59 protein-coding genes, 2 tRNA genes, 2 rRNA genes and 1 pseudogene (2 of these 64 running past the window's edge) are annotated in these 54,473 nt (G+C 68.7%); 35 read left to right on the forward strand and 29 right to left on the reverse strand.

Going from position 1 to position 54,473, the window contains the following annotated elements; all coding sequences use genetic code 11:
- From Q0812_RS02525 to Q0812_RS02535, 3 genes are all read left to right on the forward strand, one after another.
- Positions 1-1,831 (forward strand): 23S ribosomal RNA (locus Q0812_RS02525); it begins 950 nt to the left of the window's first position.
- Positions 1,832-1,906: 75 nt separating this feature from the next.
- Positions 1,907-2,021: ribosomal RNA gene (gene rrf / locus Q0812_RS02530) — 5S ribosomal RNA — on the forward strand.
- A gap of 59 nt (positions 2,022-2,080) precedes the next feature.
- Positions 2,081-2,157 (forward strand) — tRNA-Met (locus Q0812_RS02535).
- 67 nt (positions 2,158-2,224) lie between these two features.
- Here Q0812_RS02535 and Q0812_RS02540 read toward each other — a convergent pair.
- The 7 genes and pseudogenes from Q0812_RS02540 to Q0812_RS13750 form a co-directional block, all read right to left on the reverse strand.
- Positions 2,225-2,794 (reverse strand): class I SAM-dependent methyltransferase, encoded by a 570-nt coding sequence (locus Q0812_RS02540; RefSeq protein ID WP_302108724.1) that lies wholly within the window; start codon positions 2,792-2,794, stop codon positions 2,225-2,227.
- Between the two features lie 49 nt (positions 2,795-2,843).
- Positions 2,844-4,997, reverse strand: a complete 2,154-nt coding sequence (gene scpA, locus Q0812_RS02545) for a methylmalonyl-CoA mutase (RefSeq protein ID WP_302108725.1) — start codon at positions 4,995-4,997, stop codon at positions 2,844-2,846.
- A complete protein-coding gene (locus Q0812_RS02550) occupies positions 4,984-6,384 on the reverse strand; it encodes a methylmalonyl-CoA mutase family protein (protein ID WP_302108726.1) in 1,401 nt (466 codons plus the stop codon). Before Q0812_RS02550 ends, scpA begins: the two co-directional genes overlap by 14 nt.
- A gap of 265 nt (positions 6,385-6,649) precedes the next feature.
- On the reverse strand, positions 6,650-7,072 hold the full coding sequence (locus Q0812_RS02555) for a hypothetical protein (protein ID WP_302108727.1): 423 nt from the start codon (positions 7,070-7,072) through the stop codon (positions 6,650-6,652).
- A gap of 79 nt (positions 7,073-7,151) precedes the next feature.
- Positions 7,152-7,499 carry a hypothetical protein gene (locus Q0812_RS02560; protein ID WP_302108728.1) on the reverse strand — a complete coding sequence of 116 codons (348 nt, stop codon included), beginning with the start codon at positions 7,497-7,499 and terminating at the stop codon, positions 7,152-7,154.
- 135 nt (positions 7,500-7,634) lie between these two features.
- The gene (locus tag Q0812_RS02565; protein ID WP_302109218.1) at positions 7,635-7,904 is read right to left on the reverse strand and encodes a hypothetical protein; all 270 of its coding nucleotides are present in this window, start codon (positions 7,902-7,904) and stop codon (positions 7,635-7,637) included.
- Positions 7,905-8,025: 121 nt separating this feature from the next.
- A pseudogene (locus tag Q0812_RS13750) lies at positions 8,026-8,235 on the reverse strand (response regulator transcription factor); the annotation flags it as partial.
- A 104-nt stretch (positions 8,236-8,339) separates the two neighbouring features.
- Between Q0812_RS13750 and Q0812_RS02575 the strand changes: the two are divergent.
- Positions 8,340-8,705: a helix-turn-helix domain-containing protein gene (locus tag Q0812_RS02575; protein ID WP_302108729.1), complete on the forward strand. Its 366-nt coding sequence runs from the start codon at positions 8,340-8,342 to the stop codon at positions 8,703-8,705.
- A 294-nt stretch (positions 8,706-8,999) separates the two neighbouring features.
- Here the strand turns inward: Q0812_RS02575 and Q0812_RS02580 are convergent.
- Positions 9,000-9,074, reverse strand: a tRNA-Thr gene (locus Q0812_RS02580).
- 99 nt (positions 9,075-9,173) lie between these two features.
- On the opposite strand from Q0812_RS02580, the gene Q0812_RS02585 reads away from it, so the two are divergent.
- The 3 genes from Q0812_RS02585 (at position 9,174) to Q0812_RS02595 (ending at position 11,011) form a co-directional block, all read left to right on the forward strand.
- Positions 9,174-9,308: a hypothetical protein gene (locus Q0812_RS02585; RefSeq protein WP_302108730.1), complete on the forward strand. Its 135-nt coding sequence runs from the start codon at positions 9,174-9,176 to the stop codon at positions 9,306-9,308.
- Complete coding sequence (locus Q0812_RS02590) at positions 9,308-9,619, forward strand: DUF1272 domain-containing protein (protein ID WP_302108731.1); 312 nt, start codon at positions 9,308-9,310, stop codon at positions 9,617-9,619. The genes Q0812_RS02585 and Q0812_RS02590 overlap by 1 nt, the downstream gene beginning before the upstream one ends.
- Positions 9,620-9,691: 72 nt before the next feature.
- The gene (locus Q0812_RS02595) at positions 9,692-11,011 is read left to right on the forward strand and encodes a dicarboxylate/amino acid:cation symporter (protein ID WP_302109191.1); all 1,320 of its coding nucleotides are present in this window, start codon (positions 9,692-9,694) and stop codon (positions 11,009-11,011) included.
- 15 nt (positions 11,012-11,026) lie between these two features.
- Here Q0812_RS02595 and Q0812_RS02600 read toward each other — a convergent pair whose 3' ends face one another.
- Genes Q0812_RS02600 through Q0812_RS02610 form a run of 3 tightly spaced genes read right to left on the reverse strand, consistent with a single transcriptional unit; the run spans position 11,027 to position 12,627 of the window.
- The gene (locus Q0812_RS02600; RefSeq protein ID WP_302108732.1) at positions 11,027-11,677 is read right to left on the reverse strand and encodes a glutathione S-transferase family protein; all 651 of its coding nucleotides are present in this window, start codon (positions 11,675-11,677) and stop codon (positions 11,027-11,029) included.
- Positions 11,677-12,162 (reverse strand): VOC family protein, encoded by a 486-nt coding sequence (locus Q0812_RS02605; protein ID WP_302108733.1) that lies wholly within the window; start codon positions 12,160-12,162, stop codon positions 11,677-11,679. Before Q0812_RS02605 ends, Q0812_RS02600 begins: the two co-directional genes overlap by 1 nt.
- A 27-nt stretch (positions 12,163-12,189) precedes the next feature.
- Positions 12,190-12,627, reverse strand: coding sequence for a hypothetical protein (locus Q0812_RS02610; RefSeq protein ID WP_302108734.1), 438 nt, complete (start codon positions 12,625-12,627; stop codon positions 12,190-12,192).
- A 306-nt stretch (positions 12,628-12,933) separates the two neighbouring features.
- Here Q0812_RS02610 and Q0812_RS02615 point away from each other — a divergent pair, with 306 nt between their 5' ends.
- The 5 genes from Q0812_RS02615 to Q0812_RS02635 are packed head-to-tail and all read left to right on the forward strand — an operon-like array spanning position 12,934 to position 15,623.
- Entirely contained in the window at positions 12,934-13,284 is a 351-nt protein-coding gene (locus Q0812_RS02615) for an ArsR/SmtB family transcription factor (protein WP_302108735.1), read from the forward strand.
- Positions 13,281-13,757, forward strand: coding sequence for an ArsI/CadI family heavy metal resistance metalloenzyme (locus Q0812_RS02620; RefSeq protein WP_302108736.1), 477 nt, complete (start codon positions 13,281-13,283; stop codon positions 13,755-13,757). The genes Q0812_RS02615 and Q0812_RS02620 overlap by 4 nt, the downstream gene beginning before the upstream one ends.
- 8 nt (positions 13,758-13,765) lie before the next feature.
- The gene (gene arsC, locus Q0812_RS02625) at positions 13,766-14,191 is read left to right on the forward strand and encodes an arsenate reductase (glutaredoxin) (protein WP_302108737.1); all 426 of its coding nucleotides are present in this window, start codon (positions 13,766-13,768) and stop codon (positions 14,189-14,191) included.
- Complete coding sequence (gene arsB, locus Q0812_RS02630; RefSeq protein WP_425281535.1) at positions 14,188-15,258, forward strand: ACR3 family arsenite efflux transporter; 1,071 nt, start codon at positions 14,188-14,190, stop codon at positions 15,256-15,258. Before arsC ends, arsB begins: the two co-directional genes overlap by 4 nt.
- A gap of 17 nt (positions 15,259-15,275) precedes the next feature.
- Positions 15,276-15,623, forward strand: a complete 348-nt coding sequence (locus tag Q0812_RS02635; RefSeq protein ID WP_302108738.1) for an arsenate reductase — start codon at positions 15,276-15,278, stop codon at positions 15,621-15,623.
- On the opposite strand, the gene Q0812_RS02640 is transcribed toward Q0812_RS02635, so the two are convergent.
- On the reverse strand, positions 15,602-16,399 hold the full coding sequence (locus Q0812_RS02640; protein WP_302108739.1) for a pseudouridine synthase: 798 nt from the start codon (positions 16,397-16,399) through the stop codon (positions 15,602-15,604). The two genes, Q0812_RS02635 and Q0812_RS02640, sit on opposite strands and share 22 nt — an antisense overlap.
- 135 nt (positions 16,400-16,534) lie before the next feature.
- On the opposite strand from Q0812_RS02640, the gene Q0812_RS02645 reads away from it, so the two are divergent.
- From Q0812_RS02645 to der, 7 genes are all read left to right on the forward strand, one after another.
- On the forward strand, positions 16,535-16,918 hold the full coding sequence (locus Q0812_RS02645) for a DUF6249 domain-containing protein (RefSeq protein ID WP_302108740.1): 384 nt from the start codon (positions 16,535-16,537) through the stop codon (positions 16,916-16,918).
- Between the two features lie 28 nt (positions 16,919-16,946).
- Positions 16,947-17,501, forward strand: coding sequence for an RNA polymerase sigma factor (locus Q0812_RS02650; RefSeq protein WP_302108741.1), 555 nt, complete (start codon positions 16,947-16,949; stop codon positions 17,499-17,501).
- Positions 17,494-17,871: a hypothetical protein gene (locus Q0812_RS02655; RefSeq protein ID WP_302108742.1), complete on the forward strand. Its 378-nt coding sequence runs from the start codon at positions 17,494-17,496 to the stop codon at positions 17,869-17,871. The genes Q0812_RS02650 and Q0812_RS02655 overlap by 8 nt, the downstream gene beginning before the upstream one ends.
- A gap of 1 nt (position 17,872) precedes the next feature.
- The gene (panB, locus tag Q0812_RS02660; protein WP_302109193.1) at positions 17,873-18,718 is read left to right on the forward strand and encodes a 3-methyl-2-oxobutanoate hydroxymethyltransferase; all 846 of its coding nucleotides are present in this window, start codon (positions 17,873-17,875) and stop codon (positions 18,716-18,718) included.
- Positions 18,719-18,802: 84 nt separating this feature from the next.
- Positions 18,803-19,588 carry a tetratricopeptide repeat protein gene (locus Q0812_RS02665; RefSeq protein WP_302108743.1) on the forward strand — a complete coding sequence of 262 codons (786 nt, stop codon included), beginning with the start codon at positions 18,803-18,805 and terminating at the stop codon, positions 19,586-19,588.
- 13 nt (positions 19,589-19,601) lie between these two features.
- Entirely contained in the window at positions 19,602-20,987 is a 1,386-nt protein-coding gene (locus Q0812_RS02670; protein WP_302108744.1) for a PQQ-like beta-propeller repeat protein, read from the forward strand.
- A gap of 18 nt (positions 20,988-21,005) precedes the next feature.
- On the forward strand, positions 21,006-22,646 hold the full coding sequence (der, locus tag Q0812_RS02675) for a ribosome biogenesis GTPase Der (protein ID WP_302108745.1): 1,641 nt from the start codon (positions 21,006-21,008) through the stop codon (positions 22,644-22,646).
- On the opposite strand, the gene Q0812_RS02680 is transcribed toward der, so the two are convergent.
- The 9 genes from Q0812_RS02680 to Q0812_RS02720 form a co-directional block, all read right to left on the reverse strand.
- Complete coding sequence (locus Q0812_RS02680) at positions 22,643-23,374, reverse strand: SDR family NAD(P)-dependent oxidoreductase (RefSeq protein WP_302108746.1); 732 nt, start codon at positions 23,372-23,374, stop codon at positions 22,643-22,645. The two genes, der and Q0812_RS02680, sit on opposite strands and share 4 nt — an antisense overlap.
- Before the next feature lie 33 nt (positions 23,375-23,407).
- Complete coding sequence (purF, locus tag Q0812_RS02685) at positions 23,408-24,892, reverse strand: amidophosphoribosyltransferase (RefSeq protein WP_425281536.1); 1,485 nt, start codon at positions 24,890-24,892, stop codon at positions 23,408-23,410.
- Positions 24,885-25,463 (reverse strand): CvpA family protein, encoded by a 579-nt coding sequence (locus Q0812_RS02690; protein ID WP_302108747.1) that lies wholly within the window; start codon positions 25,461-25,463, stop codon positions 24,885-24,887. The genes purF and Q0812_RS02690 overlap by 8 nt, the downstream gene beginning before the upstream one ends.
- A complete protein-coding gene (gene radA / locus Q0812_RS02695) occupies positions 25,460-26,830 on the reverse strand; it encodes a DNA repair protein RadA (protein WP_302108748.1) in 1,371 nt (456 codons plus the stop codon). The genes Q0812_RS02690 and radA overlap by 4 nt, the downstream gene beginning before the upstream one ends.
- A 31-nt stretch (positions 26,831-26,861) precedes the next feature.
- On the reverse strand, positions 26,862-27,929 hold the full coding sequence (gene alr / locus Q0812_RS02700; protein ID WP_425281549.1) for an alanine racemase: 1,068 nt from the start codon (positions 27,927-27,929) through the stop codon (positions 26,862-26,864).
- Between the two features lie 42 nt (positions 27,930-27,971).
- Positions 27,972-29,450, reverse strand: a complete 1,479-nt coding sequence (locus Q0812_RS02705) for a replicative DNA helicase (protein WP_302108750.1) — start codon at positions 29,448-29,450, stop codon at positions 27,972-27,974.
- Positions 29,451-29,571: 121 nt separating this feature from the next.
- Positions 29,572-29,952 carry a GFA family protein gene (locus Q0812_RS02710; protein WP_302108751.1) on the reverse strand — a complete coding sequence of 127 codons (381 nt, stop codon included), beginning with the start codon at positions 29,950-29,952 and terminating at the stop codon, positions 29,572-29,574.
- 286 nt (positions 29,953-30,238) lie between these two features.
- The gene (locus Q0812_RS02715) at positions 30,239-30,664 is read right to left on the reverse strand and encodes a SufE family protein (protein ID WP_302108752.1); all 426 of its coding nucleotides are present in this window, start codon (positions 30,662-30,664) and stop codon (positions 30,239-30,241) included.
- Positions 30,665-30,699: 35 nt separating this feature from the next.
- Positions 30,700-31,446 carry a sensor histidine kinase gene (locus tag Q0812_RS02720; protein WP_302108753.1) on the reverse strand — a complete coding sequence of 249 codons (747 nt, stop codon included), beginning with the start codon at positions 31,444-31,446 and terminating at the stop codon, positions 30,700-30,702.
- Between the two features lie 148 nt (positions 31,447-31,594).
- Between Q0812_RS02720 and Q0812_RS02725 the strand changes: the two genes are divergently transcribed.
- Positions 31,595-33,295, forward strand: coding sequence for a sensor histidine kinase (locus Q0812_RS02725; RefSeq protein ID WP_302108754.1), 1,701 nt, complete (start codon positions 31,595-31,597; stop codon positions 33,293-33,295).
- Between the two features lie 107 nt (positions 33,296-33,402).
- Here the strand turns inward: Q0812_RS02725 and Q0812_RS02730 are convergent, their stop codons facing one another.
- A complete protein-coding gene (locus Q0812_RS02730) occupies positions 33,403-34,257 on the reverse strand; it encodes a hypothetical protein (RefSeq protein WP_302108755.1) in 855 nt (284 codons plus the stop codon).
- A gap of 41 nt (positions 34,258-34,298) precedes the next feature.
- Between Q0812_RS02730 and Q0812_RS02735 the strand changes: the two genes are divergently transcribed.
- The 5 genes from Q0812_RS02735 to Q0812_RS02755 all read left to right on the forward strand — a co-directional run bounded on the left by Q0812_RS02735 (position 34,299) and on the right by Q0812_RS02755 (position 38,410).
- On the forward strand, positions 34,299-34,628 hold the full coding sequence (locus Q0812_RS02735) for a DUF1491 family protein (RefSeq protein ID WP_302108756.1): 330 nt from the start codon (positions 34,299-34,301) through the stop codon (positions 34,626-34,628).
- Between the two features lie 90 nt (positions 34,629-34,718).
- Positions 34,719-35,096 (forward strand): hypothetical protein, encoded by a 378-nt coding sequence (locus Q0812_RS02740; protein ID WP_302108757.1) that lies wholly within the window; start codon positions 34,719-34,721, stop codon positions 35,094-35,096.
- Positions 35,097-35,175: 79 nt separating this feature from the next.
- Positions 35,176-36,690 (forward strand): hypothetical protein, encoded by a 1,515-nt coding sequence (locus Q0812_RS02745; protein ID WP_302108758.1) that lies wholly within the window; start codon positions 35,176-35,178, stop codon positions 36,688-36,690.
- A gap of 80 nt (positions 36,691-36,770) precedes the next feature.
- Entirely contained in the window at positions 36,771-37,154 is a 384-nt protein-coding gene (locus Q0812_RS02750) for a YciI family protein (RefSeq protein ID WP_302108759.1), read from the forward strand.
- Complete coding sequence (locus Q0812_RS02755; RefSeq protein ID WP_302108760.1) at positions 37,151-38,410, forward strand: RNA polymerase sigma factor; 1,260 nt, start codon at positions 37,151-37,153, stop codon at positions 38,408-38,410. The genes Q0812_RS02750 and Q0812_RS02755 overlap by 4 nt, the downstream gene beginning before the upstream one ends.
- A gap of 78 nt (positions 38,411-38,488) precedes the next feature.
- Here the strand turns inward: Q0812_RS02755 and rplI are convergent, their stop codons facing one another.
- The 3 genes from rplI to rpsF are packed head-to-tail and all read right to left on the reverse strand — an operon-like array spanning position 38,489 to position 39,740.
- Positions 38,489-39,073, reverse strand: coding sequence for a 50S ribosomal protein L9 (gene rplI / locus Q0812_RS02760; RefSeq protein WP_302108761.1), 585 nt, complete (start codon positions 39,071-39,073; stop codon positions 38,489-38,491).
- A 1-nt stretch (position 39,074) separates the two neighbouring features.
- Positions 39,075-39,344, reverse strand: a complete 270-nt coding sequence (gene rpsR / locus Q0812_RS02765) for a 30S ribosomal protein S18 (RefSeq protein ID WP_302108762.1) — start codon at positions 39,342-39,344, stop codon at positions 39,075-39,077.
- Between the two features lie 12 nt (positions 39,345-39,356).
- Positions 39,357-39,740, reverse strand: a complete 384-nt coding sequence (gene rpsF, locus Q0812_RS02770; RefSeq protein ID WP_302108763.1) for a 30S ribosomal protein S6 — start codon at positions 39,738-39,740, stop codon at positions 39,357-39,359.
- A 515-nt stretch (positions 39,741-40,255) separates the two neighbouring features.
- Between rpsF and Q0812_RS02775 the strand changes: the two genes are divergently transcribed.
- The 10 genes from Q0812_RS02775 to gmk all read left to right on the forward strand — a co-directional run bounded on the left by Q0812_RS02775 (position 40,256) and on the right by gmk (position 51,391).
- Positions 40,256-43,552 (forward strand): type ISP restriction/modification enzyme, encoded by a 3,297-nt coding sequence (locus Q0812_RS02775; RefSeq protein ID WP_302108764.1) that lies wholly within the window; start codon positions 40,256-40,258, stop codon positions 43,550-43,552.
- On the forward strand, positions 43,549-43,845 hold the full coding sequence (locus Q0812_RS02780) for a hypothetical protein (RefSeq protein ID WP_302108765.1): 297 nt from the start codon (positions 43,549-43,551) through the stop codon (positions 43,843-43,845). The genes Q0812_RS02775 and Q0812_RS02780 overlap by 4 nt, the downstream gene beginning before the upstream one ends.
- Positions 43,846-43,886: 41 nt before the next feature.
- Entirely contained in the window at positions 43,887-45,167 is a 1,281-nt protein-coding gene (locus Q0812_RS02785) for an Nramp family divalent metal transporter (protein WP_302108766.1), read from the forward strand.
- Between the two features lie 67 nt (positions 45,168-45,234).
- Positions 45,235-46,179 carry an ACP S-malonyltransferase gene (gene fabD, locus Q0812_RS02790; RefSeq protein ID WP_302108767.1) on the forward strand — a complete coding sequence of 315 codons (945 nt, stop codon included), beginning with the start codon at positions 45,235-45,237 and terminating at the stop codon, positions 46,177-46,179.
- A 15-nt stretch (positions 46,180-46,194) separates the two neighbouring features.
- The gene (fabG, locus tag Q0812_RS02795; RefSeq protein ID WP_302108768.1) at positions 46,195-46,935 is read left to right on the forward strand and encodes a 3-oxoacyl-[acyl-carrier-protein] reductase; all 741 of its coding nucleotides are present in this window, start codon (positions 46,195-46,197) and stop codon (positions 46,933-46,935) included.
- Positions 46,936-47,130: 195 nt separating this feature from the next.
- Positions 47,131-47,370, forward strand: coding sequence for an acyl carrier protein (locus tag Q0812_RS02800; protein WP_302108769.1), 240 nt, complete (start codon positions 47,131-47,133; stop codon positions 47,368-47,370).
- Positions 47,371-47,491: 121 nt separating this feature from the next.
- Positions 47,492-48,772: a beta-ketoacyl-ACP synthase II gene (gene fabF / locus Q0812_RS02805; protein WP_302108770.1), complete on the forward strand. Its 1,281-nt coding sequence runs from the start codon at positions 47,492-47,494 to the stop codon at positions 48,770-48,772.
- On the forward strand, positions 48,773-49,867 hold the full coding sequence (gene mltG / locus Q0812_RS02810; RefSeq protein WP_302108771.1) for an endolytic transglycosylase MltG: 1,095 nt from the start codon (positions 48,773-48,775) through the stop codon (positions 49,865-49,867).
- Between the two features lie 17 nt (positions 49,868-49,884).
- Positions 49,885-50,748 (forward strand): YicC/YloC family endoribonuclease, encoded by an 864-nt coding sequence (locus Q0812_RS02815; protein ID WP_302109195.1) that lies wholly within the window; start codon positions 49,885-49,887, stop codon positions 50,746-50,748.
- Positions 50,738-51,391 (forward strand): guanylate kinase, encoded by a 654-nt coding sequence (gmk, locus tag Q0812_RS02820; RefSeq protein ID WP_302108772.1) that lies wholly within the window; start codon positions 50,738-50,740, stop codon positions 51,389-51,391. Before Q0812_RS02815 ends, gmk begins: the two co-directional genes overlap by 11 nt.
- Positions 51,392-51,434: 43 nt before the next feature.
- Here gmk and Q0812_RS02825 read toward each other — a convergent pair whose 3' ends face one another.
- The 4 genes from Q0812_RS02825 to Q0812_RS02840 form a co-directional block, all read right to left on the reverse strand.
- Positions 51,435-52,058, reverse strand: a complete 624-nt coding sequence (locus Q0812_RS02825; RefSeq protein ID WP_302108773.1) for a hypothetical protein — start codon at positions 52,056-52,058, stop codon at positions 51,435-51,437.
- Between the two features lie 201 nt (positions 52,059-52,259).
- Complete coding sequence (gene rsmA, locus Q0812_RS02830; RefSeq protein ID WP_302108774.1) at positions 52,260-53,087, reverse strand: 16S rRNA (adenine(1518)-N(6)/adenine(1519)-N(6))-dimethyltransferase RsmA; 828 nt, start codon at positions 53,085-53,087, stop codon at positions 52,260-52,262.
- Positions 53,084-54,067 carry a 4-hydroxythreonine-4-phosphate dehydrogenase PdxA gene (gene pdxA / locus Q0812_RS02835; RefSeq protein ID WP_302108775.1) on the reverse strand — a complete coding sequence of 328 codons (984 nt, stop codon included), beginning with the start codon at positions 54,065-54,067 and terminating at the stop codon, positions 53,084-53,086. Before pdxA ends, rsmA begins: the two co-directional genes overlap by 4 nt.
- A gap of 1 nt (position 54,068) precedes the next feature.
- Positions 54,069-54,473: the 3' end of a peptidylprolyl isomerase gene (locus Q0812_RS02840; protein WP_302108776.1), read on the reverse strand. It continues 906 nt past the right edge of the window; only the last 405 of its 1,311 coding nucleotides appear in the window; its start codon lies off the right edge, out of view; its stop codon occupies positions 54,069-54,071.

Raw genomic sequence — 54,473 nt, forward strand, 5'->3', positions numbered from 1 at the left:
GAATACCCGAAAGAACTATCCGGCAGACACACGGCGGGTGCTAACGTCCGTCGTGAAAAGGGAAACAACCCTAACCATCATCTAAGGCCCCCAAGTAACGGCTAAGTGGGAAACGATGTGGGATTGCTTTGACAACCAGGAGGTTGGCTTAGAAGCAGCCATCCTTTAAAGAAAGCGTAACAGCTCACTGGTCAAGCGATCCTGCGCGGAAAATGTAACGGGGCTCAAGCCGTTCGCCGAAGGTATGGGCGCAGCAATGCGCGGTAGCGGAGCGTTCCGTAAGCCTGTGAAGGTCAGTCGTGAGGCTGGCTGGAGGTATCGGAAGTGAGAATGCTGACATGAGTAGCGATAAAGAGGGTGAGAGACCCTCTCGCCGAAAGACCAAGGGTTCCTGCGTAAAGCTAATCTGCGCAGGGTTAGCCGGCCCCTAAGGCGAGGCCGAAAGGCGTAGTCGATGGGAACCAGGTGAATATTCCTGGGCCAGTTGGAAGTGACGGATGGTGTAACTTGTCAGGGCTTATTGGATTGTCCTGGCAGGGAAGCCGTCCCTGGAAATAACTCCAACGGAGACCGTACCCGAAACCGACACAGGTGGTCAGGTAGAGCATACCAAGGCGCTTGAGAGAACTGTGCTGAAGGAACTCGGCAAATTGCACGCGTAACTTCGGAATAAGCGTGACTCACCCTGCGCAAGCAGGACTGAGTGGCACAGGCCAGGGGGTAGCGACTGTTTAGCAAAAACACAGGGCTCTGCGAAGCCGCAAGGCGACGTATAGGGTCTGACGCCTGCCCGGTGCCTGAAGGTTAAAGGGAGGTGTGCAAGCACCGAACTGAAGCCCAGGTAAACGGCGGCCGTAACTATAACGGTCCTAAGGTAGCGAAATTCCTTGTCGGGTAAGTTCCGACCTGCACGAATGGCGTAACGACTTCCCCACTGTCTCCAGCACAGGCTCAGCGAAATTGAATTCCCCGTGAAGATGCGGGGTTCCCGCGGTCAGACGGAAAGACCCTATGAACCTTTACTATAGCTTCGCCTTGGCGTTAGCGACCGTATGTGTAGGATAGGTGGGAGGCTATGAAACCGGGGCGCCAGTCTCGGTGGAGCCATCCTTGAAATACCACCCTTACTGTCGTTGACGTCTAACCGAGGCCCGTTATCCGGGTCCGGGACATGGCGTGGTGGGTAGTTTGACTGGGGCGGTCGCCTCCCAAAGTGTAACGGAGGCGCGCGATGGTGGGCTCAGAGCGGTCGGAAATCGCTCGTCGAGTGCAATGGCATAAGCCCGCCTGACTGCGAGACTGACAAGTCGAGCAGAGACGAAAGTCGGCCATAGTGATCCGGTGGTCCCGCGTGGAAGGGCCATCGCTCAACGGATAAAAGGTACTCTAGGGATAACAGGCTGATTTTGCCCAAGAGTCCATATCGACGGCAAAGTTTGGCACCTCGATGTCGGCTCATCACATCCTGGGGCTGGAGCAGGTCCCAAGGGTATGGCTGTTCGCCATTTAAAGTGGTACGTGAGCTGGGTTCAGAACGTCGTGAGACAGTTTGGTCCCTATCTGCCGTGGGTGTTCGAAGCTTGAGAGGATCTGTCCCTAGTACGAGAGGACCGGGATGGACGTACCTCTGGTGGACCTGTCGTGGCGCCAGCCGCGCAGCAGGGTAGCTAAGTACGGAATAGATAACCGCTGAAAGCATCTAAGCGGGAAACTAACCTCAAAACAAGGCTTCGCTGAGGATCGTGGAAGACTACCACGTTGATAGGCCGGGTGTGGAAGTGCGGCGACGCATGAAGCTTACCGGTACTAATAATCCGATCGGCTTGATCGTTTTCATCAAAGCCCATGCATACTGAAGGACTTTGAGTCCTGCAGACAATGTCTTCTCGATTGTCCGTCTTGTTGACCTGGTGGCTTTGTCGGAGGTTCCCCACCCGATCCCATTCCGAACTCGGTCGTTAAGCCCTCCAGAGCCGATGGTACTTCGTCTTAAGGCGCGGGAGAGTAGGTCGCCGCCGGGTCTACCAGACGGACAATCGTGAACTTCTCGGACAACCTTCCCTTTCACGTCCCTGCTTGCCGCGGGATGGAGCAGCCCGGTAGCTCGTCAGGCTCATAACCTGAAGGTCGCAGGTTCAAATCCTGCTCCCGCACCCAAGTTTCGAACGGCCCCAGGAGCAATCCCGGGGCCGTTCTTGCGTTTGCGTTCCGGTCGCGACGTCGGCTAGGCGCGCTTCCAGCAACTCATGTCCTGCTTGGCCCTCAGCACCGTGTATTCGTCGAAGGCGAAGATGGCGTCCCACCACTGGGGCGGCTCAACCGTGCGGTGCAGATTGACGCCCTCGTGGTCGACCGAGCCGGCCAGGCGCAGGCTGATGTTGCAGAAGAGCAGGCCCCCCGGCTTCAGCAGGCGGAGGAACTCGTCGCGCAGGCCCGGCACGTCCTCGCGGTCCAGATGCTCCAGCACGTCGAAGCAGGTGACCAGGTCGAAGCTGTGGTCCGGGAAGGGCGCGCGGCCGTTCTCGATCACGGCGGCGGCGCCTTCGCCCATGCGGGCGTTGGCGGTCTCGACGGCCTGGGCGCTGATGTCGGCGCCGACGCTGTCGAAGCCCCATTCTCGCATCTGCTCGACCACGAAACCGGCGCCGCAGCCCAGATCGATGTGGCGGGGGCCCTCGGCCCTCAGCCGCGCCTCGTTCTGGCGCACGAGCAGCAGGCCCGGCGAGTGGTGCGGGAGCTGATAGCCCTCGTTCTCGGCGTGAACCCGGTCGTAGATTCCAGCGTAGTCGGCCATGGCCGCATGAAGCACAGGCGGGCGGCGCGCCTCAAGGGCTGGAGGCGCCCTACCCCGCCGGAGGCTGGGCGTAGCCGAGGCGGGCATTGAGCCGCTCCAGCAGGTCGACGGCGGTGTCGGCGATGGTGGAGCCGGGCAGATACACAGCCGCGGCCCCCGAATTGAGCAAGGGCTGGACGTCCTGGGGCGGGATGACCCCGCCGACCACGATCAGGATGTCCGGGCGGCCCAGCCGCTCCAGCTCGGCCTTCAGTTCGGGCACGAAAGTCATGTGGCCCGCCGCCAGCGAGCTGGCGCCCACCACGTGGACGTTCTGGTCCACCGCCATGCGCGCTGCCTCGGCCGCCGTCTGGAACAGGGGCCCGGCCACGGCGTCGAAGCCGATGTCGGCATAGGCCGAGGCGATGACCTTCTGGCCCCGGTCGTGGCCGTCCTGGCCCAGCTTGGCCACCAGCACGCGGGGCGGGCCGCCGTCGTTCTCGACGAAGGCGGTGACCATGGCGGCGGCGCGGTTGAGGCGCGGATCGTCGCCGGCGGCCTGGCGATAGACGCCGGAGACGGTCTTCACCTCGGCCACGTGGCGGCCGAAGGCGCGCTCGACGGCGTCGCTGATCTCTCCCACCGTGGCGCGGGCGCGGGCGGCCTCCACGGACAGGGCCAGCAGATTGCCGTCGCCCCGGGCGCCGTTGGTCAGGGCCTCGAGCGCGGCCTGGCAGGCGGCCTCGTCACGCTCGGCGCGCAGGCGCTGAAGCTTCTCGATCTGGCGGGCGCGGACGGCGGCGTTGTCCACCTTGAGCACCGGGATCTCGTGCTCGTTCTCGGGACGGTAGCGGTTGACGCCCACCACGCTCTGCAGGCCGGTGTCGATGCGGGCCTGGGTGCGGGCGGCGGCCGCCTCGATGCGCAGCTTGGGGATGCCCTGCTCGATCGCGCGGGCCATGCCGCCGGCGGCCTCGACCTCCTCGATGTGAGACAGCGCGCGCGCGGCCAGGTCGTGGGTCAGGCGCTCCACATAGAAGGCCCCGCCATAGGGGTCGGCGGTGCGAGTCAGGCCGGTCTCGCGCGCAATGACCAGCTGGGTGTTGCGCGCAATGCGGGCCGAGAAGTCGGTGGGCAGGGCCAGGGCCTCGTCCAGCGAGTTGGTGTGCAGGCTCTGGGTGCCCCCGGTGACCGCCGCCATGGCCTCGACCATGGTGCGGGGCACGTTGTTGAAGACGTCCTGGGCCGCCAGCGACCAGCCCGAGGTCTGGCAGTGGGTGCGCAGCGCCAGGGACTTGGCGCTCTTGGGCGAGAACTCCCGCTGGATCAGCCGCGCCCAGAGCAGGCGCGCGGCCCGCATCTTGGCCGTCTCCATGAAGGGGTTCATGCCGATGCCCCAGAAGAAGCTGAGGCGAGGCGCGAAGGCGTCGATGTCCAGACCGGCGGCGACGCCCGCGCGGGCGTACTCGACCCCGTCGGCCAGGGTGTAGGCCATCTCCAGGTCGGCGGTCGCTCCGGCCTCCTGCATGTGATAGCCGGAGATGGAGATGGAGTTGAACCTCGGCATCTCCCTGGAAGTGTATGAGAAGATGTCGGAAATGATCCGCATGGAGGGGCCCGGCGGATACACGTAGGTGTTCCGGACCATGAACTCCTTGAGGATGTCGTTCTGGATCGTGCCTGAGAGCTGATCCCGGGCCACGCCCTGCTCCTCGGCGGCGACGATGTAGAGGGCCATGATCGGCAGGACCGCGCCGTTCATGGTCATGGAGACGCTCATCCGATCCAGCGGAATGCCGTCGAACAGGGTCTGCATGTCGAGGATGGAATCGATGGCCACGCCGGCCATGCCCACGTCGCCGGCGACGCGCGGATTGTCGCTGTCATAGCCGCGGTGCGTGGCCAGATCGAAGGCCACCGACAGGCCCATCTGACCGGCGGCCAGGTTGCGGCGATAGAAGGCGTTGGAGTCCTCCGCCGTGGAGAAGCCCGCGTACTGCCGGATGGTCCACGGGTTGGTGACGTACATGGTCGGGTAGGGGCCGCGCAGATAGGGCGCAACGCCGGGCAGGCCCGAGACGAAGTCGAGGCCCGCGCGGTCGGCCTCGGAATAGGCGGGCTGGACAGCGATCTCCTCCGGCGTCAACCATTGACTGGCGGCTGTGGAAGGCGCTGTGGACAGGTCCGGCGCGAAGGGCAGGGCGGCGAAATCAGGAAGCGGCATGGGCGGCCTCCTCAAAAGCCTTGAGTTCGAACGCGACGGCGTCCCGACGTAGGGGCAGGGGACAGTCGGCGACGGACACGGGCGGCGGTGGCGCATCGCCCGGCCGGGGGTGCTGGTTGACGCCGATCATCACCAGATCGCCAGAAGCGATGCGGGCGGCGCGGGCCTCGGCGGCCTCGGCCACCTGATCCGGCAGGCGGCCCGACAGCAGGGCGGCGTTCAGCCCGCCCTCGGCCTCAATAGCCTGGAAGGCGGCCCAGGCCCGTCGCGCCAGCTGGTCGGTCAGCTGCTCCACCGCGAAGGCCCCCGCCAGGGGGTCCGCCACCCGGCCCAGATGGCTCTCCTCCATCAGGACCAGCTGGATATTGCGCGACTGGCGCAGGGCCACAGGGCTGTCGATGCCCAGCACCCGGTCGAAGGGGTCCAGAGCGATGGCGTCGGCTCCGCCGACGGCGGCGGCGAAGCAGGCCGCCGTCTGGCGCAGCAGGTTGGTCTCGGCGTCCAGCGAGGTCAGCATGCGGCGGCTTCCCCGCGCCTCGATGCGGGCGGGCGCGTCGATGCCCACGGCGCCGGCCAGCTGGCGCCAGATCAGCCGGGCAGCCCGCAGCTTGGCGATGGTCAACAGTACGTCCTGGTCCGCCGACAAGCCCAGGACGGTGCGCGCCAGGGCCTGAGCCGGATCACCGCCGGCGGCTTCGGCGGCGCGCGCGGCCTGAACGGCGCCGGCGGCCATGAAGGCCAACTCCTGGACCTCGGTCCCGCCGGCGTCGTGCACCGCCACGCCCGATGCCATGAACAGGCTGGCCTGCGGATAGGCGGCCGCGTGGCGCAGGGCGGTGTTGGCGAAGCTGATGGTCAGGGCCGCCAGGTCCGCCCCCTCGCTGGTCGCCCAGGCTGAGGGCGCGTCCAGATGAAGGGCCAGGGCCGCCCGGGGCGACCCCTTGGCCGCCACGGCCAGGGCGTCAGCGGCGCGGGCGCCGTCAGCGCCTGCATCCAGCGCCACGGAGGCAAGTTCCAGCAGCACGCCCTTGAGGGCCGGGACCAGCCCGTCCTGATCGGCCAGCGCGCCGCGCGCCTCGACCAGCAGGGAGGCCGCGCCGCCGTTCAGGTGCTCCAGAGCAATGCGGTTCGCCTCAACAGGATCAGTCGCGCTCACGACGCCGCGCAGATCCCAGGGCCGCGTCACATCGACGGCTGGCGAGGTCAGCGGGCCGGTGCGGCCGCCCGCGTCAGCCGAGGTGTAGAGGGGCTGAATCTCCAGGCCGTCGGCCGTGCGGTGGATCAGCTCGTCGAAGGGCCGGCCCTTCAACCCCTTTTCGGCCAGAGCCCGCCAGGCGGCGAGGTCGGCGGGGGCGAAGTCGTCGGCGAGGGAACGGGTGGCGCTCATCACCGCGCGGGTTTGCGGCGGGGGAGCGCCCCGCGTCAAGGCTGGGATGTGAGGAGATCAGATGGTGCCGCCGGGCAGGATTGAACTGCCGACCTCAGCCTTACCAAGGTGGCGAGAGGTGAATCTGGTGGCTTCAGATTACAGCCGACCGGCCGAGAAAACCTCCAAAATCCAGTAGATAGCGCCCCAAGACACCATTCGGCGAAGGCCTTAGGCCGGCGCCAGGGGATCGGGGGCCACGGGGATCCGGGATTGGGCTCTGACGTCATGTCCGCCCCCGCCGCGACAGCTCGTGCTGTATAACCCCGATCGCGAGCGCCATCAGAGCCCCAATCGTGTAAGCGACCTGCAGCGCCCAGTAAGCCAGTTCTCCAAACCGCAGATCGATGATGGCTGCGGCGTGCGTCGCGGCGGTCAAGATCTGGAAGGCGGCCATCGCCATCGCCCACCGCCTGCCGCTCAAGCACGCGATCGTTGCGATGCCGACCGCCAGCACGACGTCGATGACGAGCACAAACCACCTCTCCCCGTTCGGTCCCGCGAGCTCGTACGCCATCGGCGTGACCCACCACCCGGCGAGAAAGAGCGCCGCCGCCCCGCGAAGCGCCCAAGTCCCTCGCCAAAGCGCGACGATGCAGACGAGCGTGCAGATCGCGAGCGAAGTGATCGATAGCGCCGAACTCCACATCCCGCCCGTCTCCCCCGTCCGTCTCCCCCTGCGCCCGTGCAGATGATGCACGAGCGCAGCGGTCGCGGGGAAGGGGGCTTTAGGCGGCCGCCGCCCCGCCGCCGTCGATCACCGCGAGCCCACGCGGTTCGAGGCCGTCTTCGGGCTTATCCGGCACCCCTGTGAGCCCGATGCCGAAGTCCTGTTTAACACCGTTGAGCGTCTTGTGCGCCGCCACGACCCGCCCCCGCGCGTCAGCGAGACTCGTGATCGCCTGAGCCAGCTCGACGACAGCCTGATGCCCGACCTCACACGCGAAGTTCCCCTGAAGCCTCAGACTCGGGAGCACGCTCGTCAGCTCCCCCGTCGCCTCGAGGGCACGGTCGATGGCGGATTCTGCGGTCAGCAGCTTGCGCGCAGCAGCACGCGCGATCGCATTGCGCGACATAGTTTTACCCCGTGTTAGCGAGCCCCTCCCGCCGTCACTGCATCGTGACGAGCAACCGCTGGACCCCGTTCGCGACAACGTCGACGAGAAGAACGATTAGGACTGTGGCTATGACCGTCCCGAACACCCAGACCCCTAGCCGTCCAAGATTCGATTGAGGTCGGTTGGGTTCATGGAAGGCCCAGAAAGCGCTTGGTCGCTCTCGTCGAGCGCGATCCAAATCGCGATCGACAGAAGCTTCAGCGTCTCCTCGACCTCCTTGTCCCCAGCGTAGTGAGTCTTCGCCAACCCCAATACCGACGTCGCAAACCGCTCCGCTTGCAGCGCTGAGAGCGTATGCGGGATCACGGCGCGAGCCAGTTCCCGCCACGTCACTCGCGGGATTAGGGTGTCCAGAACGTCCATCACGATCCTCTCGTTGACGTTCCGATCCTGACCGAATGCGCTCGTGATCAGCGACTACCTTCATGAGGGGCCCCTCGACGAGGGGTATCGCGGACGTCCCATAAGCCTTCACGAGCAGGCGAACGGCGTGATCGCGCGTCGTCGCGCCGAGACGCTGCCGCGCCCTGTCGAGCCGGTCTTTGACGGTGTGCGGGGAGATCTGTAGCACGCGCGCGATCTCCTTCGTCGAGAGTCGCTGGGCGAGGAGCTCGAGGCACGCTCGCTCCCTGTCTGTAAGCTGCGCTACGCGCGAAAGCAGATCGTCTTCGGTCAACTCCGCGCCCCTCCGCAAAAGAACCTAGCTGTCAGGCTTCAGGATAGTGTGCTGAAATCCCATTCACTACCTCTGAAAAGAGTGGGAGGCTTTCGATTGCACACGGGCAGAGGAACGGCGCGATGACGAGGCTGGGCGCGGATGCTGCAGACGTTGCGATTGGGGCCAGGCTGCGCACGCAACGGCGCGCGCTCGGAGTCACGCAACTCGCGCTCGCTGAGCATCTTGGGGTGACGTTTCAGCAGGTCCAGAAGTACGAGAAAGGGGTCAATCGGATGAGCGCGACCATGCTCGCCTCAGCCGCCAAGTTCCTGAAAACAAGCCTCGCCGCCCTTTTGGGGGAAGACGACGAATCGTCTGTCGCCGAACCGATCCTAAAGAACCTTCATGTCGGCGGTGCGACTGAGCTCCTTGCCCTCTATCGCGAACTGAGCCCCCGACGCCGCCGCGCGCTGCTCGAGCTCGCGCGCGCGATGATCGAAGACTGAAGCGGGATTAGGGTTCGAGTGGCGGCTCGGGGAGAGCCCCGAAGCATCCCAGCGGCTAATGACAGGCACGCCGGTCAGCTGATGATGCTGATCATCTGCGAGAGAACACCGCTAGCATGCTGCCTACCATGCAGGCCAACGTGAAACAGTGGTGCAGCGGAGTACCCCGGCACCCCCTAGACAAAGATGATGCTTGAATGTGAATCTGTGGCTGTGGTGGTTCCGCAGTGGTTCCGACCCGGATGACCGCTACGGAGTCAAATAGGAAAACATCAAAAAAATCATCAAGTCAGATGGTGCCGCCGGGCAGGATTGAACTGCCGACCTCAGCCTTACCAAGGATGCGCTCTACCACTGAGCTACGGCGGCCCTTCTGAGGAAGCGCGCTAATAGCGAACCCAGCCGCCCGTGGGAAGCCCTGATACGCGCGATCTTGACGCGGGGCGGGCGGGGGCGGGAAATCCGCCCATGCCGGACGACTCCAAGCCCAAGACTCAGAAGCCGGAGCCCGGCAGCCGAGAGGCGCGCCTCGCCGAGGCGCTGCGCCGCAACCTGCGCCGCCGGAAGGCCGCCGACAAGCCGCCCAAGTCCGAGGCGAACTGATGGCGCTGGAGCTGAGGCCCAACTGCGAGCGGTGCGACCGCGACCTGGGCCCCGACAGTCGCGACGCGCGCATCTGCACCTATGAATGCACCTTCTGCGTCGATTGCGTGGAGGGGGTGCTGAAGAACGTCTGCCCCAACTGCGGCGGCGGTTTCGAGCGCCGACCGATTCGCCCCGCCATCGCCTGGCGGCCGGGCCTGTCGGTCAACGAACGCCCACCCTCGACGCGGCGGGTGCGCACGGCCTATCAGGATGCTGAGCTGACGGCGTTCGCGGACCGCATCGCGCACATACCGCCCGAGAAACGCTAGGTCCGAACCGGGGGAGGGGGCGTGGCCGCATCATCGATCGAGGGGGCGCGTCCCGCGGCGCCCGGCGTCGCCCTGCCGCACGGCGGACCGCCGCTCAAGCCCCGCCGCTGGTGGGCCAGCCTCTATGTGCAGGTGCTGGCCGCCATCCTGCTTGGGGGCCTGATCGGCCACCTGTGGCCCAGCTTCGGCGAGAGCCTGAAGCCGCTGGGCGACGCCTTCATCCGGCTGGTGAAGATGATCATCGCCCCGGTGATATTCCTGACCGTCTCGGTCGGCATCGCGCACCTGGGCGACCTGAGGGCCGTCGGCAAGACGGCCGGCAAGGCCTTCGCCTATTTCATCGTCGTGTCCAGCTTCGCCCTGGTGGTGGGGCTGGGGGTGGCCAACCTTGTCCAGCCAGGCCGGGGCATGGGGGTCGATCCCGCCACGCTCGATCCGGCGGCGGTGGCGGACTATGCCGCCCGCGCCCACGAGACCACCGTCACCGGCTTTCTCATGAACGTCATCCCCGAGACGGTCATCGGCGCCTTCGCGGGCGGCGAGATCCTGCAGGTGCTGTTCTTCTCCATCCTGTTCGGGGTCAGCCTGGCCATGACGGGCGCGCGGGGCAGGCCGGTCGTGGCCCTGCTCGAAAGCGTGTCCGAGGCCTTCTTCAAGCTGGTGGCGATCCTGATGAAGGCCGCGCCCATCGGCGCATTCGGGGCCTTCGCCTTCACCATCGGCCGCTACGGCATCGAGAGCATCGTCAACCTGGCCGGGCTGGTAGCCACCTTCTACCTGACCTCGGCCCTGTTCGTGCTGGTGGTGCTGGGGGCGATCGCCAGGGCCAGCGGATTCTCCATCCTGAAGCTGATCCGGTATCTCAAGGAGGAGTTGCTGCTGGTGCTGGGCACATCCAGCTCCGAGGCCGCCCTGCCCAGCCTGATGCAGAAGCTGGAGCGCGCAGGCGCCGCCAAGCCGGTGGTGGGGCTGGTCATTCCGACCGGCTATTCCTTCAACCTGGACGGCACCAACATCTACATGACCCTGGCGGCGCTGTTCATCGCCCAGGCTTGCGGTATCGACCTCAGCCTTGAGGAACAACTGCTGCTGCTGGCCGTGGCGGTGCTCAGCTCGAAGGGCGCGGCCGGCGTCACCGGATCGGGCTTCATCACCCTGGCGGCCACTTTGGCGGTCGTGCCCAGCGTGCCGGTGGCGGGCATGGCGCTGATCCTGGGCGTCGACCGTTTCATGAGCGAGTGCCGGGCGATTACGAACTTCATCGGCAACGCCGTGGCGACCCTGGTAGTGGCCCGCTGGGAGAGGGCGCTGGACAAGGGCGCTCTGGACGCGGCCCTGGCCGGAGCGCCCCAGCCTCTGGCGGCGCCTTCAGTTCAGCGGGACGCTGATTAGGACGAGACCGGCGTCTCAGTCCCGATCCGGCGCGCCCAGCGGGAAGTAGTGGCGGAAGGGCCGGGCCTCATCCACCGCCCGCTTCACCGACGGCCGCGCCAGCAGCCGGGCGCGATAGGCGCGAAGAGTCTTCAACTCCTCCGGGATCGGGCGCGTCCAGTCCGCGTAGAACAGGAAGGGCGCGGCGCCGCAGTCGGCCAGGCTGAAGCCGTGGGGCGTGGCCCATTCCAGCCCCTCCAGTCGCTGGTCCAGCCAGACATAGACGGTGTCCAGCATCTTCATGGCCTCAGCCACGCCATAGGGGTCGCGCTGGTCCTCGGGACGAATGATGTCGAAGACCGGCTTGCTCTGGGACGTGGCGACATAGTTGTCGAAGATGCGGTCCATCATGCGCACCTGGACCGCCGCGGCCGGATCCTCAGGGATCAGGCGCACAGGGCCGGGATGGTGGACGGCCAGATGCTCGATGATTGCGGTCGCCTCGACGACCACCTGGTCCCCGTCCACCAGCACTGGAAAGCGCTTGATCGGCCACAGGGCCGTCAGCTCGTCCATGACGCCGGGGTCTTCAAGGAACCGCGCCTCGAACGGCGTCTCGTTTTCGTAAAGGGCGATCAGCGTCTTCTGGCAGTAGGACGAGAAGGGGTGCGAATAGAGGGTCAGCATCAGGCGCCCGCCACGGCTTGCTCGACGGCGGCGATGTCGATGCGCTTCATGGTCATCATGGCCTCGAAGGCGCGCTTGGATCTTGCCGGGTCTGGATCGGCGAGCAACTCGAGCATGCGCCGGGGCGTGATCTGCCAGGACAGGCCCCAGCGGTCCTTGACCCAGCCGCACTGCTCGGCCTCGGGCACGGCGGACAGGGCGTCGGTCAGACGGTCGTTCTCGGCCTGATCCTCGGTGACGACCATGAAGGACACGGCCTCCGTGAACTTGAAATGAGGCCCGCCGTTCAGGGCCGAGTATTTCTGCCCGGCCAGGGTGAAGTCGACCACCAGCACGGCCCCGGCCGGGGTGGAGGGATTGTCGGCGGGCGCACGCACGATTCTGTCGATGCGCGAGTCCGGCAGCAGGCTGCAATAGAACTCGGCCGCCTCCAGGCCGTCGCCGTCGAACCATAGGACGGAGATGATCTTCTGGGTCGTGGCCATGGGAGTCTCCTTGGGTTGGGTTCGTCCCTAGGACGCTTTAGGGGAGGCGGAGCCGACATCGCGTGGCGGCGCCCGGTAAAGCAGGCGGCCGGGTGAGGCGTCCTCCGGATGTCCATAGGTGGGATAAGCCCAGCCGATGGAGCAGGGGCGGCAGCTGCGCTTGCCCACCACGACTGAGATGCCCTCGTAAATAAAGCCAGAGTCCTCGGGCGGCCAGGGCTGCTGAACAACGACGGACGAACCCCGATCAAAAACTTCGTATCCGAGATGTGGGGCGAAGCCCGGACCTTGCGGGTCGCTGGTGGCCCGCCAGGCGGCTTCTACATAGTCGCAGCGCTTGACCGCGGGGCCTGTGCAGCCGCCGGCCGCGCCGTTGGTGACCACCAGCAGGCTGAGGGCGGCCAGACCCAGCATCAGGCCGAACACGCCTGCTCCGAGGGTCAGAAGCTCGCCGGGTTTCGGCATGGCCCGCATCCTTCGTGTCCACAGAGACGCTAGCAGCGGGCAGAGGGCGTGGCGAGCTTCATGGCGGTTCGTTCCTGCCATCACCGCGTCGGTTGAGCGGCCTTCAGGGGCTCCAGCGCCGCGCGCAGCATGATCATGGCGGCGCAGGGGCGGATGTGGGGCCACACGGCTTGGCGCGCCTCGCCCAGGGCCAGGGCAGCCTCGCCAGGTAGGCGCCATTCTTGACGACGGGGGAAGGGCCGGCCCTCTTGACGCTTCGATAATCATCGAATAGTTCGATATCTATCGAAACGAGGATGTAGCCCGATGAACCAGGAAACGGCGGTCTCGGCGCTGGCCGCCCTGGCCCAGGACACGCGCCTTTCGGCCTTTCGCAGGCTGGTCCAGGCCGGCCCAGACGGACTGCTGGCGGGCGAGGTGGCCGAGGCCATGGGCGCCCCGCCCTCGACCATGTCCCACCACCTGGGCCAGCTTGAGCGCGCGGGCCTGATCCGGTCGCGCCGCGAGGGCCGGACCGTGGCCTACGCCGCCGACTACGACGCCATGCGCCGCCTGCTGGGCTTCCTCATGGAGGACTGCTGCCAGGGCGCGCCCGAAATCTGCGGCCCCCTCGCCCTATCAACCCCCGCCTGCCCGTCAAAGGAGACCGGCCAATGAAACGCCTGCATGTTCACGTCAGCGTCGAGGATCTGGCGCAGTCGATCCGCTTCTACTCGACCCTGTTCGCCGCCGAACCGACCGTGACCAAGCCCGACTACGCCAAGTGGATGCTGGATGATCCGCGCGTGAACTTCGCCATCTCGGCGGGCCGCGTGGGCGAAAAGGGCATCGAGCACCTGGGCATCCAGGTCGAAAGCGAGGAGGAGCTGACCGAGGTCTACGCTCGGCTCAAGGCGGCGGACCGTCCCGTGCTGGAGGAAGGCGCAACCACCTGCTGCTACGCCAAGTCGCAAAAAAGCTGGATCGCCGATCCGCAGGGCGTGGTCTGGGAGACCTTCCACACCACGGCTGAAGCGGTGAACTACGGCGTGGGCCCTGAGCTGAACAGGCTGGTCTCGGACAATGCGGGCGAGGGCGCCTGCTGCGCGCCGGACCTCCAGCCCAAGCCCGCCGTGGCCTGCTGCGGCTGAGGGCCCCAATGACCGTCACCATCTATCACAACCCCGCCTGCGGCACGTCGCGCAACACCCTGGCGATGATCCGCGCCACGGGCGTGGAGCCCACCGTGGTCGAATATCTGAAGACGCCGCCCTCGCGCGAACGGCTGCGCGACCTGGTGCGCGCGGCGGGCCTGTCGCCGCGCGATCTGCTGCGGGAGAAGGGAACGCCCTACGCCGAGCTGGGCCTGGGCGACCCGTCGGTCAGCGATGACCGGATCATCGATCTGATGGTCGAGCACCCCATCCTGATCAACCGCCCGCTGGTTGAGACGCCCCGGGGCGTGCGGCTGTGCCGGCCCTCCGAACAGGTGCTCGATCTGCTGGATGCGCCCCTGCCGGCCGATTTCGTCAAGGAGGACGGCGAGGTCGTGCGCGCCTCAAACGGGGAGCCCGGCGCGCGATGACCGCCACGCCGGAACAGGCGCGGCCCGCCATGTCGAGGTTCGAACGTTATCTGACCGTCTGGGTCGCCCTGTGCATCGTCGCCGGGGTGGCGCTGGGCTGGGCCTTCCCTCAGCTGTTCAGCCTGATCGCCTCGGCGGAAGTGGCCCAGGTGAACCTGCCGGTCGCGGTGCTGATCTGGCTGATGATCATTCCCATGCTGCTCAAGATCGACCTTGGCGCCATGGGCCAGGTGCGCCGCCACATGCGCGGCGTCGGCGTCACCCTGTTCGTCAACTGGGCGGTGAAGCCCTTCTCCATGGCCCTGCTGGCCGGGGTCTTCATCGGCTGGCTGTTCAGGCCGCTGCTTCCCGGCGACCAGATCGACAGCTACATCGCCGGGCTGATCCTTCTGGCGGCCGCGCCCTGCACGGCCATGGTCTTCGTCTGGTCCAACCTGTGCGAGGGCGAGCCGAACTACACCCTGTCCCAGGTGGCGCTGAACGACGTCATCATGGTCTTCGCCTTCGCGCCCCTGGTGGGCCTGCTGCTGGGCGTCGCCTCGATCTCGGTGCCCTGGGACACCCTGACGCTGTCGGTCGTCCTCTACATCGTACTGCCGGTGATCGCCGCCCAGCTGCTGCGCGCCGTCATCCTGCGGCGGGGCGGGCAGGCCTCGCTAGAGCGCCTGCAAAGGGCGCTGGGTCCGGTGTCGCTGGTGGCCCTGCTGACGACCCTGGTGCTGCTGTTCGGCTTTCAGGGGGAACAGATACTGGCCCAGCCGCTGGTGATCGCCCTGCTGGCCGTGCCCATCCTGATCCAGGTCTATCTGAACGCGGGGCTGGCCTACTGGCTGTCAAAGCGGCTGGGCGTAGCCTGGTGCGTGGCGGCGCCGGCGGCCCTGATCGGCGCCTCGAACTTCTTTGAGCTGGCCGTGGCCGCCGCCATTTCGCTCTATGGCCTCAACTCCGGGGCCGCCCTGGCCACGGTGGTGGGCGTGCTGGTCGAGGTGCCGGTGATGCTGTCGGTGGTCGCAATCGTGAAACGGTCCAGGGGCTGGTACGAGGGCGGCGCGGCGCGCGCGGGCTGAGATGCGAGAGACCAGAGATGACCCCGACCCTCTACGGCATTCCGAACTGCGACACGGTGAAGAAGGCGCGCGTCTGGCTGGACGGGCGAGGGATCGCCTACGCCTTCCATGACTACAAGAAGCAGGGCGCGCCGGAGGCGGCGCTGCGCGCCTGGGTCGATGAGCTGGGGTGGGAGACGGTGCTGAACCGTGCAGGGACCACCTTCCGGGCGCTGCCGGAGGCCGACAGGGCGGACCTGAACGCCGACAAGGCCGTGCGGCTGATGCTGGCGCAGCCCTCCATGATCAAGCGGCCGATCCTGGACCTGGGCGACCGCCGCATCGCCGGCTTCAAACCGGAGATTTACGAGGCCGCGTTCGGCTGAGCCCCACGTGGCTTTGCCCGTTCGATCAGGGCCTGGCGCTCGTCCGCCGTCAGCACCCGCCACTTGCTCTCGGGCAGATCGCCCAGCTTCAGCGGGCCGATGCGCACTCGAAACAGGTCCGTGACGCGCAGGTCCACCAGCTCGCACATGCGCCGGATCTGACGGTTGCGGCCCTCCTTCAGGATGAAGCGCAGGGTGGCCATACCGGTGTGGGTGACACGGGCGGGCTTCAGCGGCTTGCCGTCCAGCGACAGACCGTGACGCAGGCGGCGCACCTTGTCCGGGGTGATGTGGCCGCGCACCCGAACGATGTACTCCTTCTCCAGGTCCGACTCCGGACCGATGACCGCGCGCGCTAGGACGCCGTCCTCCGACAGGATCAGAAGTCCGCGCGAATCCATGTCGAGGCGGCCCAGCGGCGGCAGGCTTCGGTCAGGGCCCGGGATGTCGTCGCCGGGGCCGGTCAGGTTCTGGGCCGTCAGCAGACGCACGGCGGGGGTGTAGCCAGGCTCCGGCTGGCCCGAGACATAGCCCACCGGCTTGTGCAGCACGGCGGTCAGGGCGCCCGACAGCTTCTGGGCGCCCCGCTCGGCCAGGGTCAGGGTCTGGCCCGGCAGGATCTTGCGCCCCGCGTCCGTCACCACCTCGCCGTCGATCAGAACCAACCCGTCGAGGATCAGGGCCTCGGCCTCGCGGCGCGAACAGACGCCGGACTGGGCCAGCCAGCGGTTCACCCGCTGGGGCTCGGGCTCGTCATAGCGGCGGGAAAAGCTCATGCGGGATTGACCAAAGGGGCGGCGCACCCGCGCATTACACAAGTTTCACGCAAAGGTCCGCATCCGCGCGGCGCCTCCGCCGCCTCTAGCCCACAGAAGACGCGCGAAGCGTGCGTCACATGGAGAGACGAAAACATGGAAGGCTTCGGCATTCTCATACCCCTGGCCCCCTTCATCATGGTGGTGCTGATCATCGCCATCCCGGCCTGGCTGAAGAGCAAGGAAAAGCGCGAGATGCAGCAGACGCTGCGCACGGCCATCGAAAAGGGCCAGACCCTGCCGCCCGAGCTGATCGAGCAACTGAACAAGGATAGCCAGAAGGTTCAGCCCAGCGCTCAGCGCGACCTGCGCCAGGGCGTGATCTGGCTGGCCGTCGGCCTGGGCATCGCCGCCTTCGCCTGGTTCGTGGGCATGGAAGAGGGCGACGCGCTGAACCCGATCCTGGGCATGGCGGCGATTCCCACCCTGATCGGCGTGGCCTTCATCGTCCTGAGCTTCTTCAACAAGAACAAGGACTGAGGGGCGACCGTTGGGCCAGGCTGCGACCATGCGGGACCTGACGCGACTGCACGACGTCGAGCTCGCGGCCCTCGCGGCCGCGGGCGGGCGCCGTGAGTTCGGCGAACTGGCCCGGCGCCACTCGGCCGGAGTGCGGGCCCTGCTGCGCCGCATGGGCGCCGACCCGGCCACCGCCGAGGACGTGGCCCAGGACGCCTTCATCCAGGCGTTCCAGAGCATCGCCTCCTTCCGGGGCGAGGGGACGTTCGCGGCCTGGGTCCGGCGCATCGCCGCGCGGCGCTATCTGAAGGCGCGAGCCAGGGCCGGCGCCCTTGTGCTGTCCCCCGACGACGCGCCCGAAGAGGCGGCGCCGGAGGGCGCCTACGCCGGCGCCCGCCTCGACCTGGATCAGGCCTTGAAAGGCCTCAGCGAGGCGGAACGGCTGTGCGTCTCGCTGTGTTACGGGGCGGGGCTGTCCCACAGCGAGGTGGCTGAAATCCTGGGGGCCCCCTTGGGAACGGTGAAATCCCATGTCAAACGTGGTTTGGATAAACTCAAGGCCCGCATGGGCCAGGAGACTTCGCGGAGTGCGGCCGGTGGCTGACGAGTTCGAACGCGATCTGCAGCGTCTGTTCCAGCAGGCTGAGCCCGGCGGCTGGGACGCCGACGCCTTCGCCCGGCGCATCGAGGCGCGGCTGCAGCGCGCAGAGCGCCTTCGCCTGGCCGTGCTGCTGCTGGCCGGGCTGGTCGGCGCCGGCCTTGCGGCCCAGCAGATGATGAACTCCACGCTGGGGGCCCAGCTCATGGGCCTGTTCCAGAGCGCCGTGAACCTGGGCGGCCAGGCCGAGACGGCGGCCCTGGGCCAGATCGACGCCCTTTCCTTCGGCGGCTCGTCCGTGGTGGTGATGTGGCTGCTGGCCGCCGCCCTGGCCGGGGCCGCGATCCTCGGCGCCCGCCTGCTGAACGAGTCCTGACCTGTCCGCCCAGGCACAGCCGCCCAAGGGGGCCTCGCCCCAGCGCCGCCTGAGCGCGCAGGACATCCGCGCCCGCAAGGGAGGCGATCCGGTGGTCTGCCTGACGGCCTATGACGCGCCCACAGCGGCGGCCCTGGATGCACACTGCGACCTGCTGCTGGTCGGGGATTCCGTCGGAATGGTGGTGCACGGCCTGCCCAACACCATCGGCGTCACGCTGGAGATGATGGTCCTGCACGGCCAGGCCGTCATGCGCGGCGCGCAAAAGGCCATGGTCGTCATCGACATGCCCTTCGGCAGCTACGAGGCAGGGCCCGAGCAGGCCTTCGCCAACTGCGCCCGGGTCATGAAGGAAACCGGCGCCCAGGGGGTCAAGCTGGAATGCGGCCCCGGCGCGGCCGAGACCGTCGCCTATCTGGTGCAGCGGGGCATCCCGGTCATGGGCCACGTGGGCCTGAGGCCCCAGTCGACCCTGGCGGAGGGCGGCTTCAAGGCCAAGGGCAAGGACGAGGCTGAGGCCAGCCAGATTCTCTCGGACGCTGAAGCCACCGACACGGCCGGCGCCTTCGCCATCGTGGTGGAGGGGGTGGCCGAGGGGCTGGCGCGCCGGATCACCGCGGCCGTTTCGGCCCCGACCATCGGCATCGGCGCCTCGGCCGCCTGTGACGGTCAGATACTGGTCACGGACGACATGCTGGGCCGCTTTGAGTGGACGCCGCGCTTCGTGCGCCGCTACGCCGATCTGCGCGGCGTGATTGATCAGGCGGCGGCGCAATATGCCGAAGATGTGCGCGCTCGCCGTTTTCCCGCCGAAGTCGAGACCTACTTCTCCAAAAAGCCCGGCTAAAGCGCCCCTCGGTGCGTTGCAGGGCGGCGGCGGACCCTCTAGGTTCGCGGCGGTTCAACAAGCCCTTTGGGGAGAGCGGCGCCCGTGGTCGATGTTTTCGAGGAAGTGGAGGAGGATCTCCGCTCTGATCGCTGGCGCCGGTTGTTCCGCCAGTGGTGGCCCTGGGCCGCGGGCGTTCTCGCCCTGGCCCTGATCGCCGCCCTGTCCGTCTGGGGCTATGACGCCTGGCGCACCCGCGCCGCCGGCGAGGCCTCCGAGGCCTATGACCGGGGCATGACGGCGTTGCAGGAGAACAACCTGACGGCCGCCGAGGCCGCCTTCACCGAGGCGGGCGACACCGGATCGGGCGCCTACAAGGCCCTGTCGCTGATGCAGCGCGCCGGCATCGCCGTTCAGCGCAACCAGAACGACCAGGCGCTGGCGCTGTTCGACGAGGCCGCGGGCGCCTCGCGCGCGCCCCTGATCGCCGACGCCGCCCGGCTGAAGGCCGCCTATCTGGCCATGGACACCGCCTCGCTGGCCGACGTCACCGCCCGGCTTGAGCCGCTGGCGGAGGAGGGGCGTCCCTATCGGCCCCTCGCGCGTGAGGCTCTGGCTCTGGCGCGGCTTCAGCACGGTCAGGCCCAACAGGCCCGCGCCGAGTTCGTCAGCCTCTCCCTGCTGCCTGACGTGCCGGACGGCGTGCGCGAGCGCGCCAACGCGGCCATCCAGCTGATCGATTCCGGCGCGGGCGCTTCGCTCGGCCAGATCGTGACCGCCGCCGGCCGCCTGCCCGAGGCGGAGCGCGCAACGCCGTTCAATCCCTTCGCCCCCCAGCAGCCGTCGGCGCCGACCCAGGCGCCGCAGGGCGCTCCCAGCCCAGCTCAATAAGGTGGCTTCCGTGATGGATCGTACCCTGTCCAAGACCGCGCCGCGCCTCGCCGTGCTGGCCCTGACCTGCGTCTCGCTGGCCGCCTGTTCCACGGTGCAGCGCCTGAACCCCTTCGGCCGTGACACCGGTCCGCGCGCCCAGGCCGCCGCGGGCGAGCGCATTCCGGTGCTGACGGCCGAGAACGCCCTGACGCCCAACCCGGCGCTGGCGAACGCCACCTTCTTCCTACCCGCGCCCCAGCCGGTGACGGCCTGGCCGCAGCCCGGCTCGGTGCCGTCCCTGGCGGTCGAGAACATCCAGGCCGCCCAGGCGCTGGAAGTGGCCTGGCGCCGCGATGCGGGGGCCGGCTCCAGCCGCACGACCCAGGTCACGGCGCCGCTGGTGGCCGCTGACGGCCGCATCTTCGTCCTCGACGGCGAGGCCACGGTCAGCGCCTTTGACGCCGCCACCGGTGATCGCGTGTGGAGCCGCAGCCTGCGTCCTGAAGGCCGCGACCGGGACGGCTTCGGCGGCGGTCTCACCGTCTTCGGCGGCAAGGTGTTCGCTGTTTCGGGCTATCGCGTCGCCGCGGCGCTGGACGCCGCCACCGGCGCCCCCGCCTGGACGACGGAACTGGAATCGCCCGTGCACGGCGCGCCGACCGTCGCCAACAATCGCCTCTACGCGGTCGATGTCGACAACCAGATCATCGCGCTGGACATCAACTCCGGCCAGCAGGCCTGGTCCGACCAGGCGATTGCCGAACCCGCCCGCATCCTGCGCGCCTCCAGCCCGGCCGTATCCGGCGAAACGGTGGTCGCGCCCTTCTCCTCCGGTGAACTGATCGCCTTCCGCGCCGCCAACGGCCAGCAGCTGTGGCAACAGGTGTTGTCGCGCTCCAGCCGCACCAACGCCCTTTCGGAGATCCGCGACATCGCCGGCCGCCCCGTGATCAGCCGCAACACGGTCTACGCCGCCAGCCACTCGGGCGTCATGGCCGCGGTGGACCTGCGCACCGGCGCCCGCCGCTGGGAGCTGCCGATCGCCAGCGTCAACGCGCCCTGGCCGGCCGGCGACGTGGTCTATGTGATGTCGCTGAACGGTGAACTGGTCGCCGCCAACCGCGAAAACGGCCAAGTCTACTGGGTGCGCAACCTGAACGAGGGCCGCGTTCGCCAGGAGGGCGGCTTCCTGGGCGCCTTCGACCGCACCGTGCGTCCCCAGTGGTCGGGTCCGATCCTGGCCGGCAACCGCCTGCTGCTGGTCAACTCTGACGGCGAGCTGGTCGCGCTCGACGCTCGCACGGGCGTGGAGCAGCGCTCGATCCGGATCGGCGGTCCCAGCTTTGTGGCGCCCATCGCCGTGGGCGAGATGGTTTACGTGTTGACCGACGAGGGTCAGCTCGTCGCCGTCCGCTAAGTTCAAAAGGGGCGCGCCGTGACCGTGAAGGTCGCCATCGTCGGCCGCCCCAATGTGGGCAAGTCCACGCTCTTCAACCGGCTGGTGGGCAAGCGCCTGGCCCTGGTCGACGACCGGCCGGGCGTGACCCGCGACCGTCGCTATGCCGACGGCCGGCTGGGCGATCTCGATCTGACCCTGATCGATACGGCCGGCTTCGAGGATGTCTCGGACCAGAGCCTGGAGGCGCGCATGCGCACCCAGACCGAGCGGGCGCTGGACGAGGCGGACTTGGCGCTGTTCGTGATGGACGCGCGCGAGGGCGTCGTGCCGCTGGACCGCATCTTCGCCGACCTGCTGCGCAAGCGGGACATGCCGGTGGTCCTGATCGCCAACAAGGCCGAGGGCCGCCAGGGCGACCACGGCGTGGGCGAGGCGGCGGCGCTGGGTTTCGGCGAGGCGGTGCCCCTGTCGGCTGAACACGGCGAGGGCATGGCCGATCTGTTCGCCGCCGTGGTCGAGGCCCTCGGCGAGCAGGGCGTGCCCTTCGGCGACCAGCCGGACGACGAGAGCGAAGCCTCCAAGCCGATCCGCATCGCCGTCATCGGGCGGCCCAATGCGGGCAAGTCCACCCTGATCAACCGGCTGATCGGCGACGAGCGTCTGCTGACCGGCCCCGAGGCCGGCATCACCCGCGACGCCATCGCCGTGCAGTGGGAGTACCAGGGCCGCCCAATCCGCTTGGTGGACACCGCCGGCCTGCGCCGCAAGGCCCGCGTCCAAGAAGGCCTGGAGAAGCTGTCGGTCGCCGACACCATCCGGGCCATCACCTTCGCCGAGGTCGTGATCCTGGCCATGGACCGGGCCAACGCCTTCGACACCCAGGACCTGCAACTGGCCGACCTGGTGGAGCGTGAAGGTCGGGCGCTGATCTATTGCGTGACCAAGTGGGATATGGAGGAAGAGCCTCAGGAGCGTCTGGCCGAGATGCGCGAGACCGCCGAGCGCATGCTGCCCCAGTTGCGCGGCGCGCCCCTGATCGCCCTGTCGGCCCATACCGGGCGCGGCATGGATCGGCTCATGCCCGCCGTTCTGAAGGCCCACGAGACCTGGTCGGTCAAGGTAAAGACGCGCGACCTGAATGATTGGCTGGCCATGGCGGTCCAGCGCCATCCGCCGCCCGCCGTGAACGGCCGCCGCATCCGGCCCAAGTACATGGCCCAGACCAAGGCGCGGCCGCCGACCTTCGTGCTGTTCGCCAGCCGCGCCTCGCAGATGCCGGACAGCTACCGCCGCTATCTTATCAACTCCCTGCGCGACAGCTTCGACCTGCCGGGCACGCCCATGCGCGTGATCATCAAGTCCGGCGCGAACCCCTATGCCGAGGGCGGCGACAAGGCAGGCCCTGGCCGGTTCAAGGGCGCTGCCAAGACGGCCCCGCGCCGCGTCGCCAAGGCGCAGAAGGCTGAGAGCCTGTCGGGTCTGCCCGGCAAGGCGCTGGAGGAGAAGGCCAAGCGCGGCAAATCCATCAAGGCCAAGCCGCTGGGAGGCCTGAAGGCCTCGGCGGCCAAGAAGGCCGGAACCAAGGTGGTGGTGGGCAAGGGCGCGCGCGGCGGCGCCCGTCAGGTCTCACGCTCGGGCCGCGTCCGGACCGGCCACAAGGGCGGGCCGAAGCGCTAAGCGCTTATGTTCCTGAAATCCACGTCCAGCGGCGGCGTCTTGTCCGGCCGGCAAAGGTCCACGATCAGCGGGGCGATGACGTCGGGGTGCTGCAGCGTCATCGGGTCTTCGCCCGGATAGGCCTGGGCCCGCATCTGGGTGCGCAGGCGGCCCGGATCGAGCACGGCCACGCGGATGGGCGTGCTCTCGATCTCGTCGGCCCAGCACTTCATCAGCATTTCCGCGCCCGCCTTGGTGGCCGCATAGGCGCCCCAGAAGGCGCGCGGCGCCTTGGCCAGGCTGGTGGTCAGGTGCACGACCCGACCGGCGTCGGACTGGCGCAGCAGGGGCTCGAGCGATCGGATCAGGCGATAGACGCCGGTCAGGTTGATCTTCTCGATCTTGGCCCATTCGCGCAGGTCGGCGTGGGCCACCGGCGACAGTCCCGACGCTCCCAGGGTCGCCGCCGTATGCACCCAGGCGTCGACCCGGCCGAAGCGTTCGTAGAGGGCGCCGCCCATGCGGTCGATGGCGCCACCGTCCACCAGATCGAAGGGGATCAGGGTCGCCGACTGTCCAGTGGCCCTGCGGATGTCATCGTCCAGCTCCTCCAGCGCGCCCTGGGTCCGGGCGGTCGCCACCACGTGGGCGCCGGCCTTGGCCAGGCCCAGCGCCGCCGAATAACCGATGCCGCGCGAGGCGCCGGTGACGAGGGCGATGCGCCCGGAGAGGGGGAGGTCGTCAGTCATGGCGCCGCTGATAGACCAGCGGCGGCCCCAAGCCTAGGCGCTGGCCAGCAGGGACAGCTGCGGCTGGGGATCGTGGCGGCCCTCGGCGATCTCGCGGTCCAGCAGGCGGGTGGGATACTCGCCCGTGAAATAGTGGTCCGTGAACTGCGGGTGCTCGGCGTTGCGGGCGCCGGCCTCCATGGCCTCGTAGAGACCGTCGATGGACAGGAAGCCCAGGGTGTCGACCTCCAGATACTGGCGCATCTCCTCCAGGGACTTCTGCGCCGCCAGCAGCTTGTCCCGGTCCGGCATGTCGATGCCGTAGAAGTCGGGGAACTTGATGGGCGGGCTGGCCGAACGCAGGTGCACCTCTGCCGCGCCCGCCGCGCGCACGGCGCGGACCAGTTTCACCGAGGTGGTGCCGCGAACGATGGAGTCGTCGATCAGCACCACCCGCCTGCCCGCCAGCGCCGCCTTGTTGGGGCTGTGTTTCATGCGCACGCCCAGCTCGCGCACGCCTTGCGTCGGCTGGATGAAGGTGCGGCCCAGGTAGTGGCTGCGGATGATGCCCATTTCGAAGGGCAGGCCGCTTTCCTGGGCGAAACCAAGGGCTGCGGGCACGCCCGAGTCCGGCACCGGCACGACGATGTCGGCCTCGACACCGGTCTCGCGGGCCAGGATGCGGCCCATGCGCTTGCGCACCTCGTAGACGGACGTCCCGTTCACGATGCTGTCGGGGCGCGAGAAATAGACATACTCGAACAGGCAGGGCCGGGCCGGCTGGCGGCCAAAGGGCCGTTGCGAAGTGACCCCGGTCTCGTCGATGACCACGACCTCGCCATTCTCGATATCGCGGACGAACTCAGCGCCGATCATGTCCAGGGCGCAGGTCTCGGAGGCCAGGACATAGTGTTCGCCCAGCCGGCCCAGCACCAGCGGCCGGATGCCCAGCGGGTCGCGGGCGCCGATCAGCTTCTTGTTGGTCAGGGCCACCAGCGCATAGCCGCCTTCGATCCGCGACAGGGCGTCGATGAAGCGCTCCATGATGCGGCGGCGGCGCGAGCGGGCGATCAGGTGCAGGATGATCTCGGAGTCCGAGGTCGACTGCATGATGGCGCCGTCGGCGATCAACTCGGTCCTCAGCGCCATGAAGTTGGTCAGGTTGCCGTTGTGCGCCAGGGCGATGCCGCCGGTGTCCAGGTCGGCGAACATGGGCTGGACGTTGCGCAGGAACGAGCCGCCCGCCGTGGAGTAGCGCGTGTGGCCGATGGCGGCGTTGCCGGGCAGGCGCTCGGAGACGTCGCCCGAGAAGTTCTCGCCCACCAGGCCCATGTGGCGCTCTGTGTGGAAGCGCTGGCCGTCGGTGGCGGCGATGCCGCAGGCTTCCTGCCCTCGGTGCTGCAGGGCGTGCAGGCCCAGGGCGGCGACGGCGGCGGCGCCGTCAGGCCCGTAGACGCCGAAGACGCCGCACTCCAGGCGCATGGTCTCGTCGTCGGCTTCCCTGTGGTCGGCGGGGTTGTACATGACAGCCTCAGGCATCGGGGTCAGGCGACATAGATGGGGATTGCGGCCCGCTTGCGGCGCCCCTTCTAACAGAGCCTGCGACAACTGGCGCCACCCGGTCGGCGGATCGGCCGATTCCGGGCAGCAGATTCTGGATGGCGCGGGCCGAGGCGACAGCCAGGGGATAGACGGCGGCGTTGCGGTACCAGCCCGGTGCGCTTTCCGGCGGCGTCACGGCGTGGACCGCCAGATGGATGGCCCCCAGCATGACCAGGGCGCGCCCCCCGCCGAAGACCGCGCCCACGCCCCGGTTCGCATTGCCCAGGTGGTCGGTCTGCTCCATGGCGCGGGTGGCCCAATGGCCCGCCAGCTTGATGCCCCAGTAGACCAGCAGGAACACCGCGACGGCGGCCATCAGCGACCCCAGCCAGTCGGGGTTCAACAAGGCCCGCCCCAGCGGCCCGGTGAAGGGCAGGGTGATCAGGCTGACCAGGGCCGACAGGATGAAGGCCAGGAGGGTGACGATCTCGCGCGCGCCGCCGCGCACCCATCCGGCCGCCACCGATCCCAGGATCAGCAGGGCGGCGAACAGGTCATAGGCGCTCACGGCCAGCGGCCTTCAGCGATGCAGGAGATGGCGTCGGCCAGGCGGCTGACGCGCGCCGTCTTCAGCACGCCGGATTCCGCGGCGGCCGAAGGCGCCAGCGCCGTGTCGAAGCCCAGCTTGGCCGCCTCGCGCATTCGCGCCTCCATCCGACCGACCGCGCGAACCTCGCCCGACAGGCTGATCTCGCCGAAGACGACGCACCCCTGGGGCAGGGGCATGTCCAGCGCCGACGAGGCCAGGGCGGCCGCGGCCGCCAGGTCCGCGGCGGGCTCGCCGATCCGCAGGCCGCCCGCCACGTTCAGGTATACGTCGCGGTCGCCAAAGCCAAGGCCGCAGCGCGCCTCCAGCACCGCCAGCACCATGGCCAGGCGCCCCGAATCCCAGCCCACCACCGCCCGGCGCGGGGTGCCGTAGGCCGAGGGGGCCACCAAGGCCTGAAACTCCACCAGCACTGGGCGCGAGCCTTCAATGCCCGCGAACACCGCCGCCCCGGCGGCGCGCTCGCCACCCTCGCCGAGGAACAGGGCCGAGGGGTTAGGCACTTCACGCAGGCCGGCGTCGCCCATCTCGAAGACGCCGATCTCCTCGGTGGCGCCGAAGCGGTTCTTGCCCGCGCGCAGGACGCGGAAGGGGTAGCCGCGCTCGCCCTCGAAGGCGAGGACGGCGTCGACCATGTGTTCGACCACGCGCGGCCCGGCCACCTGGCCGTCCTTGGTCACGTGCCCCACCAGGATCAGCGCCACGCCCTGGGTCTTGGCCAGCCGCACCAGCTCGCCGGCGCAGGCGCGCACCTGGGCGACGGAGCCCGGCCCCGCTTCGTGGCTGTCGCTCCACAGGGTCTGGACGGAATCGACGATGACCAGGTCGAAGGGTTCGCGCTTGAGCGTCTCGACAATGCGCCGCAGCGACGTCTCGGCCGCCAGTTCGACCGGCGCCTGCGCAAGGCCTAGCCTGCGGGCGCGGCCGCGGATCTGCTCCACCGCCTCCTCGCCAGAAATATAGGCCACGCGCGCGCCGCCGGTCGCGGCCCTGGCGGCCACATCGAGCAGCAGGGTGGACTTGCCGACGCCCGGATCGCCCGCCAGCAGCAGGGCCGAGCCCGGCACCACCCCGCCGCCGCAGACGCGGTCGAACTCGCCCACGCCGGTCTGAATGCGAGGCGGCTCGGGGCTCTCGGACTGCAGCGACTGGAATTCCAGGCCCCGACGGCCGCTGGCGCGGGCCGCCGGCTTCAGGGCTCCGGGCGGGGCTGAACGGGTCTCTTCGACGAGGGTGTTCCATTCCGAACAGGCGGAGCACTGGCCGGCCCACTTGGCGTGGACGGCCCCACAGGCCTGGCAGACATAGAGGGCGCCGTCGCGGGCCATGGGCCATTCTCCGCCGATTCGAACGGCCGCCTCAGACTTCCCCGATCCAGCGGCGGCGGACGCGGGGCGAGACGGAGGTCAGCAGCTCGTAAGCCAGGGTTCCCGCCGCCTGGGCTGCGTCCTCGACGCGGCGGTTGGGACCGAACACCTCGCCCATGTCGCCCGGCTTCACGTCGCAATCGGACGCATCGACCACCGTCAGATCCATGGAGACCCGGCCCAGGACAGGGCACAGGACGCCATTCAGCCAGACGGCCCCGCGTCCATTGCCGTGCGCGCGGCTGAAGCCGTCCGCATAGCCTACCGCCAGGACGGCGGCGGTCAGGTCGCGCTCGGCCGTGAAGGTGGCGCCGTAGCCCACGGTCTCGCCCGCCTTCACGTGCCGCACTTGCAGCACTTCAGCCGAAAAGGTCGCAACCGGCTTGAGGCGCGGTTCGGGATGGCCGCACGGTCCTGCGCCGTAGAGGGCGATGCCCGGCCGCACCGCATCGAAGGCATATGGCTGCCCAAGCAGTATGCCCGCGGAATTGGCCAGGGACCGGCGTGCGTCCGGGAAGATTTGGCGCAGGGCGCGGAAGGCGTCCAGCTGACGGGCGTTGGCGGGATGATCAGGCTCGTCGGCGCAGGCCAGATGGCTCATCACCAGTTCCACGTTCAGGCCCGCCGGATCGAGCGTCTGCGCCTGCTCAGGCCGCAGACCCAGACGGCTCATGCCCGTATCGACGTGCAGGACACAGGAACGGCCCCGGCCCTCCGCGCGCCAGCGCTCGACCTGCTCCAGTGAGCTCAGCACGGGCGTCAGGTCCGACTGGATCAGGGCGTCCACATCGCCCTGCCGACAGCCGTCCAGGACATAGACAGTCGGGCCGGGCCCCAGCGCCTCGCGCCCCACAAGCCCACCCGTCAGCCGGGCGGTGAAGAATCGCACGGCCCCCTCGGCCTTCAACCTCCGAGCGGCGGGCCCGGCGCCCACGCCATAGCCGTCGGCCTTGATGACCGGCGCCACCTCGGCCCCGCTCGCCAGTGCGCGCAGGGTGTGGAAGTTGGCCGCGAGCGCGTCCAGATCAACAGTCAGAAGGGCGGCGGGCGCGGTCATCAGGGGCGCCCTATAACCTCCCACCGCCTGCCTTGCCTATGCGCCTTATCGCGGCTCGTAGCGCCCCTCGCGCGCCAGGTTGCCGAAGCGGGTGGTGTTCTCGTCGAAGCTGAGCTTCACCGTGCCGATGGGACCGTGGCGTTGCTTGCCGATGATGACCTCGGCCTGGCCCCGCACCCGGTCCATGTCCTCCTGCCACTTGAGGTGATCCTCCGTCCCCTCGCGGGGCTCGGCGCGGCCCAGGTAATAGCTCTCACGATAGACGAACATGACGATGTCGGCGTCCTGCTCGATGGAGCCGGATTCGCGCAGGTCCGACAGCTGGGGCCGCTTGTCTTCGCGGTTCTCCACCTGACGCGACAGCTGCGACAGGGCGATGACCGGCACGTTCAGCTCCTTGGCCAGAGCCTTGAGGCCTTGCGTGATGGCCGAGACCTCTTGCACCCGGTTCTGCTCGCGCGAGCTGTCGCCAGCGGTCACCAGCTGCAAGTAGTCGACGACGACGCAGTCCAGCCCGTGCGGCTGGCGCTTCAGGCGGCGGGCGCGGGCCGCCAGCTTGGAGATGGACAGACCGCCGGTGGCGTCGATGTAGAGCGGGCTCTCGCCGATCTCGACGGCGGCGTCGCGCACCCGGCCGAAGTCGGCGGCGTCGATCTCGCCCTTGCGCAGGCGGTCCGACGAGACGCCCGACGCATCGGCCAGGATACGCATGGCCAGCTGTTCGGAGGACATTTCCAGCGAGTAGAACGCGACCACGCCGCCGTTGACCGTGCGCCGTCCGCCGTCGGCCTGGGGCTCCCAGGCGTACTTGCGGGCGATGTTGAAGGCGATGTTTGTGGCCAGGGCCGTCTTACCCATGGAGGGGCGTCCGGCCAGGATGATCAGGTCCGACTTGTGCAGGCCGCCCAGCTGGCGGTCCAGGTCCATCAGACCGGTCGACAGGCCCGCCAGGCCCCCGTCGCGCTCGAAAGCCTCGGCCGCCATCGCCACGGCGCCGGTCAGGGCCTCGGCGAAGCTGACGAAGCCCTGCGACGGCTGGCCGGTCTCGGCCAGGGTGTAGAGCTGCTGCTCGGCGGTCTCGATCTGGTCCTTGGCGGCGGTCTCAGGGTCGGGGGCGGTCTTGATGATCTCGCCGCCGATGCGGATCAGGTCGCGCCGCAGCGCCAGGTCATAGATGACGCGCGCATAGTCCGGCGCGTTGGCCGAGGGCGGCGCCCGGTCCACCAGGTCGGCGAGGTAGCGCAGGCCGCCGAACTCGTTGAAGGCCGGGTCCTGCTTGAAGCGCTCCATCAGGATCGGCGGATCGGCCAGCAGCCCCTGGCGGATGTGATCCTCGATGGCGTCGAACAGGCGCTGGTGGAACGGCTCAAAGAAGTGATGCCCGCGCAGACGGTCGGACAGCCGCTCATAGGCGGCGTTGTCGAACATCAGCACGCCCAGCAGGGCCTGCTCGGCCTCCAGATTGTGGGGCATGGACGCGGGGGTGCGGGCGTCCTCGACGGAGTTCAGCAGGGCGACGGGCATGGGCGTCACAAAAGCCTTAAAGTCGCCGCGGCCTCCATGGGCGAAATGCGCCTATCCAGAGCTTTCCGGGCGCCTGTGAATAAGATCATGGGCCGCGCATGCGTCAGGATCGGTGACAGGCTCAGGACTTTGGCTTGAGACCGCTGTGAAACCAGGGAATCCGCTCTTCGATGAACACCTCGCCCTTGGGCGGCAGGTCCGAAGGGTCGTCAAAGCCGCCCACGTGCAGATGGATCTCCGTCGGCCAGCGGTCGCCCTCATAGGCCAGGGTCGAGCCGCACGCGGCGCAGAAGCCGCGACGCACGCCCGGTGACGAGGCGTACCAGGCCGGTTCGCCCGACCAGCGCACGTTCGACTTCTCGAAACCGGCATAGGCCGAAGCCGGCGCGCCCGAGTGGCGGCGGCAGCTCTGGCAATGACACCAGGCCGTCCACTTGGGATCGCCCGTGGTCTCGAAACTGACGGCGCCGCACAGGCAGCGGCCGGGTCGGGTGGCGGTCATGCTGAAAAGCTACGCCAGTCTAAGGCGCAGGAGAATGCCCACCCGGCTGGAGCGTGCTCGGGCGTAGCGGATGTCCACGTATCGCCGACAGCAGAGCCGCGAAAAATCGATCACATGGTCGGCGAGGCGGCGCGCAGGTCCACGGCCTCCGTACCAGCCTCACCATACGCGCCATGAACGCCACGGCCCGCAGCGCTCTCATCTCGATGACGCCGAAATGGCGCGGTCTGGCGCGGTTTGGCAGGGTTTGGCGCCCCGTTTTTCCCTTGGCGCCCTGCCAGGGCCGTCAGGCCAGGGCGGCCTGAGCCGCCTGGCGGATGCGGTTCACCATGGCGTTCAGGCCGTTGGCGCGCTGGGGCGTCAGGGCCGAGGGCAGGCCCAGCTGGTCAAGGGCGGCGCGGATATCGAAGTCGAGGATGTCCCGCGGCCGTTGCCGGTCGAAGAGGGCCAGCACCAGGGCCACGTTGCCCTTGGAGAGCTGAGAGTCCGAGTCCGCTGCGAAGGCCAGCGTCCCCTCAGGCCCCGGGCGCACCGCCAGCCACACCTTCGACGCGCAGCCGGACACGCGGTTGGCCTCGACGCGGTCCGCCTCGTCCATGGGGGCAAGTCCCTGGCCGAGGTCGATCACGTACTCGATGCGCTGCTCCCAGTCGTCGAGCAGGTCGAAGTCTTCCTTCAGCGCCTGGAAGGCCGTGTCGATCGGGGAGGGCATGGGGGGCAGATAGAGCTCAGGCGGCGCCGGCGCAATCAGCCGGCCTTCAGCACCAGCCGCGCGGTCAGGCCCTGGCCGGGCGCTGTGTCCACTTCGAAGCGTCCACCCATGGCCCGCGTGGTCAGATCGACCACGGTCCAGCCGAGGCCCGCCCCACGCGCGCTGGCCACCAGGGCGTCTCCGCCGCGCTCAAAGGGCCTCATGAGGCGGCTGACGCTGTCCGGATCCAGGCCGGGCCCGTCGTCGCGCACCGTGATCTCGACCTCGCCTGGACGGTGCTCGATCGAGATGAAAATCTTGGCGTTCTCGGGGCCGTAACAGATCGCGTTCTGAATGAGATGCGCCATGCAGCTCGTCAGGCCCCGTGCGTCGCAGGCCGCCTGGACAGGGCCCTGCGGATGAAACGCGAGCTCCACGCCGCGCCGCCGGGCGTCGTCCGCGCAGGCGTCGATGGCGTCGTCAATGAAGGGGACCACGTCCTGGCGCTGGACGGACAGGCCGTGATCGCCGTCCTCCAGCCGGATGATGTCCAGCGCCTGATTGACCAGGCTCAGCAGCCGCCGCCCGCTCAGCCGGACGATCTCCGCGTATTCCTTGTACTGGGGCGCGCCCAGCGGACCGTAAAGCTCGCCGGACAGGATCTCGGAAAAGCCGATGATGGCGTTCAGCGGCGTGCGCAGTTCGTGACTCATCACCCGCAAAAAGGCGCCGCGTGCGTCGGCGGGCGCATCGCCCGGCGTGGGCGGCGAGGCTTCGGTCGCAGACTGGCTCTGGCTACGCATTACTGGCGGGCCTTTCGGGCTCGGAGCCGCATAGTCTGCCAGACGGCCCTTACCCGCAGGTTGCCGAGGCTTATCCCCCGGAAGCTCTACGCCTGGTGCGGGAGCGGCCTCGCTCCGACTCACCCGCTACTCTAAGCTGCGAGAGTCAATGAGCGAGCGCGCCGACCCGATCCTGGAGGCGGACGCCCAAGCGGCGGCCGAGACGCCTGCGCGGCATGCCGTGCTTGGCGGACGCTCACGGATGCTTGTGGCTCACCTGGCCGCCTGGGCTTTGCTCACGGGCGGAGCCGCCGCCGCAGCGGGCGCGCGGGGGGATCTGAAGGCCGCCTGGCTGCTCGGCCTCGCCGCAGCGCCGGGCGTGCTGGGCCAGGCGGCGTTGATCTGGCCGAGCCTGCGGGTGCGCCAGGGGGTGCTGCTCCTCTGGATTATCGTTGTGGCCGTGGCCGCGGGCGCATCCGGCGGCCTTTCGGGGCCTATGGCGGCCCTGTGCCTGACGCCCCTGGGCGCCGGCCTCGTTCTCGACGGTCGACGGCTGGGCGCGGCCGGAGCAGGCGGAGCCGCCTTCGCCCTGGCGGCGGCCTCTGCGGGGGGGCTGGCCCGGCCGCAAGGTGTTGAAGGCGATGCGGTGCTGGCCGCCTGGCTGTGGCTGGTCAGCCTGGGCTTCGTCGCCATGCCGTTGCTGAACGCCCTTGCCGACGAGCGGCGCGCGGCCGCCAAGGCCCGTCGCACCGCCGCCTGGGCCGAGGCGCTGCTGGCCGAGCAGCATCCGCTGGTGTTGCTGATGGACGCCGCGGGGCGGGTCCTGCGCCAGGGCGGACAGGCGCCGGAGGGCCTTGCCGGGTTGGACCTTCAGCAGGCGGGCCTGATGGCCGGCGTGCACGCGCCGGAACGCTCCCACGTGGTGGGGGCTATCGAAACCGCCCTTCGCACGGGCCACGCCCGTACGGAGTTCGCGCCCCGTCTCACGCCTGACCGACGCATGGAGATGCAGCTCAGCCGCCGGGCTGATGGATCGCTGATCGCCACCCTGACGGACGTGACCGCCGTACGGGCCCGCGAGGCTGCGCTCGAGACGGCGCGGGCCAACGCTGAAGCGCTGAACGCCGGCAAGTCCCGCTTCCTGGCCAATATGAGCCATGAGCTGCGCACGCCGCTCAACGCGGTCATTGGTTTTTCCGACATCATGCGGCGCAAGCTGTTTGGCCCGATGCCAGACCGGTACCTCGAGTATGCGGGTCTGATCCACGAATCCGGCGGGCACCTGCTCGACCTGATCAACGATCTGCTCGACATGTCCAAGATCGAGGCCGAACGGTTCGAACTGGACCGCGAGCCGTTGGACGCGCGTGACGCCGTGAATGCGGCCCTGCGGCTGGTGCGGCTGCAGGCGCATGACAAGGGCGTCGGGCTGCGGGCCATCCTCCCGGGCGAGCCCCTGATGGTCGAGGCCGACCGCCGGGCCATGAAGCAGATCCTCATCAACCTGGTGAACAACGCCGTGAAATTCACGCCCAGCGGCGGGACCGTGACCGTTACGGCCGAGGCTCGGGACGATGTGCTGGAGCTGGTGGTGGCCGACACCGGCGTAGGCATCGCGGCAGATGATCTGGAGCGACTGGGCCGCCCCTACGAACAGGCGGGCGACGCCGAGCAGAAGGCTCGCGGCACGGGACTGGGCCTGTCGCTGGTCAAGGCCCTCGCCCAACTGCACGGCGGGCGTATGAGCGTGGAGAGTACGGTCGGCGAGGGCACCGCCGTCACCGTCCGCATGCCGGTGGTCCTGCCGCCCGAACCCGCGCGTCCCAGCGCCAAGATCATCCCGCTGGAAGCGCGGGGCGACGGCGCCTAGAGCGAATCGCTTCGCGATTCAGCCGATGCCGTGAGTGAGGCTCTCGCCAGGACACTGGACCGAAATCTGAACTTCGCAGGCGCACGGCCCGCTCAACCGATTTCGGTCTAGACGGTGCCCTGGGCCACGAAGGCGCTGGCGGAGCTGAGGTCGCCCACGCGGAAGACCAGACGGCGCGTGCCGCCGCCCCGGAAGCTGAGCTCGACCACGAACCGCTCTCGCGGGTCCAGCCGCGCCAGCTCGCTGATGGCCGCCGACGTGAAGGTGGCCGAGGCATAGCTGCCCACATCGGCCCGTTGATCCTGAGGCAGGAGCTCCTGCGGCGCGGCGCCGATGCCCGAGGCCATGATGAACCGCGAACCGCGACCCGATGGGGTCGGCTGGCTGTTGAGGTCGCGCGGAAGCCAGGGCGCCGGCGCGCGCTGCGTATTGCGGAAGATCAGCCGAGCCCCGTTCAGAGGCCGTCCGTTCGTCCGGGCCACGATCCGCGCCTGAAGGTGGCTTCCCGAGGCGGACAGTCCAAAGGCTTCACCGCCGCCACCCGCCTGGACCAGCCGCCAGACCTGGCCGCCGGCGCGATAACGATCCGCCCGCCAGGGCTGACCGCCGGTGGGAAATTCCTGGCGCGGCTGCCGCCGCCATGCCTCCCAGGCCGAGGCGGCGCGGCCGGCTTCGGCGCGCAGGGCCGGGGCGGCGCAGTCGGCGCCCTGCGCGACCCCGCGCGCCCGCGCTTCCGCCTGCCGCAGCTGCGCGTCCGATGCTCCCGCAAGAAGAGCGGCATTCCTCGCTTGCGCCACGCCCGACTGGACCGCCGTGGCGACAGGGCCCCGCAGATGGCCGCAGCGGCCGCCGGCGCCCGCCAGCACCAGCCGCTCCATGTAGAGATCGAGGGGGCCCGCGAAGGCCGGACCCGCCGCGGTCACAAGGGCGATGATCAACAGGGGATGGCGCCGCAGGGACATGGGCCTATCCTGCGTGCGAGGTCTCTTGGCGAGGTTAACGGGTGGAGTTGCACACCGAGGTCTGGGTCGCCGCGCTGGTGCGCCGGGCGGAGCTGGACGGCGCCTTCGCCGCCGTGACGCGAAAGGGCGATGCCCGGGCCGGCCAGGTGCTGGTGCGCGTCTTCAACCAGTCCGACCGATCGGCACAACTGTTCACTGCGGTCGATGATCCCGATGGAACCGCCTGGATGGAGCCCTTGCCCGGGGCGTCCGAGGGCGACCTTGACGCCTATGTCGAGCGACAGCTGCGTTACGATCCAGACCTTTGGGTGGTGGAGATCGAGGATCGGCAAGGGCGGCACTTCCTGACCGAGCCGGTGCGAATTCCTTAACCCCGTTCGGAAACGGCGCCGCAAGGGGCCGTCGGTAGACTGCTGATCCTTGGGACGAGGCTTGTCGTCCGTGGGATCGAAGGTCCGCCGGTGCTGTTTCTGCTCAACGACTCTGTATTCGAGGTGGGTCCGACCCTCATGAGCGGCGCCGACGCGCGTCGCTTTGATCGGCTCAGCTTCGACTTCGTCGTCGAGATGGGCTGCGAGCTGTTCGCCGAGGATCCTCTGTTGCATCGCAACGATCCTGAACGCGCCTTGCGCCTCGCCTGCCTGATTGCGCATCGCGAGCCGGGGTTGAACGCGGCCCTATTCGCCGCCCCTGCCGAGAATTGCGCGCCCGAGCTGGTCGAGCCGCGCTTCGCGGTGCTGCCGGATGAAATCCTCAAGCAGTTGCAGAACAAGGCGCGCCGCGGCCGTCTCGACGCCGTGACCGCCGACCGCGCCGTCTGGGGCCGTATGGCCGCCTAAGCGGCTCGACACTCGACCACTGGTAGTGTGTAGTGAGCTCATTGGGCCCATGACCGCCGCCGTTTGTCGAGGTTTTCCAATGTTGAAGCTGCTGCGCGCAGCCCTGATCGCGGTTGCGGTCTGGGCCGGTCTGGCCGGCGCCGCCGAGGCTCGCTGGCTGAGGGCCGAGAGCCCGCGCTTCATTGTCTACAGCAACGGCGACGAGCGGGTGCTGCGCGAGTACGTGGCCAAGCTGGAGACCTTCGACACCTTTCTGCGCAACATGCACGGCATTCCTGAGGATCGCCCGGTGGAGCGCAAGCTGCCGATATATCTGGTGGCTGACGAGGACGAACTGAGGCTCGCCGCCCCCGGCCTGCCGCGCGGTGTCGGGGGGTTCTACCGCAGCGGCGTGCAGGACGCTTTCGCCATCGGGCGTCGCACGCGCGGCGACGACGCCATCCTTCTCCACGAATACGTGCACCACTTCATGCTGCATCACTTCCCGGACGCCTACCCCGGCTGGCTCGTGGAAGGGTACGCTGAGTATTACATGTCCGCCGACGTGAACCCCCGCGCCGTTCGGTTCGGGACGCCCCACCAGGGCAGGGTCGACGGCCTGAGATTCGGCAACTGGATATCCTTCAGAGATTTGCTGACCAAGCGTCCGGGCGAGCTGGCCAGCGCCGAAGACCGCTCGATGTTCTATTCCCAGGCCTGGTTGCTGACCCACTACTTCCTCAGCGACTCTAGGCGAAAGGCGCAACTGGCCGAGTACGTGAGGTCGCTCCGGAACGAGGGCGCCGACCCGGTCCAGGCCATGGAAGAGGCCACCGGTCAGCCGATCGACGAACTGTCCCGGCTCGTGCGGCAATACTCGCTTGGGGACCTGCGGTATCAGCAGGTGAGCTCCGCAGGCTATCGGCCGCCTGAACCCCAGGTGACTGAGCTTCCAGCGTCGGCCGATGCGCTTCTGCTGGCGCGACTGAGCCTGAGCGGCCCGGTTGATGACGACCAAAAGGCGGCGCGCCTGGCCGAGATACGGTCTCTGGCGGCCCCGCATGCCGGTGATCGGGTGGCGGAGCTGACCCTGGCTCGTGCTGAGCTCGTGCTCGGTGCGGAGGATGCGGCGGGCGAACGTCTTGAGGCCTGGATCGCGGCTCATCCGGAGGATCCCGAGGCTCTCGAGATGCTGGCTGAGCGGCTGATCCAGCGGCAGGAGCCGGGCGATATCCGCCGCGCCTCGCAACTCCTGGGGCAGGCGCACCAGCTCGACGGTTCGCGGTATCAGACCCTCTATCACCTTGGCCGTCTACGCGAGCGGGCGTCGGACTATCCGACAGAGAACGATCTGAACATCTGGCTGCTGGCCCTTCAGCTTGCGCCGCAGGTGGGCGAGGTGCGCCTGCGCACCGCAGAGGCCGTGCTGCGTTCCGGACGGGCGGATCTCGCTGAGCGCATGGTCGGTGTCCTGGTCAATAACCCTCATGGCGGCGGGCTCGTCCAGGCGGCGCGCGATCTGCAGAGGCGGGCGCGAGCGGCGCAGGGACGCACTGAGCCCGACGCAGCCGAAGACGCGCCGCCGGAGGGCGAAGCCGAGGCTGACGCCGCCTGAGGCGTCTGGAAATCTACGCGCGGCCGTGTCGGTATCGCCTCCAGCCGCCCGTCCTTAGGAGCGGAAGAGGAGACTGACCCTTGCTGTACGCCGTGCTCTGTTATGACCGCGAGGACGTGGTCGGCGCCTGGACGCCCGAGGAAGACGCCGCTGTCATGGAGCGGCTGTTCACCGTGCAGGAGAAGCTGGCCGCCGATGGACGCATCGGCCCTGTCGCGCGCCTTCTGCCGACGACGGCGGCCACCACGATCCGCAAGGGCAAGGAGGCGTTGGTCCTCGACGGTCCCTTCGCCGAGACCAAGGAACAGCTGCTCGGCTTCTACCTGATCGAGTGCGAGAATCTCGAGGCCGCGGTGGAGACCGCCAAGGACCTGGCCCGCGCCAGCGGCTCTGCGGGGTCGTACGAGCTGCGCCCGGTGGACTTCTTCAAGGACTGGGGGGCGTTGCCGGACGCCACGGCATGAACGATCAGGCGTGGATCGAGGCGGCGCTGACGGCGGCGCGCCCCAGGGCGGTGGCGGCCCTGATGCGTTATTTCCGCGACCTTGATCTGGCCGAGGAGGCGTTTCAGGACGCCTGTCTGAAGGCCCTGCAGAGCTGGCCGAGCAAAGGTCCGCCCCGCGATCCCGCCTCATGGCTGATCTTCGTGGGACGCAACGCCGGCGTCGACGGGCTGAGACGGCGGAGCAGGCAGACCGAACTGCCGGACGAGGACCGCCTGTCGGACCTCGACGACGTGGAGACGCCGGCCGCGGAGCGACTGGACGCCGCCGACTATCGCGACGACGTGCTGCGCCTGCTGTTCACCTGCTGCCATCCGGATCTGCCGGCGACCCAGCAGGTGGCGCTGGCCCTGCGCATTGTCTCGGGCGTGCCGACGGCGCGGATCGCGCGGGCCTTCCTCGTCAGCGAGGCGGCCATGGAGCAGCGCATCACCCGGGCCAAGGCGCGGATCGCTCAGGCCGGCCTGCCCTTCGAGACGCCCAGCGCCGTGGATCGCATCGAGCGGCTGGGCCCGGTGGCGGCCATGATCTATCTGGTCTTCAACGAGGGCTATACGGCGCCGCCGCAGCAGGGCGAGCGCGCCGGTTTCGCGGAGGAGGCCATCCGCCTGGGGCGGCTGTTGCTGCGCCTGTTCCCGGGTGAGCCCGAGATCATGGGGCTGGTCGCCCTGATGCTTTTGCAGCACGCCCGTGGCCCGGCCCGGTTCGACGCCCAGGGCGCGGTGATCCTGCTGGAGCATCAGGACCGCAGCCTGTGGGACCGCAAGCTGATCCAGGAGGGCCTCGCCCTGCTGGACAAGGCCCTGCGCCACGTTCGCCCCGGCCCCTATCAGGCCCAGGCGGCCATCGCGGCCCTGCACGCGCGGGCGCGCAGCTTCGATGAGACGGACTGGAACGGCATCGAGCGCCTCTACGCCAGCCTGGAGGTGATGGAGCCCTCGCCCGTCGTCACCCTGAACCGGGCGGTGGCCGTGATGAAGACCCGCGGCCCGGAGGCGGCGCTGGAGATGATCGGGCCCCTGGCGGACAAGCTGGACGGATACTTCTACCTGCACGGCCTGACCGGCGCGCTGTTGAAGCAGCTGGGCCGCCACGACGAGGCGCGCACGGCCTTTGACCGGGCGATCGCCCTGGCCAACACCCCGGCCGAGGCGGCCCACATCCGTGACCAGATCGACAGCCTGGCCGCGGGCCAGCAGGCGGCCCCGGCCACGTAGGGCGCCCGGCCGCGGACGAAAACGGCGCGGAGATCGCTCTCCGCGCCGCATCGTTTCAGCCAAACAGCTGGAAGGGAATCAGGCCTCCTGGCCCAGGCCCTCCTGCTGGCCGGCGCCGCCCTCGACCATGTCCTGGGCGGCCTCGTGGGCGACCTGGCGGTCAGCCTCGAACTGCGAGGTGATGACGTTCTCGCCGCGCGCCTGACGCTCGGCCTCGTCGGCGGAGCGGGCCACGTTCATCTTCACCGTGGCGGAGACCTCGGGGTGCAGGCGGACCAGCACCTCGTGGACGCCCAGCGTCTTGATCGGCGTGTGCAGGACGACCTGCGAACGCTCGACCTTGCCGCCCTCGGCCTGAACGGCCTCGGCCACGTCGCGGCCGGCCACCGATCCGTAGAGCTGGCCGGTTTCGCCGGCCTGGCGGATCATGATGTAGGTCTGACCGTCGATCTTGTCGGCGACCTTCTGGGCGTCGGCCTTGTTCTTCTCGTTGCGGGCCTCGATGGCCGCGCGGTCGAGCTCGAACTTCTTCAGGTTGGCGCTGGTGGCGCGCAGGGCCTTGGTGCGGGGCAGAAGATAGTTGCGGGCGAAGCCGTCCTTAACAGTGACGACGTCGCCGATGGCGCCGAGATTTTCGACGCGTTCCAGCAGAACGACCTTCATCTTACTTCACCACGTAGGGCAGGAGGGCGAGGTAGCGGGCGCGCTTGATCGCCTTGGCCAGCTCGCGCTGCTTCTTCTGGGAGACGGCGGTGATGCGCGAAGGCACGATCTTGCCGCGTTCGGAGACGTAGCGCTGCAGCAGCTTCACGTCCTTGTAGTCGATCTTCGGGGCCTCGGCGCCCGAGAACGGGCAGACCTTGCGGCGGCGGAAGAAGGGGCGGCGGGCGGGGCCGGAGCCGGCCGGCGCGCCGGGAACGGGTGCGTCAGTCATATCCGGGCGTCCTTATTGAATTTCTTCATAGCCGGAGCGCGGGGCGCGCTCGCGGTCGCGTTCACGCTCGCGTTCCTTGCGGGCCAGGATCGGCGACAGGTCCAGATCCAGCGCCTCGACACGGATGGTCAGCCAGCGCAGCACGTCTTCGTTGATCGACAGCTGGCGCTCCACCTCGGCCATGGCCGGGGCGGGGGCGTCGATGGCCAGCAGGGAATAGTGAGCCTTGCGGTTCTTCTTCACCCGATAGGCGAGGTTGCGCAGACCCCAGTACTCGATCTTGGCGACCGTGCCGCCGTTCTCTTCGATCAGAGTCTTGATGGTGTCGTTCAGCGCTTCGGCCTGTTGCGCGCTGATGTCCTGGCGCGTCATGACCGTGTGCTCGTAAAGAGCCATGCGGTTCGTCTCCCGTTTGAAGGATGGCGGCGCCGCCGGGCCGGGTAGCCCGAGAGGCGATGGCTCTCTTGCGCGGCGGACGGGATGTTCCCGCCCCTTTGACGTTCCGCGAAAAGACCGCCGTCCTGGAAAGGCGGGGCCTATAGGGGAAAACCCGCGCGGGGGCAAGGGAGTGAGAGGCGGCAGGCAGTAGGCGCCAGGCAACAGGCAACAGGCAACAGGCAACAGGCGTCGGGCGGGGGGCGCCTCGACGCGGCTGGCGGGGCGCCAGGCCCAAAACGGGGCGCCAAACCGCGCCAAGGGGTGCCGAGGCCGAGGCGAAGTCGGACGGTCCGGACTGAAAAACACCGTCCGAAGCGTCCGAAGCGTCCGATAAGTCCGGATCGGGGCAGGGCGGCTGGGCGAAGGGCGAGCGTAGGGGACCACGCCGCGATTATGGAGCGGCGGGAAGGGGCGGGGATATCTTGCCACCACAGCGCGAACCGGGTGATGAAAAAGGCTGGGGGAGTTCCTGCATGAGCGTCACCGTCGAAATCCGCGCCGCGCTGAAAGGTTACGCCCAGCGCATCCGCAACGAGCGGCGCGCGCACCCCAGCGTGACCGAGCCAGGCCTGGCGCCCGCCTTCAATGAACTGCTCAAGGCGATCCTGCCCCATCTGCCGGCCGCGCCCTACAATCTTGAGGTGCTGGCCGAGTTCTCTAGCGCCGGCGTCGGCCGCCCCGACATCGCCCTGAAACTGCCCGGCGAGCAGGCCCGCGCCTTCATCGAGCTGAAGGGCCTGGACAAGACCACCGACGGCTCCAAGTGGAAGAACGCCCACGACAAGCGGCAGTTCGAACGCTTTGCTGAGCTGCCGCACTGGACCATCTGCAACTTCCACAACCTGCGCCTCTATGCGCGCGGGGAGGAACTGGCCGCCGCCGACCTCGTGCCCGAGGCGGCGCTTGATCCAAACCGTGACGACGCCGCGGCCGCCAAGCTGATCGACGGCCATGATCCGGCGGCGGCGGTGCGCATTATCGAGCGCCTGGCCCAGGTCAGCCCGCCCGAGGCCAAGGATGCCGAACACCTGGCCGAGCTGCTCGCCCATTCCGCCAAGCTGGTGCGGGGCATCATCCGTGATCGGCTGGCCGAGCTGGAGGCCGAGGGCAAGACCGACACGCCGCTACACGCCGTGCGCAAGGAGTTTCGCGACGTCCTCTATTCGCACCCTGAGGCGGGCGGCTACTCATCCCCCGACTTCGACGAGCTGTTCTCGGGCGCCTTCGCCCAAACTCTTGCCTTCGGTTTGCTCCTTGCCCGCGAAGCGGCCGAGAGCGCCGAGACGGAGCGGCGCAAGAAGCTGAAGATCGCCGAATACGAGCGGGTGAAGGTCGACAAGAACGCCTACAAGCTGATGCCCGACGAGCATCCCTTGATGCGCACCACACTTCGGGTGCTGAGCATGGACGAGGTGGCGGCCGAAGTCGGGGCCGGCTTTGAGGTCATGCTCCAGACCGTCAACAACTTCGATCCCGGCATCCTGGCTCTGCGCCCCGGCGGCAAGGATCCGATCCTCTATTTTTACGAGTTCTTCCTGGAGACCTTCGACCCCGCCGCGCGGGAGCGGTACGGGGTCTATTACACGCCCATGCCGGTCGTGCGCTTCATGGTCGGCGCGCTGGACCGGGCGCTGAAGGAGCACCTCAAGACCAGCGGCATCGCCGATCCCGGCGTTCACATTCTCGATCCCGCCACCGGCACCGGCACCTTCCTGCTGGGCATCGCCGAACGCCTGCGTAACGACGTATCCGAAGAGCACGGCAAGGGTCAGGCGCCCGCCGCCCTGCGCGGGCTGGCCGAGCGCATGTTCGGCTTTGAGCTGCTGATCGGTCCCTACGCCGTGGCGCATTATCGCCTGCACCACACCCTGGCGCGTGGCGAGGACGGGAAGCCGGACCCAGCCTACAAGCTGCCGCGCCTAGGCGTCTATCTGACAGACACCCTGGCCAAGCCAGGGACGGCCAGCGTCCTGGGCAGCCTTGGCTTCGTCAGCGAGGGTATCAAGGACGAGCGCCAACAATCCGACCAGGTGAAGGCTCGCCAGGAAATCCTCGCCATCATCGGCAACCCTCCATACCGCCGTCTGCTTGCCGGCGAAGAACAGTCACTGGTCGGAAACTGGGTCGCCGAGCAGCTGTGGGAAGACCTGAAAAAGCCGGTGCGCGACGCCGGTTGGGGCAACCAGCTGAACACCTTCCCCGAGCTGTCGGTCGCCTTCTGGCGCTGGTCGATCTGGAAGCTGTTCGAAGCCGAGAACGCGCCCAAGAAGGGCGTCATCGCCTTCATCTCAAACCGCAAATACCTGACGGGAAAGCCCTATGCGGGCTTGCGCAAGATGCTGCGGGAGCGGTTCGACCGTATCGAGGTTTATGATCTGCGCGGCGACGGCCGGGCGGGGGAACGCGCGGGGGTCGAGGGAGATCAGAACGTCTTCAACATCCTCACTGGCGTGGCCGTCACTCTCGCCATCGCGGACGGATCCAAGGTCGAAGGGGACCTGGCCTGTGTCGAGTATCTCGACGCCTGGGCCGAAGGGCGGGTCACGCGCAAGGCCAAGCTGGACTGGATGGATGAAGGCGCCGCCGCCGGAACGCTGCCGGGCGCCGTCCCCGTGGCGCGTGATGTGCTCGATGACATGCGGCCGGTTCCGTTCTTGAACGGTGACCTGCTCGCGATCAGCGACGCCTTCGCCTACACCCGGGGCGGCATGCAGACGAAGCGCGACGACTTCATCTATGCCTTCTCCGAGGGCGAACTGCAGGCAAGGATCACCGTATTCAGAACCGCCACTGCTGTCGATGCGGAGCGAATGTTCCACAGCACTGGCGAGAACCACTACGCCGACGCCCAGGCCGTGCCTTACTCCAAGGCACACGTGATGTCGGCGAGCTACCGACCGCTGGACCGCCGCTTTATCTACAATCACCGGGCATTTGGCGCTTACCTGCGCCAGGACATGCAGGCGCTCTGGGGAGACGTCAACGCCGCGCTCTACGCCATGAAGGGCGGGACCGGAGGCGGGCCCGCAATATGGTGTCATGGCTTGATGCCCGATTATCACGCCTTCAGCGGTCGCGGCGGCTACGCCTTCCCGCTTTATGACCGGCGGCCCGGCCACGGCCCCTATAATCTCAAGGTCGAGCTGACCGACGCGCTCAGCGAGGCCTACGGCTCGCCCGTCACACCCGAGGCCGTGTTCGACGCCATCCTGGCCCTGCTGTCGGCGACCTCCTACAGCACACGCTTCGCCGAGGATCTTGAGGACGTATTTCCGCACATTCCCTTCCCGGCCCAGCGCGCCGTCTTTGACGCCGCCGCCGCCGTGGGGGCCGAGATTCGCGCGGTCGAGACCTTCGCCCGCCAACCCGCGCCAGCCTATCTGGAGGGCGTCGCCTTGGCCGAGACTCCGCCCTCCGGCAAGCTGCGGCCCATCGACCCGCGCGACCTGGATGAGGGCGACGGCCTGTTCCTCTGCGCCGACGGCTCGGGCCGCGTCGCGCCCATTCCGCGTAAGGTGTGGGAGTTCGCCGTCAGCGGCTATCGCGTCGTGCCCCGCTGGCTGTCGGCGCGCGAGGGGATCGACGCCACGGCCGCCGATTTCATCCCCCAGCTGCGCGATCTTGTGGGCCGTGTGGGAGAGCTGATTGACCTGTTCGACAAGGCCGATAGCCTGCTTGAGCAAACCCTGAGCGATCCGCTGAGTCGCGAAAGCCTCGATTTCGCCGCGCGGTCCAGCCAGGATGAGGAACTGTCCGGCGACTCTGAATGACAGACCTTTTCGGCAATCCCACCGGCCCCGCCCAGTTCAGCCTGTTCGGCGAGGGCGAGGACCGGCTCCAGGCCCCGGCCCGTCCGCCGGTGGACCACGAGGCGCGCGCGCGGGAAAAGCTGAACCGCGTGCTGGCCAAGGCGCGCGCCGCCCGCACCATGCCCTGGGACGAGCGCAATGTGCGCATGTGGCAGACGGTCTTCCCGCAAATGGCCCAGTGGTTGCCCGCCGAAGAAGCCGAGCAGCTGAAGCTGGAGTTCTTCCGCGAGCTTGAGCGGCTTAAGGCCGCCTGAGCCGCTTCGCGTTCGCGGAAAGGGGGGCTAGGCTGGCCCCCATGACCGACGCCGAGCTGACCCCCGATCCCGCCGGGCATCAGAAGCCCAGGTTCAGCCTGATCGGCCCCGGGCTGGTGGTGGCGGCGACGGGCGTGGGGGCCGGCGATCTGGTCGCCGCCCTGGTGGCGGGCGAACGCTATGGCCACACCCTGCTTTGGGCGGCGGTGGTCGGCTGTGTCATCAAGCTGTTCCTGGCCGAGGGGGTGGGGCGATTTACGTTCGCCTCGGGGCGGACCCTGTTCGACGGCTGGGCCAGCCTGGGCCGGTGGGCCAGCGTCTATTTCGGCGCCTACATCATCATCTGGGGCCTGGTTTACGGGGCGGCGGGCATGACGGCGGCGGGGCTGCCGCTGGCGGCGCTGTTCCCGGTGCTGCCGCTGAAGGCCTGGGCCGCCCTCTGTGGCGTGGCCGGGCTGATCTTCGTCTGGTTCAACCGCTACGCCGTGTTCGAAAAGGTCATGGCCGGCCTGACGGCGGTGATGTTCGTCACCGTGGTGGGGCTGGCGATCCTGAGCGCGCCCAGCCTGCCGGAGGTGCTGAGGGGCCTGATCCCCACGGCGCCGGCGGGATCGGCCCTGTACGTGCTGGGCCTGATCGGCGGGGTCGGCGGCACCATCACCATGGCGGCCTATGGCTATTGGCTGAACGCCAAGGGCTGGCATGGGCCCGAGCAGATCCCGGCCATGCGGCTGGACAACCGCGTCGCCTATGCGGCGACGGGGGTGTTCGTGCTGGCCATGCTGATCGTGGGCGCTCAGCTGCTCTACGCCTCGGGCGTGGCGCTCAAGGGCGGGGACCGGGGCCTGCTGGACCTGGCCGAGGTGCTGGAGGCGCGGTTCGGCCAGCCGGTGGCCATGATGTTCCTCATCGGCTTCTTCGCCACGGCCTTCACCTCGGTGATCGGGGTGTGGCAGGGGGTCAGCCTGCTGTTCGCCGACTTCTTCGCTCACGTCATGGAGCAGACCGCCAAGAAGCCGGGCGACGGCCGCGCGCCGGTGCGGGGCGAGGGATCGCCCGCGTTCCGGGGCTATATGCTGTGGCTGACCTTTGCGCCCATGCCGCTGCTGTTCCTGGACCGGCCCTATGCGCTGGTGCTGGCCTATGGCGTCTTGGGGGCGCTGTTCATGCCCTTCCTGGCGACGACGCTTTTGTGGCTGCTGAACTCGAACCAGACGCCCCGGGCCTGGCGGAACGGCTGGGTGTCCAACGCGGGGCTGCTGGCGGCCACGGTGCTGTTCGTGGCGCTGGGCCTGAACGAGGTCGTGAAGTCTCTGGGATGAGGGGGCGGCTTGCCCGGCGCGCGCCTTTCGCCTACCCCCGCCGCCAGCGGATTCACGGAGGTGATCGATGAGCCTGGCGTTCCTCTTCCCCGGCCAGGGTAGTCAGGCCGTCGGCATGGGCCAGGCGCTGGCCGAGGCGTTTGGGCTAGTGCGCTGGGTGTTCGACGAAGTCGATGACGCCCTGAACCAGAAGCTGTCGGTGCTGATGCGCGAGGGGCCTGAGGACCAGCTGACCCTGACGGAAAACGCCCAACCGGCCCTGATGGCCGTGTCGGTGGCGGTGATGCGCGTGCTGGAAGTCGAATTCGACATGCCGATGACGAGCGCGGCCTTCGTGGCGGGACACTCGCTGGGCGAGTATTCGGCCCTGTGCGCGACGGGGGCCCTGAGCCTCAGGGACACGGCCCAGCTGCTGAAGCTGCGCGGCCAGTCGATGCAGAAGGCCGTGCCGGTGGGCAAGGGCGCCATGGCCAGCCTGATCGGGCCCAAGGCCGATCTGGCCCTGGCCGAGGAGGCCGCCAAGGCGGGCCAGGCGCACGGCGTCTGCGTGGTCGCCAACGACAATAACGCCGGCAACATCGTCATCTCGGGCGACAAGGCGGCCGTGGACGCGGCCATCGAAAAGGCCAAGGAGTTGGGCGCGAGGGCCATTCCGCTGAACGTCTCGGCACCCTTCCATTGCCCGCTGATGCAGCCGGCGGCCGATGCGATGGCTGAGGCGCTGGCGGAGGCGGCGATCGCGGCGCCGGTGGTTCCCGTGGTGGCCAATGTGCCGGCCCGGCCCGTGACCGATCCGGAAGAGATTCGCCGCCTGCTGGTCGAGCAGGTGACCGGCCGCGTGCGCTGGCGCGAGAGCGTCGAGTGGATGGCCGGAGACGGCGGCGTGACCCGCTTCGCCGAGGCGGGTGCGGGCAAGGTGCTGACCGGCATGGTCAAGCGCATCGCGCCGGACGCGGAGGCCCTGGCGCTGAACACGCCGGAGGACCTCGAAGCCTTCGCCAAGTCGCTGTGATCAGGAGACGGAAGAATGTTCAATCTTGAAGGCAAGACCGCCCTCGTCACCGGCGCCACGGGCGGCATCGGCGGCGCGGTGGCTAGGGCGCTTCACGCGCAGGGCGCCAAGGTGGTGCTGTCAGGCACGCGCGAGAACGTCCTGTCGGACCTGGCGGGAGAGCTGGGCGACCGCGCCGTTTTCGCCGCCTGCAACCTGTCGGACGCCGAGTCCGTGGACGGCCTGATCGAGCGGGCCGAGGCCGCCGCCGGCCAGCCCCTGGACATTCTGGTGGCCAATGCGGGCGTGACGCGCGACGGCCTACTGATGCGGATGAAGGACGAGGACTGGTCCGACGTCATCAAGATCAACCTGGAAAGCTATTTCCGTCTGTCGCGCGCCGTGCTGCGCGGGATGATGAAGCGCCGCACCGGCCGCATCATCGGCGTGACCTCGGTGGTGGGCGTGACCGGCAACGCGGGCCAGACCAACTATTCGGCGTCCAAGGCCGGCATGATCGGCTTTTCCAAGTCCCTGGCCCAGGAAGTGGCCAGCCGGGGCATCACGGTGAACTGCATCGCGCCGGGCTTTATCGCCTCGCCGATGACCGACGTGCTGAACGAACAGCAGCGCGCCGCCATCATGGCCAACATCCCGGCCGGGCGGCTGGGCTCGGGCGAAGAGATCGCCGCGGCGGCGGTCTATCTGGCCTCGGACGAAGCGGCCTATGTCACCGGCCAGACCCTGCACGTGAACGGCGGCATGGCGATGATCTGACGATCATGCCTTGGGGCGGCATGGCCATGATCTGATCGCAGCGGCGCGCTCGCGCTTTTGTGAGCGCGCGGAGCGTGCTAGCTGAACGGTACAACCGCCTTTCCGCGACGGAAGGGCTTGCGAAACACGCGGCGTCGTGACACCGGAGGGCCGGAAACACGCCGCCCCTGGGGCGACTGAGAGAAGGCGAAACGAATGTCCGATATCCTTGAGCGCGTCCGCAAGATCGTGATCGACCACCTGGACGCCGACCCGGACAAGGTCACGGAAAAGGCCAGCTTCATCGACGACCTGGGCGCTGACAGCCTGGACAACGTCGAGCTGGTGATGGCCTTCGAAGAAGAGTTCGACATCGAGATCCCGGACGACGCCGCCGAGCACATCCAGACCGTGGGCGATGCGGTGAAGTTCATCTCGGAGAAGACCGGGGGCTAAGCCCCTGGCCTTGTAAAGGCTTTGGCGGCCGCCGCGGCGCTCCGGCATCGGAGAGCGGGCGGCCGTCATCATTTTCGCGGTATGCTTTCCTCCCGCCGCGAACCGTTGAAGGAGGCGTCGCATGCGTCGTGTCGTGATCACGGGTATCGGTCTGCTCACCCCCCTGGGCTGGGGCCGCGAGCTGACCTGGAAGCGGCTGCTGGCCGGAACCTCGGGCGCAGGGCGCATCTCGACCTTCGACACGACGGACTGGGCCTGTCAGATCGCCTGCGAAATCCCATTCAAGGACGGACGCGGCCACGGCTCGGCCGAGATGGAGGGCGCCTTCGATCCTGACGCGGTGATGTCGGCCAAGGACCGCCGCCGCGTGGACGACTTCATCCTCTACGGCATCGCCGCCGCCGACGAGGCGCTGGAGGACTCCGGCTGGAGGCCTGAAACCGAAGAGGACCGCTGCCGCACCGGCGTCATGATCGGTTCGGGCATCGGCGGGCTGAAGCCCATCGCCGACACCGCCATCGAACTGAAGGAGCGGGGCGTCCGCAAGGTCAGCCCGTTCTTCATCCCCTCGGCCCTGATCAATCTGGCCTCGGGCATGGTCTCGATCCGCCACGGGCTGAAGGGTCCCAACCACGCCGTGGTGACGGCTTGCGCCACCGGCGCCCACGCCATCGGCGACGCGGCCCGGCTGATCAAGTACGGCGACGCCGACGTCATGGTGGCGGGCGGTGCCGAAAGCGCCATCGTGCCCATCGGCATTGCCGGCTTCATCGCCTGCCGGGCCCTATGCACCGCCTACAACGACGCGCCGGAGAGGGGCTCTCGCCCCTACGACCGGAACCGCGACGGCTTCGTCATGGGCGAGGGCGCGGGCGTCTTCGTGCTGGAGGAATACGAGCACGCCAAGGCCCGCGGGGCCAAGATCTACGCCGAAGTGGCGGGCTATGGCCTGTCGGGCGACGCCTACCACATCACGGCCCCGGCCGAGGACGGCGACGGCGGCTATCGCGCCATGACGGCGGCGCTGAAGGACGCGGGGCTGAAGCCGTCGGCCATCAACTATGTCAACGCCCACGGCACCTCGACCATGGCGGACGGCATCGAGCTGGGCGCGGTGGAGCGCCTGCTCGGCGATCACGCCGGCAAGGTGGCCATGTCCTCGACCAAGTCCATGACCGGGCACCTTCTGGGCGCCGCCGGAGCCATCGAGGCGGCCTTCTCGGTGCTGGCCATGCGCGACGGCGTGGTTCCGCCGACGATCAACCTGGACGACCCTGAGTTCGAGAGCCCCATCGACCTGGTTCCGAACAAGGCCAAGGCGATGACCGTGGACGTGGCCATGTCCAACTCGTTCGGCTTCGGCGGCACCAACGCCTCCGTCGTCTTCAAGCGCGCCGAATAGATGGGGCCGATCAGGGGCGGCGGCCCCTCGACCTTCCTGGCGGGCCTGTTCGGGGCGGGCGTGACCCTGGTCCTGCTGCTGCTGGCGGCGCTGGCCTGGGGCTATGCCGCCTATTCCGGACCGGGCCCCGAGGCGCGCGAAGGCGAAGAGACCATCGTCGTGCTGCGCTCGGGCTCGGGCGTGTCCGAGATCGGCCAGACCCTGGAGGCGGCGGGCGTCATCCGCTCGGCCGACGCCTTCCGGGTGGCGGCGACCGTCACGGGCGCGGACCGCTCGCTGCGGGCCGGCGAGTACCGCTTTCCGTCCGAGGCCTCCTTGAGGGACGTGATCGGCCTGCTGCGCTCGGGGCGGGTGGTGCGCCACTTCGTGACCCTGCCGGAGGGGCGCAGCGTGGCCCAGGCCATGGACATCCTGATGGCCGAGGACATCCTGACCGGCGACATCACCGACATTCCGCCCGAAGGGACGCTGTGGCCCGAGACCTATGAGATCACGCGGGGCGAGGAGCGCATGGAGGTCATCCAGCGCATGCGCCGCGAGCACGAGGAGAACCTGGCCCGGCTGTGGGCGCAGCGCGACCCGACGGTCCAGCTGGCCAATCCGCAGGAGGCCCTGATCCTGGCGTCCATCGTCGAGAAGGAGACGGGCGTGGCGGCCGAGCGGCCCCGCATCGCCGCCGTGTTCCTGAACCGTCTACGCATCGGCATGCGGCTGGAGACGGACCCGACGGTGATCTACGGCGTGACGCAAGGCCGTCCGCTGGGCCGGGGCCTGCGCCTGTCGGAGCTGCGGCGCGACACGCCCTACAATACCTATCTGCGCGGCGGCCTTCCGCCGACGCCCATTGCCAATCCCGGCGAGGCGGCCCTGAGGGCGGTGCTGCGCCCGCCGCGCACGGACGAGCTGTTCTTCGTGGCCGACGGCACGGGCGGGCACGTCTTCGCCCGCACCTATGAGGAGCACCTGCAGAACGTGGCGCGCTGGCGCGAGATCGAGCGCAATCGCGGCGCCGCCGCCCGCGCGGCGGGTGAAGTGACCGGCGAGGGCCCCGACCGGCCGGACGAGGCGGCCCCCGCCGCCGCGGACGCTTCGTGAGCGGTCCCCTCTCAAGCATGACCGGCTTCGCCCGCGTCGAGGGCGGGGAGGCCGGCTACACCTGGGTGGTGGAGGCCCGTTCGGTCAACGGCCGGACGCTGGAGGTGCGTTTCCGTCTGCCGCCGGGTCACGACGCCCTGGAGGGCCCCGCGCGCGAGGCCGCCCAGAAAGCGCTGCGCCGAGGCCAGGCCACGATCTCGGTGCAGCTGGCGCGTCCGGCCTCGGCGGCCGACCTGCGGATCAATCAGGAGGTTCTCGACCACTGGATGGAGGCGGCGCGGAGCCTGGAGGCCAAGGGCGCCGGGGCCGCCCGCGCCGACGGCCTGCTGGGGCTGAAGGGCGTCATCGACAGCGCGGAGGCTGATGAGGGCGACCGCGAGGCGCTGCACGCCGCCCTGCTGGGCGATATCGGGCTGGCGGTGGAGCGGCTGGCCGAGGCCCGCCGGGCCGAGGGCGCGGCCCTGAAGCCGGTTCTTGAGGGGTTCATCGACCGCATCGCCGCCCTGCGCGCAGATGCAGAGGCCGAGGCCGACGCCCAGGTCGCCGCCGTGCGCGAACGCTTCACGCGGCGCGTCAGCGAACTGGCGGGCGCCGCCGCCCCCGAGATGGAGGAGCGCATCTTCCAGGAGGCCGCCGTGCTGGCCGCCCGCGCCGACGTGCGTGAGGAGCTGGACCGCCTGGCCGCCCACCTCGACGCCGCCCGTACGCTGGTGACGGAAGGGCAAGGTGTGGGGCGCAAGCTGGACTTCCTGATGCAGGAGTTCATGCGCGAGGCGAATACGCTGTGCTCCAAGTCGGCCTCGACGGCCTTGACCGCGATCGGCCTGGAGCTGAAGGCGGTGATCGAACAGCTGCGGGAACAGATTCAGAATGTGGAGTGAAGCGACCAAGATCGGCGAGGGACGGCGCGGCCTGATGCTGATGGTCGTGGCGCCGTCGGGCGTGGGCAAGACCTCGCTGACCCGTCGCCTGATCGCCGATCACTCGGACCTGCACCTTTCCATATCGGCCACCACGCGCGAACCCCGGCCCGGCGAGCACGAGGGCCGTGACTATCACTTCGTCAGCCGCGAGACCTTCGACCAGATGGTGGGCGAGGACGCCTTCCTGGAGTGGGCCGAAGTGTACGGCAACCGCTACGGCAGCCCCCGAGCCCCCATCATGGCGGCGCTGGAGCGCGGCGAAAGCGTGCTGTTCGACATCGACGACCAGGGCGCCCGGACCATCGCGGCCCAGGCGCCCGGCGACTGCGTGCTGGTCTATCTGTTGCCGCCGTCCCTGGCGGAAATGAGCCGGCGTCTGCACGCCCGCTCGCAGGACTCCGAAGAGGTGATCGCCCTACGCATCGCCCGCGCCAAGGACGAGATCAACCGCTGGGAGACGTTCGACTACGTTCTGCTCAACGACGATTTCGACCGGGCCTATGCGGATCTGGCCCACATCTATCACGCCGAGCGGCTGAGGCGGGCGCGCAACCCGTGGATCGGAACCTTCGTGGGAAACCTGAGGGGCGAGGAAATCTGAGGAAGGCGGCCGGACCGCCTCCCTCTGTGATCGCGGGGCGGGATCAGCCCTGCTCGAGAATGGTGAGCGACGTCGCGTCGATCTCGCGCGCATCCCAAAGGTCTGCATCATCGAGTCGACCCGTCACAGAGACGCGGTCGCCCGGGTCAGCGAAATCGAGATTGCTCAAACGATCGGTATCGACCTGGACGGTGACCATGCCGGTGTCCACGTGCACCTCGTTCTCCAGAGCGTCCACGCGGGTGACGTCGCCGGTCACCCGGACCCACTCACCCTCGGTCGGCACGGGCGAAAGGCCCGATATCAGGGCGTAGTCGCCCTCCTCATCGTTGGCATTCGACCAGAAGCGCTCCGGTAGCCGCGAGTGGTACAGCGTTGAGCCTTCAATGGTGCGGCGCTCCCACAGGGCGTCGTCGATGCGCCCGCTCACCGTCACCCAGTCGCCCGCCTGGAACATGCTCGTGGAAGAGGCGCCGGCGCCGTCCCATTCAATGGGAATTTGGCCCTCGCCGTAGTCGATGACGAAGCGCTCAGAGGTGATCTGGCTGATGGGGCCGGTGACGGTGATCCACTCCTGATCCTGCTTGGTCATCACCGGGGATTGGGAAGCCGCGGCGCCAGAGGCTGCGAGGGCCGCGGCGGCCGCGAGCGGGGTGAGCTTGTGCATGGGTGTCATGTGCGTGTCTCCGTGCCGGCTGGCGCCGCGCAATAGGCCGGAGGGTGGCTGGTAGGGTGGGGCGGCGCCCGAGCGTGACTGCTGCTCGCCCACCTGCCATGACAACCGAAGCAGCCGAGAGCTGTTCCGAAATTCACCTCACAACGTTGTGAGTTTGTTCAACAATGGCCTGAGCCAAGAGCCCTTGTGACATCAGCCGCGCCGGACCGCGGCCAGCCGCAGGAACCCCGCCACGTCGATCTCTTCGGCGCGGGCGGTTGGGTCGATGCCGGCCTGTTCGCAAAGCGCTTCGCCGCCCACGGCCTTGAGGCTGGAGCGCAGCATCTTGCGGCGCTGGCCGAAGGCGGCGGCCGTCACCTTTTCCAGGGAGGCCACAAGGGCCGGCGCGGGCCCGTCGGGTCTGGGGTCCAGGCGCACCACGGCCGAGGCGACCTTGGGCGGGGGCGTGAAGGCCCGGGCCGGCAGATCCATGACCACGCGCGCCTCGCACACCGCCTGGGCGATGACGCCCAGCCGTCCATAGCCCGACGAGCCCGGACGCGCGGCGATGCGGTCGGCGACCTCCTTCTGGAACATCAGGGTCATGGAGCGGGGCCGCCAGGGCCCGGTCAGCCACTTGATCAGCAGCGGCGTGCCGACGTTGTAGGGCAGGTTCGAGACCACGTGTCCAGCGGAACCTGCGAGCGCGGCCTCGTCGGCCTCCAGCGCGTCGCCCTCGACGATCTGCAGGCGGCCGGCGGCGGCGTCCGCCACCTCCTGAAGCAGGGGGATGAAGCGGCCGTCCTTCTCGATCACGACGACGCGGCCGGCGTCGGTCTCCAGGAGGGCTCGCGTCAAGCCGCCGGGGCCGGGGCCCACCTCGATCACGGTCTCGCCGTTGAACGGGCCGGCCAGCCGGGCGATCTTTCGCGTAACATTCAGGTCGAGCAGGAAGTGCTGACCGAAGCTCTTGCGGGCCATCAGGCCATGGGCCTCCAACGCCTCGCGCAGGGGCGGAAGGGCGGCGGCGTCGAAGCTCATCGGCGCGCCGCGATCTCTGCCGCCAGGCGGATGGCGGCGATCAGGCTGTCGGGACGGGCCAGGCCCTTGCCGGCGATGTCGAAGGCCGTGCCGTGGTCGGGCGATGTGCGTATGATCGGCAGGCCCAGGGTCAGGTTCACCCCGCCCCAGAAGTCGAGCATCTTCACCGGGATCAGGGCCTGGTCGTGATAGGGGCACAGCGCCGCGTCGTAGGCCTGGCGCGCCTGCTCGTGGAACAGGGTGTCGGCCGGGGCGGGGCCGCGAATGTCGATCCCTTCGGCGCGCAGGCGCTCGGCGGCGGGCGCAAGGATGTCCGCCTCCTCAAGGCCGATGCTTCCGCCCTCGCCGGCGTGGGGGTTGAGCCCGGCCAGCACCAGGCGCGGACGTACAATGCCGAAATCACGGCGCAGGGCCTGATCGACCACGCGGGCGGCGCGCACGACTGTCTCAGCCGTCAACTCGTCCGGGACGCTCCGCAGCGGTGTGTGGATGGTCAGGGGAACGGTTCTGAGGCCCGGCGCCGCCAGCATCATGACCGGGCCGCGCTCGCCCTCCCAAGGGGCGTCGGCGGTGAGGGCGCCCAGGAACTCGGTATGGCCGGGATAGGCGAAGCCCCCGGCCTGCAGAACGGACTTGGCGATGGGGGCCGTAACCACGCCCGAGGCTTCGCCCTTGAGGGCCAGGGCGACCGCCGTCTCGATCCAGCCGATGACCGCGGGGGCGTTGGCCGGGTCGGGGCGTCCGGGCTGGACAGGGGCGGCGCAGGGGCGGTGAAGGACGGCCAGGCGGTCTGCGCCGTGCGCCTCTTCCAGGCGGGCGATGCGTCGGACTGGAGCGTGCCGGGCCAGCACGTCCGCGTCCCCAACGGCGGCGAAAGCCGGGCCCTGGGCGCCGAGCGCACGCCAGGCGGCGGCGATGATCTCCGGTCCGATCCCCGCGGGATCGCCGAGCGTGACGGCCAGGGGCCGCGCCGGCTTCACCTCAGGGCGTCTCGACGGTGGCCGAGGCGCGCAGGTCACGCAGGTAGCGGCGCTCGAGCATGCCCAGCTGCTGGGAGAAGAGTTCGCCCTCGACCTCGTCGCGCGACGGGATGGCCGCGCCGCCCTGACGGCGGTTGCAGACCGCCACCAGATGAAGGCCCAGCTGGGTGCGCACCGGCTCGCTGATGGCGCCGATCTCCTGGTTGCGGGCGATCGCCTGGAAGGCCGGCAGCAGGTCGCCCACGTCGGATTCGCCCAGGTCGGTGGCCAGGACGCCCGGCGTCTGGGCGGCCACGGTCGTGATGTTGTCGCAGGTCAGGGTCGGCCGCAGCGTCTCGAGGGTCTGGGCGGCGCGCGCGACCTCGGCCTGGGGCGCGTCCGCCGGCAGGCGGATGGCCGCCTGCTT

This window comes from Peiella sedimenti (genome assembly GCF_030504955.1).
Taxonomy (GTDB): Bacteria; Pseudomonadota; Alphaproteobacteria; order Caulobacterales; family Caulobacteraceae; genus Brevundimonas; species Brevundimonas sedimenti.

Coding starts and splice junctions, on each gene's coding strand:
- Q0812_RS02540 (WP_302108724.1), bottom strand. CDS start 2,794: ATGGCCGACTACGCTGGAATCTACGACCGGGTTCACGCCGAGAACGAG.
- scpA (WP_302108725.1), bottom strand. CDS start 4,997: ATGCCGCTTCCTGATTTCGCCGCCCTGCCCTTCGCGCCGGACCTGTCC.
- Q0812_RS02550 (WP_302108726.1), bottom strand. CDS start 6,384: ATGAGCGCCACCCGTTCCCTCGCCGACGACTTCGCCCCCGCCGACCTC.
- Q0812_RS02555 (WP_302108727.1), bottom strand. CDS start 7,072: ATGTGGAGTTCGGCGCTATCGATCACTTCGCTCGCGATCTGCACGCTC.
- Q0812_RS02560 (WP_302108728.1), bottom strand. CDS start 7,499: ATGTCGCGCAATGCGATCGCGCGTGCTGCTGCGCGCAAGCTGCTGACC.
- Q0812_RS02565 (WP_302109218.1), bottom strand. CDS start 7,904: ATGGACGTTCTGGACACCCTAATCCCGCGAGTGACGTGGCGGGAACTG.
- Q0812_RS02575 (WP_302108729.1), top strand. CDS start 8,340: ATGACGAGGCTGGGCGCGGATGCTGCAGACGTTGCGATTGGGGCCAGG.
- Q0812_RS02585 (WP_302108730.1), top strand. CDS start 9,174: ATGCCGGACGACTCCAAGCCCAAGACTCAGAAGCCGGAGCCCGGCAGC.
- Q0812_RS02590 (WP_302108731.1), top strand. CDS start 9,308: ATGGCGCTGGAGCTGAGGCCCAACTGCGAGCGGTGCGACCGCGACCTG.
- Q0812_RS02600 (WP_302108732.1), bottom strand. CDS start 11,677: ATGCTGACCCTCTATTCGCACCCCTTCTCGTCCTACTGCCAGAAGACG.
- Q0812_RS02605 (WP_302108733.1), bottom strand. CDS start 12,162: ATGGCCACGACCCAGAAGATCATCTCCGTCCTATGGTTCGACGGCGAC.
- Q0812_RS02610 (WP_302108734.1), bottom strand. CDS start 12,627: ATGCCGAAACCCGGCGAGCTTCTGACCCTCGGAGCAGGCGTGTTCGGC.
- Q0812_RS02615 (WP_302108735.1), top strand. CDS start 12,934: ATGAACCAGGAAACGGCGGTCTCGGCGCTGGCCGCCCTGGCCCAGGAC.
- Q0812_RS02620 (WP_302108736.1), top strand. CDS start 13,281: ATGAAACGCCTGCATGTTCACGTCAGCGTCGAGGATCTGGCGCAGTCG.
- arsC (WP_302108737.1), top strand. CDS start 13,766: ATGACCGTCACCATCTATCACAACCCCGCCTGCGGCACGTCGCGCAAC.
- arsB (WP_425281535.1), top strand. CDS start 14,188: ATGACCGCCACGCCGGAACAGGCGCGGCCCGCCATGTCGAGGTTCGAA.
- Q0812_RS02635 (WP_302108738.1), top strand. CDS start 15,276: ATGACCCCGACCCTCTACGGCATTCCGAACTGCGACACGGTGAAGAAG.
- Q0812_RS02640 (WP_302108739.1), bottom strand. CDS start 16,399: ATGAGCTTTTCCCGCCGCTATGACGAGCCCGAGCCCCAGCGGGTGAAC.
- Q0812_RS02645 (WP_302108740.1), top strand. CDS start 16,535: ATGGAAGGCTTCGGCATTCTCATACCCCTGGCCCCCTTCATCATGGTG.
- Q0812_RS02650 (WP_302108741.1), top strand. CDS start 16,947: ATGCGGGACCTGACGCGACTGCACGACGTCGAGCTCGCGGCCCTCGCG.
- Q0812_RS02670 (WP_302108744.1), top strand. CDS start 19,602: ATGGATCGTACCCTGTCCAAGACCGCGCCGCGCCTCGCCGTGCTGGCC.
- Q0812_RS02680 (WP_302108746.1), bottom strand. CDS start 23,374: ATGACTGACGACCTCCCCCTCTCCGGGCGCATCGCCCTCGTCACCGGC.
- purF (WP_425281536.1), bottom strand. CDS start 24,892: ATGCCTGAGGCTGTCATGTACAACCCCGCCGACCACAGGGAAGCCGAC.
- radA (WP_302108748.1), bottom strand. CDS start 26,830: ATGGCCCGCGACGGCGCCCTCTATGTCTGCCAGGCCTGTGGGGCCGTC.
- Q0812_RS02705 (WP_302108750.1), bottom strand. CDS start 29,450: ATGCCCGTCGCCCTGCTGAACTCCGTCGAGGACGCCCGCACCCCCGCG.
- Q0812_RS02710 (WP_302108751.1), bottom strand. CDS start 29,952: ATGACCGCCACCCGACCCGGCCGCTGCCTGTGCGGCGCCGTCAGTTTC.
- Q0812_RS02715 (WP_302108752.1), bottom strand. CDS start 30,664: ATGCCCTCCCCGATCGACACGGCCTTCCAGGCGCTGAAGGAAGACTTC.
- Q0812_RS02720 (WP_302108753.1), bottom strand. CDS start 31,446: ATGCGTAGCCAGAGCCAGTCTGCGACCGAAGCCTCGCCGCCCACGCCG.
- Q0812_RS02725 (WP_302108754.1), top strand. CDS start 31,595: ATGAGCGAGCGCGCCGACCCGATCCTGGAGGCGGACGCCCAAGCGGCG.
- Q0812_RS02730 (WP_302108755.1), bottom strand. CDS start 34,257: ATGTCCCTGCGGCGCCATCCCCTGTTGATCATCGCCCTTGTGACCGCG.
- Q0812_RS02745 (WP_302108758.1), top strand. CDS start 35,176: ATGTTGAAGCTGCTGCGCGCAGCCCTGATCGCGGTTGCGGTCTGGGCC.
- Q0812_RS02755 (WP_302108760.1), top strand. CDS start 37,151: ATGAACGATCAGGCGTGGATCGAGGCGGCGCTGACGGCGGCGCGCCCC.
- rplI (WP_302108761.1), bottom strand. CDS start 39,073: ATGAAGGTCGTTCTGCTGGAACGCGTCGAAAATCTCGGCGCCATCGGC.
- rpsR (WP_302108762.1), bottom strand. CDS start 39,344: ATGACTGACGCACCCGTTCCCGGCGCGCCGGCCGGCTCCGGCCCCGCC.
- rpsF (WP_302108763.1), bottom strand. CDS start 39,740: ATGGCTCTTTACGAGCACACGGTCATGACGCGCCAGGACATCAGCGCG.
- Q0812_RS02775 (WP_302108764.1), top strand. CDS start 40,256: ATGAGCGTCACCGTCGAAATCCGCGCCGCGCTGAAAGGTTACGCCCAG.
- Q0812_RS02780 (WP_302108765.1), top strand. CDS start 43,549: ATGACAGACCTTTTCGGCAATCCCACCGGCCCCGCCCAGTTCAGCCTG.
- Q0812_RS02785 (WP_302108766.1), top strand. CDS start 43,887: ATGACCGACGCCGAGCTGACCCCCGATCCCGCCGGGCATCAGAAGCCC.
- fabD (WP_302108767.1), top strand. CDS start 45,235: ATGAGCCTGGCGTTCCTCTTCCCCGGCCAGGGTAGTCAGGCCGTCGGC.
- fabG (WP_302108768.1), top strand. CDS start 46,195: ATGTTCAATCTTGAAGGCAAGACCGCCCTCGTCACCGGCGCCACGGGC.
- Q0812_RS02800 (WP_302108769.1), top strand. CDS start 47,131: ATGTCCGATATCCTTGAGCGCGTCCGCAAGATCGTGATCGACCACCTG.
- fabF (WP_302108770.1), top strand. CDS start 47,492: ATGCGTCGTGTCGTGATCACGGGTATCGGTCTGCTCACCCCCCTGGGC.
- mltG (WP_302108771.1), top strand. CDS start 48,773: ATGGGGCCGATCAGGGGCGGCGGCCCCTCGACCTTCCTGGCGGGCCTG.
- Q0812_RS02815 (WP_302109195.1), top strand. CDS start 49,885: ATGACCGGCTTCGCCCGCGTCGAGGGCGGGGAGGCCGGCTACACCTGG.
- gmk (WP_302108772.1), top strand. CDS start 50,738: ATGTGGAGTGAAGCGACCAAGATCGGCGAGGGACGGCGCGGCCTGATG.
- Q0812_RS02825 (WP_302108773.1), bottom strand. CDS start 52,058: ATGCACAAGCTCACCCCGCTCGCGGCCGCCGCGGCCCTCGCAGCCTCT.
- rsmA (WP_302108774.1), bottom strand. CDS start 53,087: ATGAGCTTCGACGCCGCCGCCCTTCCGCCCCTGCGCGAGGCGTTGGAG.